The sequence below is a fragment of the Devosia sp. P3_B2 genome, assembly GCF_056402875.1.
The window spans coordinates 1-56,695 of record NZ_JBFUGO010000021.1 but is presented as its reverse complement, the minus strand read 5'-3'; the positions used below and the strand labels follow the sequence as shown (position 1 = coordinate 56,695).

General features: G+C 65.4%; 54 protein-coding genes, 1 tRNA gene and 1 rRNA gene. 19 read left to right on the top strand and 37 right to left on the bottom strand.

From position 1 onward, the window contains the following. Window positions 1-8: 8 nt before the first annotated feature. On the bottom strand, window positions 9-1,067 hold the full coding sequence (locus AC1DV8_RS22490; RefSeq protein WP_477158999.1) for a malate/lactate/ureidoglycolate dehydrogenase: 1,059 nt from the start codon (window positions 1,065-1,067) through the stop codon (window positions 9-11). Next, window positions 1,064-1,849 carry an IclR family transcriptional regulator gene (locus tag AC1DV8_RS22485; RefSeq protein ID WP_477158998.1) on the bottom strand — a complete coding sequence of 262 codons (786 nt, stop codon included), beginning with the start codon at window positions 1,847-1,849 and terminating at the stop codon, window positions 1,064-1,066. Before AC1DV8_RS22485 ends, AC1DV8_RS22490 begins: the two co-directional genes overlap by 4 nt. A 210-nt stretch (window positions 1,850-2,059) precedes the next feature. On the opposite strand from AC1DV8_RS22485, the gene AC1DV8_RS22480 reads away from it, so the two are divergent. Next, window positions 2,060-3,397 carry an aspartate aminotransferase family protein gene (locus tag AC1DV8_RS22480; RefSeq protein WP_477158997.1) on the top strand — a complete coding sequence of 446 codons (1,338 nt, stop codon included), beginning with the start codon at window positions 2,060-2,062 and terminating at the stop codon, window positions 3,395-3,397. Window positions 3,398-3,485: 88 nt separating this feature from the next. Next, window positions 3,486-4,430, top strand: a complete 945-nt coding sequence (pip, locus tag AC1DV8_RS22475; protein WP_477158996.1) for a prolyl aminopeptidase — start codon at window positions 3,486-3,488, stop codon at window positions 4,428-4,430. Here the strand turns inward: pip and AC1DV8_RS22470 are convergent. The 8 genes from AC1DV8_RS22470 to AC1DV8_RS22435 all read right to left on the bottom strand — a co-directional run bounded on the left by AC1DV8_RS22470 (window position 4,427) and on the right by AC1DV8_RS22435 (window position 17,279). Continuing rightward, a complete protein-coding gene (locus AC1DV8_RS22470; protein ID WP_477158995.1) occupies window positions 4,427-5,314 on the bottom strand; it encodes a siderophore-interacting protein in 888 nt (295 codons plus the stop codon). The two genes, pip and AC1DV8_RS22470, sit on opposite strands and share 4 nt — an antisense overlap. A gap of 84 nt (window positions 5,315-5,398) precedes the next feature. Beyond that, window positions 5,399-6,172 (bottom strand): exodeoxyribonuclease III, encoded by a 774-nt coding sequence (locus AC1DV8_RS22465; RefSeq protein ID WP_477158994.1) that lies wholly within the window; start codon window positions 6,170-6,172, stop codon window positions 5,399-5,401. Between the two features lie 10 nt (window positions 6,173-6,182). Further along, window positions 6,183-6,827 (bottom strand): alpha/beta hydrolase family protein, encoded by a 645-nt coding sequence (locus AC1DV8_RS22460; RefSeq protein WP_477158993.1) that lies wholly within the window; start codon window positions 6,825-6,827, stop codon window positions 6,183-6,185. After that, complete coding sequence (locus tag AC1DV8_RS22455; protein WP_477158992.1) at window positions 6,827-7,906, bottom strand: tetratricopeptide repeat protein; 1,080 nt, start codon at window positions 7,904-7,906, stop codon at window positions 6,827-6,829. Before AC1DV8_RS22455 ends, AC1DV8_RS22460 begins: the two co-directional genes overlap by 1 nt. A gap of 106 nt (window positions 7,907-8,012) precedes the next feature. Further along, on the bottom strand, window positions 8,013-8,918 hold the full coding sequence (gene ku / locus AC1DV8_RS22450) for a non-homologous end joining protein Ku (protein WP_477150016.1): 906 nt from the start codon (window positions 8,916-8,918) through the stop codon (window positions 8,013-8,015). 9 nt (window positions 8,919-8,927) lie between these two features. Further along, window positions 8,928-11,393 (bottom strand): DNA ligase D, encoded by a 2,466-nt coding sequence (ligD, locus tag AC1DV8_RS22445; protein ID WP_477158991.1) that lies wholly within the window; start codon window positions 11,391-11,393, stop codon window positions 8,928-8,930. A gap of 88 nt (window positions 11,394-11,481) precedes the next feature. Beyond that, window positions 11,482-15,411 carry a translocation/assembly module TamB domain-containing protein gene (locus AC1DV8_RS22440; protein WP_477158990.1) on the bottom strand — a complete coding sequence of 1,310 codons (3,930 nt, stop codon included), beginning with the start codon at window positions 15,409-15,411 and terminating at the stop codon, window positions 11,482-11,484. Further along, entirely contained in the window at window positions 15,408-17,279 is a 1,872-nt protein-coding gene (locus tag AC1DV8_RS22435; RefSeq protein ID WP_477159005.1) for an autotransporter assembly complex protein TamA, read from the bottom strand. The genes AC1DV8_RS22440 and AC1DV8_RS22435 overlap by 4 nt, the downstream gene beginning before the upstream one ends. A gap of 327 nt (window positions 17,280-17,606) precedes the next feature. Between AC1DV8_RS22435 and AC1DV8_RS22430 the strand changes: the two genes are divergently transcribed. From AC1DV8_RS22430 to AC1DV8_RS22410, 5 genes are all read left to right on the top strand, one after another. Next, window positions 17,607-18,431: an amidohydrolase family protein gene (locus AC1DV8_RS22430; RefSeq protein WP_477158989.1), complete on the top strand. Its 825-nt coding sequence runs from the start codon at window positions 17,607-17,609 to the stop codon at window positions 18,429-18,431. Window positions 18,432-18,515: 84 nt separating this feature from the next. Further along, complete coding sequence (locus AC1DV8_RS22425) at window positions 18,516-19,580, top strand: Gfo/Idh/MocA family protein (protein WP_477158988.1); 1,065 nt, start codon at window positions 18,516-18,518, stop codon at window positions 19,578-19,580. Next, on the top strand, window positions 19,577-20,725 hold the full coding sequence (locus tag AC1DV8_RS22420) for a CaiB/BaiF CoA transferase family protein (protein WP_477158987.1): 1,149 nt from the start codon (window positions 19,577-19,579) through the stop codon (window positions 20,723-20,725). The genes AC1DV8_RS22425 and AC1DV8_RS22420 overlap by 4 nt, the downstream gene beginning before the upstream one ends. A 14-nt stretch (window positions 20,726-20,739) precedes the next feature. Then, window positions 20,740-21,834: an extracellular solute-binding protein gene (locus tag AC1DV8_RS22415; protein ID WP_477159004.1), complete on the top strand. Its 1,095-nt coding sequence runs from the start codon at window positions 20,740-20,742 to the stop codon at window positions 21,832-21,834. Then, window positions 21,834-22,280 (top strand): MaoC/PaaZ C-terminal domain-containing protein, encoded by a 447-nt coding sequence (locus AC1DV8_RS22410; protein WP_477158986.1) that lies wholly within the window; start codon window positions 21,834-21,836, stop codon window positions 22,278-22,280. Before AC1DV8_RS22415 ends, AC1DV8_RS22410 begins: the two co-directional genes overlap by 1 nt. Window positions 22,281-22,349: 69 nt before the next feature. On the opposite strand, the gene AC1DV8_RS22405 is transcribed toward AC1DV8_RS22410, so the two are convergent. The 9 genes from AC1DV8_RS22405 to AC1DV8_RS22365 form a co-directional block, all read right to left on the bottom strand. After that, window positions 22,350-23,426 carry an ABC transporter ATP-binding protein gene (locus tag AC1DV8_RS22405; protein ID WP_477158985.1) on the bottom strand — a complete coding sequence of 359 codons (1,077 nt, stop codon included), beginning with the start codon at window positions 23,424-23,426 and terminating at the stop codon, window positions 22,350-22,352. Window positions 23,427-23,431: 5 nt separating this feature from the next. Beyond that, a complete protein-coding gene (locus tag AC1DV8_RS22400) occupies window positions 23,432-24,277 on the bottom strand; it encodes a carbohydrate ABC transporter permease (RefSeq protein WP_477158984.1) in 846 nt (281 codons plus the stop codon). 4 nt (window positions 24,278-24,281) lie between these two features. After that, entirely contained in the window at window positions 24,282-25,136 is an 855-nt protein-coding gene (locus tag AC1DV8_RS22395; RefSeq protein ID WP_477158983.1) for a carbohydrate ABC transporter permease, read from the bottom strand. Window positions 25,137-25,145: 9 nt separating this feature from the next. Then, window positions 25,146-26,399, bottom strand: a complete 1,254-nt coding sequence (locus AC1DV8_RS22390) for an extracellular solute-binding protein (RefSeq protein WP_477158982.1) — start codon at window positions 26,397-26,399, stop codon at window positions 25,146-25,148. A gap of 43 nt (window positions 26,400-26,442) precedes the next feature. Continuing rightward, the gene (locus AC1DV8_RS22385; protein ID WP_477158981.1) at window positions 26,443-27,597 is read right to left on the bottom strand and encodes an enolase C-terminal domain-like protein; all 1,155 of its coding nucleotides are present in this window, start codon (window positions 27,595-27,597) and stop codon (window positions 26,443-26,445) included. 77 nt (window positions 27,598-27,674) lie between these two features. Beyond that, window positions 27,675-28,562: a carbohydrate ABC transporter permease gene (locus tag AC1DV8_RS22380; RefSeq protein ID WP_477158980.1), complete on the bottom strand. Its 888-nt coding sequence runs from the start codon at window positions 28,560-28,562 to the stop codon at window positions 27,675-27,677. A 7-nt stretch (window positions 28,563-28,569) separates the two neighbouring features. Beyond that, entirely contained in the window at window positions 28,570-29,505 is a 936-nt protein-coding gene (locus AC1DV8_RS22375) for a carbohydrate ABC transporter permease (protein ID WP_477158979.1), read from the bottom strand. Window positions 29,506-29,563: 58 nt separating this feature from the next. Continuing rightward, on the bottom strand, window positions 29,564-30,829 hold the full coding sequence (locus AC1DV8_RS22370; RefSeq protein ID WP_477158978.1) for an ABC transporter substrate-binding protein: 1,266 nt from the start codon (window positions 30,827-30,829) through the stop codon (window positions 29,564-29,566). A 37-nt stretch (window positions 30,830-30,866) separates the two neighbouring features. Next, window positions 30,867-31,982 carry an ABC transporter ATP-binding protein gene (locus tag AC1DV8_RS22365; RefSeq protein ID WP_477158977.1) on the bottom strand — a complete coding sequence of 372 codons (1,116 nt, stop codon included), beginning with the start codon at window positions 31,980-31,982 and terminating at the stop codon, window positions 30,867-30,869. Between the two features lie 261 nt (window positions 31,983-32,243). Between AC1DV8_RS22365 and AC1DV8_RS22360 the strand changes: the two genes are divergently transcribed. Next, window positions 32,244-32,897 (top strand): GntR family transcriptional regulator, encoded by a 654-nt coding sequence (locus AC1DV8_RS22360; RefSeq protein ID WP_477150033.1) that lies wholly within the window; start codon window positions 32,244-32,246, stop codon window positions 32,895-32,897. 43 nt (window positions 32,898-32,940) lie between these two features. On the opposite strand, the gene AC1DV8_RS22355 is transcribed toward AC1DV8_RS22360, so the two are convergent. From AC1DV8_RS22355 to AC1DV8_RS22335, 5 genes are read right to left on the bottom strand one after another with little or no spacing between them, the layout of a single operon-like run. After that, entirely contained in the window at window positions 32,941-33,606 is a 666-nt protein-coding gene (locus tag AC1DV8_RS22355; RefSeq protein ID WP_477150034.1) for an exopolysaccharide biosynthesis protein, read from the bottom strand. 2 nt (window positions 33,607-33,608) lie between these two features. After that, window positions 33,609-33,992: an SHOCT domain-containing protein gene (locus AC1DV8_RS22350; RefSeq protein WP_477150035.1), complete on the bottom strand. Its 384-nt coding sequence runs from the start codon at window positions 33,990-33,992 to the stop codon at window positions 33,609-33,611. Between the two features lie 16 nt (window positions 33,993-34,008). Further along, entirely contained in the window at window positions 34,009-34,614 is a 606-nt protein-coding gene (locus AC1DV8_RS22345; RefSeq protein ID WP_477158976.1) for an HdeD family acid-resistance protein, read from the bottom strand. 15 nt (window positions 34,615-34,629) lie between these two features. Next, window positions 34,630-35,871, bottom strand: a complete 1,242-nt coding sequence (locus tag AC1DV8_RS22340; protein WP_477158975.1) for an arginine deiminase — start codon at window positions 35,869-35,871, stop codon at window positions 34,630-34,632. A gap of 20 nt (window positions 35,872-35,891) precedes the next feature. Beyond that, window positions 35,892-37,322: a basic amino acid/polyamine antiporter gene (locus AC1DV8_RS22335; RefSeq protein WP_477150038.1), complete on the bottom strand. Its 1,431-nt coding sequence runs from the start codon at window positions 37,320-37,322 to the stop codon at window positions 35,892-35,894. Between the two features lie 498 nt (window positions 37,323-37,820). On the opposite strand from AC1DV8_RS22335, the gene AC1DV8_RS22330 reads away from it, so the two are divergent. From AC1DV8_RS22330 to AC1DV8_RS22320, 3 genes are all read left to right on the top strand, one after another. Then, complete coding sequence (locus AC1DV8_RS22330; protein ID WP_477150039.1) at window positions 37,821-38,027, top strand: cold-shock protein; 207 nt, start codon at window positions 37,821-37,823, stop codon at window positions 38,025-38,027. 392 nt (window positions 38,028-38,419) lie between these two features. Beyond that, a complete protein-coding gene (locus AC1DV8_RS22325; RefSeq protein ID WP_477150040.1) occupies window positions 38,420-38,674 on the top strand; it encodes a hypothetical protein in 255 nt (84 codons plus the stop codon). Window positions 38,675-38,943: 269 nt separating this feature from the next. Continuing rightward, complete coding sequence (locus tag AC1DV8_RS22320) at window positions 38,944-39,339, top strand: DAK2 domain-containing protein (protein ID WP_477158974.1); 396 nt, start codon at window positions 38,944-38,946, stop codon at window positions 39,337-39,339. On the opposite strand, the gene AC1DV8_RS22315 is transcribed toward AC1DV8_RS22320, so the two are convergent. Beyond that, window positions 39,310-39,386: transfer RNA gene (locus AC1DV8_RS22315), tRNA-Met, on the bottom strand. The two genes, AC1DV8_RS22320 and AC1DV8_RS22315, sit on opposite strands and share 30 nt — an antisense overlap. Window positions 39,387-39,528: 142 nt before the next feature. Next, window positions 39,529-40,350, bottom strand: coding sequence for a hypothetical protein (locus AC1DV8_RS22310; RefSeq protein WP_477158973.1), 822 nt, complete (start codon window positions 40,348-40,350; stop codon window positions 39,529-39,531). Window positions 40,351-40,486: 136 nt separating this feature from the next. Here AC1DV8_RS22310 and AC1DV8_RS22305 point away from each other — a divergent pair, with 136 nt between their 5' ends. From AC1DV8_RS22305 to AC1DV8_RS22295, 3 genes are all read left to right on the top strand, one after another. Next, on the top strand, window positions 40,487-41,524 hold the full coding sequence (locus AC1DV8_RS22305; protein WP_477158972.1) for an aldo/keto reductase: 1,038 nt from the start codon (window positions 40,487-40,489) through the stop codon (window positions 41,522-41,524). Window positions 41,525-41,887: 363 nt separating this feature from the next. Continuing rightward, the gene (locus tag AC1DV8_RS22300) at window positions 41,888-42,100 is read left to right on the top strand and encodes a hypothetical protein (protein ID WP_477150044.1); all 213 of its coding nucleotides are present in this window, start codon (window positions 41,888-41,890) and stop codon (window positions 42,098-42,100) included. A gap of 67 nt (window positions 42,101-42,167) precedes the next feature. Next, window positions 42,168-42,854 (top strand): DUF599 domain-containing protein, encoded by a 687-nt coding sequence (locus AC1DV8_RS22295; protein ID WP_477150045.1) that lies wholly within the window; start codon window positions 42,168-42,170, stop codon window positions 42,852-42,854. Between the two features lie 13 nt (window positions 42,855-42,867). Here the strand turns inward: AC1DV8_RS22295 and AC1DV8_RS22290 are convergent, their stop codons facing one another. The 3 genes from AC1DV8_RS22290 to AC1DV8_RS22280 all read right to left on the bottom strand — a co-directional run bounded on the left by AC1DV8_RS22290 (window position 42,868) and on the right by AC1DV8_RS22280 (window position 46,186). After that, window positions 42,868-43,875, bottom strand: coding sequence for an MraY family glycosyltransferase (locus AC1DV8_RS22290; protein WP_477158971.1), 1,008 nt, complete (start codon window positions 43,873-43,875; stop codon window positions 42,868-42,870). Window positions 43,876-44,039: 164 nt separating this feature from the next. Then, window positions 44,040-45,335: an SEL1-like repeat protein gene (locus tag AC1DV8_RS22285; protein ID WP_477158970.1), complete on the bottom strand. Its 1,296-nt coding sequence runs from the start codon at window positions 45,333-45,335 to the stop codon at window positions 44,040-44,042. Continuing rightward, on the bottom strand, window positions 45,332-46,186 hold the full coding sequence (locus tag AC1DV8_RS22280; RefSeq protein WP_477158969.1) for an alpha/beta hydrolase: 855 nt from the start codon (window positions 46,184-46,186) through the stop codon (window positions 45,332-45,334). The genes AC1DV8_RS22285 and AC1DV8_RS22280 overlap by 4 nt, the downstream gene beginning before the upstream one ends. 54 nt (window positions 46,187-46,240) lie before the next feature. Between AC1DV8_RS22280 and AC1DV8_RS22275 the strand changes: the two genes are divergently transcribed. From AC1DV8_RS22275 to AC1DV8_RS22265, 3 genes are all read left to right on the top strand, one after another. Beyond that, complete coding sequence (locus tag AC1DV8_RS22275) at window positions 46,241-46,645, top strand: (2Fe-2S)-binding protein (RefSeq protein ID WP_477158968.1); 405 nt, start codon at window positions 46,241-46,243, stop codon at window positions 46,643-46,645. Next, window positions 46,611-47,096: a bacterioferritin gene (gene bfr / locus AC1DV8_RS22270; RefSeq protein ID WP_055046419.1), complete on the top strand. Its 486-nt coding sequence runs from the start codon at window positions 46,611-46,613 to the stop codon at window positions 47,094-47,096. The genes AC1DV8_RS22275 and bfr overlap by 35 nt, the downstream gene beginning before the upstream one ends. Before the next feature lie 124 nt (window positions 47,097-47,220). Then, window positions 47,221-47,631, top strand: coding sequence for a VOC family protein (locus AC1DV8_RS22265; protein WP_477158967.1), 411 nt, complete (start codon window positions 47,221-47,223; stop codon window positions 47,629-47,631). A 95-nt stretch (window positions 47,632-47,726) separates the two neighbouring features. Here AC1DV8_RS22265 and AC1DV8_RS22260 read toward each other — a convergent pair whose 3' ends face one another. Together AC1DV8_RS22260 and AC1DV8_RS22255 are read right to left on the bottom strand one after the other, a co-directional pair. Then, window positions 47,727-49,460, bottom strand: coding sequence for a tetratricopeptide repeat protein (locus AC1DV8_RS22260; RefSeq protein ID WP_477158966.1), 1,734 nt, complete (start codon window positions 49,458-49,460; stop codon window positions 47,727-47,729). Window positions 49,461-49,540: 80 nt separating this feature from the next. Then, window positions 49,541-50,521, bottom strand: a complete 981-nt coding sequence (locus AC1DV8_RS22255; protein ID WP_477158965.1) for an aldo/keto reductase — start codon at window positions 50,519-50,521, stop codon at window positions 49,541-49,543. 138 nt (window positions 50,522-50,659) lie between these two features. Between AC1DV8_RS22255 and AC1DV8_RS22250 the strand changes: the two genes are divergently transcribed. Continuing rightward, window positions 50,660-51,505 (top strand): hypothetical protein, encoded by an 846-nt coding sequence (locus tag AC1DV8_RS22250; protein ID WP_477158964.1) that lies wholly within the window; start codon window positions 50,660-50,662, stop codon window positions 51,503-51,505. 14 nt (window positions 51,506-51,519) lie between these two features. On the opposite strand, the gene AC1DV8_RS22245 is transcribed toward AC1DV8_RS22250, so the two are convergent. From AC1DV8_RS22245 to AC1DV8_RS22225, 5 genes are all read right to left on the bottom strand, one after another. Beyond that, window positions 51,520-52,524 carry an alpha/beta hydrolase gene (locus tag AC1DV8_RS22245; RefSeq protein WP_477150054.1) on the bottom strand — a complete coding sequence of 335 codons (1,005 nt, stop codon included), beginning with the start codon at window positions 52,522-52,524 and terminating at the stop codon, window positions 51,520-51,522. 78 nt (window positions 52,525-52,602) lie between these two features. Continuing rightward, entirely contained in the window at window positions 52,603-53,082 is a 480-nt protein-coding gene (locus AC1DV8_RS22240) for a DsrE family protein (RefSeq protein WP_477150055.1), read from the bottom strand. Continuing rightward, the gene (locus tag AC1DV8_RS22235; RefSeq protein ID WP_477150056.1) at window positions 53,051-53,617 is read right to left on the bottom strand and encodes a hypothetical protein; all 567 of its coding nucleotides are present in this window, start codon (window positions 53,615-53,617) and stop codon (window positions 53,051-53,053) included. The genes AC1DV8_RS22240 and AC1DV8_RS22235 overlap by 32 nt, the downstream gene beginning before the upstream one ends. Before the next feature lie 58 nt (window positions 53,618-53,675). Further along, window positions 53,676-54,437, bottom strand: a complete 762-nt coding sequence (locus AC1DV8_RS22230; RefSeq protein WP_477158963.1) for an ABC transporter permease — start codon at window positions 54,435-54,437, stop codon at window positions 53,676-53,678. After that, window positions 54,434-55,363: an ABC transporter ATP-binding protein gene (locus AC1DV8_RS22225; protein WP_477158962.1), complete on the bottom strand. Its 930-nt coding sequence runs from the start codon at window positions 55,361-55,363 to the stop codon at window positions 54,434-54,436. Before AC1DV8_RS22225 ends, AC1DV8_RS22230 begins: the two co-directional genes overlap by 4 nt. A 169-nt stretch (window positions 55,364-55,532) precedes the next feature. On the opposite strand from AC1DV8_RS22225, the gene AC1DV8_RS22220 reads away from it, so the two are divergent. Next, window positions 55,533-56,537: an ATP-dependent DNA ligase gene (locus AC1DV8_RS22220; protein WP_477158961.1), complete on the top strand. Its 1,005-nt coding sequence runs from the start codon at window positions 55,533-55,535 to the stop codon at window positions 56,535-56,537. A gap of 80 nt (window positions 56,538-56,617) precedes the next feature. Here the strand turns inward: AC1DV8_RS22220 and rrf are convergent. Further along, a 5S ribosomal RNA gene (gene rrf / locus AC1DV8_RS22215) occupies window positions 56,618-56,695 on the bottom strand; the annotation flags it as partial.

Sequence of the window (56,695 nt, the reverse complement as noted above, 5' to 3'; positions counted from 1 at the left end):
CCTGTGCGTCAGCCGACCTCGAACCCCTTGAGCCCAACATCGCGCGCTGCCGCTTCCAGCTGATCGAGCGTAGCCGTGTCGACTGGAATGCCTTCAGCGCTCCGCTTCGCCTTCGTTTCCAGCTCCGGCATCCCCGGCAGCTTCACCGAGCCACCAGCCTCGTTCTCCGAGAGCACCCAGCCGAGCACCGACTCCATCTCCGCCGCGAACGGCCCTGCCGTCCCCAGCCGCTCCGGCGAGACGATCACCGAGAACATCGAGTTGATCACCGCGCCACTGCCGTCCTTCTCGTGCTGCGTTGGCGCACCCACCATTGCCGCGCCCAGCAGTTCACAGGTCAGCATCAGCCCCCATCCCTTGTGCTCGCCGAACGTCGTCAGCGAGCCCGGCGGCGTTTCGAACAGCGCACCGGGGTTGATCGTCGGCTTGCCCTGGTTGTCGAGCAGCGCCCCGGGCGGCAACTCCACGCCCTTGTTGTGCGCCACGCGCACCTTGCCGGCCGCCAGCTTTGACGTGGCGAAATCCACCACCACGGGCGGGGCATCGGCCCTCGGGAACCCCGCAGCAAACGGATTGGTCCCGAGCCGCGACTGCGTCCCGCCGAACGGTGCGACGATGGCCCCTGCAACCACGTTGACGAAGTGGATCGACACCATCCCCGCCGCCGCGCACTGCTCGGCCCAGTGGCCGATACGGCCGATGTGATGGCTGTTGCGCAGGCTGACGATGGCGCTGCCCTCGTCCCTGGCGCGGGCAATCCCCAGCGCCATTGCATCATGCGCCATCACCTGGCCGGCGCCCTGGCCCGCATCGCAGATCAGCATCGCGCCGGTGTCGACGGCGACCTTGAGGCTCTGGTTCAACACCATGCCGCCCGAACGCACGCCCTTGATGTACATCGGCACCACGCCGACCCCGTGAGAGTCGTGGCCGCGCAGGTTCGCCTCCACCAGATGCTCGGCGATCAGTTGCGCTTCCCTCAGCTCCGACCCCGCGGCGCAAAAGACACTTATGGTGCTCGCCTGCAGCCGTTCCCACGGCACGAGGTGTGTTTTGGTCTCGGTCAAAATGCGGTTCCTTGCGCGGCTAGATGTGTGGAGATGCGTCTGGCCGCGCCCTTTAGCGCATCTGCCGCGACGATGGTAAGTTCGGGCTTCATCCGCCGCTCGGGCGCCGACAGGCTCATCGCTGCCACCGGATAGCCAGTCCGGTCGAGGATCGGCACGCCAATGCACATCACTCCATCCTCGTTCTCGCCCACCTCGATCGCGTAGCCACGCCGCCGCACGTCATCCACCTGCCGGCGCAGCTTGTCGGAATCGGTCAGCGTGTTGATGGTCCGCTGCGGCAGGCCACGCTCGCGTAGCGCCGACGCGGCTGCATCCGGCAGGAATGCCATCATGGCCTTGCCCAGCGAAGTCGAATGCGCCGGGTGCCGGCGCCCGATCCGAGCCTCCGCCTTCAGCGGCCGAACTGTCGGCTCCAGCATGTCGATATAGACCACCTCATTCTCCGACAGCACGGCGAGGTTCACCGTCTCGTGGAACGTCTCCATCAGCGTCCGCATCTCGGGCTGGGCGATATCGCGCAGCCCCTGCAACTCCTGGTCGACCCGCGCCAGCGAGCGGAACTTGCTGCCCACGCCATAGCGGTCGCGCTTCAGGTCGTGCTCAAGGAACTGCGCCGCCGACAGCGTCTGCAGGTATCGGAACACTGTGGTCTTGGGCAGCTTCAGCTCGTGCACCGTCTCGGTCAGCGTCACGTGGTGCCCCTGCCGCGCCACGTAATCCAGCACCTGCATGGCCTTCATGACAGGGAGAACGACATAGTCGTCGCCAGACTTGCTCATCGCTTCACCACTTCGAATTGATCCCGGCTGGTCGGAAGAACGGGCCGCCGCCTGCCGCTCGTCGTCCTGCATAATGGAACGACATCGAACCTCCCGCCTAGAATGTAGTGGCAATCCAGTCCCCCTTTTTTCCGCCTCGCGAAACGGGCGGCCATTTACAACTTTCGGGGCGTCGGGCCAGTTGGACCGCAAGAACTGAGGAGACCTGCGTTGACCGTTACATCACCCGCCGCTGCGCCGCGTCCGCTCAACTTCGACAAATCCATCGAGGCGATCCGCACCAATTCGCAGTGGATCTCCGGTGGCGTGAACAGCAACTTTCGTCTCAACATCTCGCCCACTCCGCTGGTGTTCGAACGCGGCGAAGGCGCCTACCTCTACGACATCGATGGCAACAAGCTGATCGACTACTACCTCGGCATGGGCCCGATGATCCTTGGCCATAAGCCGCAGGCGCTGGTCGATGCAGTGAAGTCGCAGATCGACAACGGGATCCTGTTCGCCGGGCAAACCGCCATCGAGGCTGAGGCCGCCCGCCTTGTCTGCGAGATGGTGCCGTCGGCCGAGCGCATGCGCTTCGGATCCTCCGGCTCCGAGGTCGACCAGGCCGCGATACGCCTCGCCCGTGCCGCGACCGGCCGAACGAAGATCCTGAAGTTCGAAGGCCACTATCACGGCTGGTTCGACAACGTGCTGTGGTCGACCGCCCCGGCCATCGACGCCGCTGGCCCCGCTGATGCGCCGGTCCCGGTCGCTGGCAGTAAGGGCCAGCTCAAGGATACCGCCGACACCCTGGTCGTCCTCCCCTGGAACAACCTCGAGCTGCTGACGGCCCGGCTTTCGCAGGGCGATATCGCCGCCGTCATCATGGAAGCCGCGATGTGCAACCAGGGCTCCATCCGCCCCGCCGCCGGCTATCTCGAAGGCGCGCGGGAGGCCTGCACCAGGACCGGCACCGTCCTGATCTTCGACGAAGTCATCACCGGCTTCCGCCTCGCCGCCGGCGGCGCGCAGGAACTGTTCGGCGTCACACCCGACCTCTCGACCTTCGGCAAGGCCATCGCCAACGGCTTCCCGGTGGCGGCAGTCGCCGGCCGCGCCGACCTCATGGACATGTTCACCTCGGGTGGCGTCGTCCATGGCGGCACCTATAACGCCCAGCCCATCGCCATGGCGGCAACTGCCGCGACGCTTAAGTCGCTGACCCCGGCGCTCTACAAGAAGATCGGCGCCGCCGGCACCGCCCTGCAGGAAGGCTTCAAGGAGATCTTCGCCTCGGCCGGCGTCACCGCATCGGTCGTCGGCTTCCCGCAGGTCTTCCACGTGGCGCTCGGTCTCGACCAGCCCGCCCGCGACTACCGCGATCTCGCCAAAATGAACCGCCCCGCCTACATCGCGCTGACCACTGCCCTGATGTATCGCGGCGTGCGCGCCCTCGAACGCGGCGCCTGGTTTCTCTCCAGCGAGCACGATGCCGGCGTCGTCAACGACACCCTCGTCGCGATGAAGGACGCCGTGCGCGAGCTCAAGGCCAAGGGCACCCTGTAGCCCAGGCCGTTTCTGAAATCAGGAATGGCAACATGGAGCGGGAGTCTGCTACCGGAACGAACCGCCACATGCTCGAACCGGATCAACGATGGCGCCTGACGGCGGAACTGCCCCTTACGCACCGATCTCGACCCTGAGACTGCCCGTCGGCGACGGCCACGAACTCTATGTCGAGACCGTTGGCGCGGCCGATGGCATCCCCGCGGTCTACCTCCATGGCGGCCCCGGCAGCGGCTGCCAGCCGGCCCATCGCCAGCTGTTCGACCCCACCCGCTTCCGCGCCGTGCTGTTCGACCAGCGCGGCGCCGGTCGTTCCACCCCGACCCGCTCGCGCGACGCCAACACCACCGCCCATCTCGTCGCCGACATGGAACGCATCCGCGCGCATCTCGGCATCGAGCGCTGGCTGGTCGTCGGCGGCTCCTGGGGCGCCACCCTCGCCCTCGCCTACGCAGAAACCCACCCCGAGCGCGTCCTCGGTATCGTGCTGCGCGCCACCTTCCTCGGCACCCGCGCCGAGCTCGAATGGGCCTTCGGCACCGGCCTCTCGACCTTCTATCCGGCGCTCCACGAGGACTTCCTCAGCCTGCTCACGCCCATGGAGCGCCTGTCCCCTGTCGACAGCTACTTCAAGCGCATCCTCGATCCCGATCCGGCGATCCACGCCCCGGCCGCCCGCGCCTATGGCGATACCGAGCGCGTCCTCTCCGAGGTCCGCCCCGTCACCACCCGGCTGGACTTCTCCCCGTCAAACCGCATCCCGGCGACCGCACTGATGGAAGCGCACTACTTCAGCAACAACAGCTTCATGGCGCCCGACCAGCTGATGGCCAACGCCCACCGTCTCGCGGGCATCCGCGGCGTCATCGTGCAGGGCCGCTACGACCTGCTCTGCCCGCCCCGCACCGCACACGCGCTCGCCGCGATCTGGACCAACGCCACGGTGCAGGTCGTCGACAACGCCGGCCATTCCCTCAGCGACCCCGGCATCACCGAAGCCGTTACCGCCGCCATCCGCAGCTTCGCGGGCTAAAGGCCGAACTTCTCCATCACAGCCTCGACGTCATCGCGCACGTCCTGCGCATCGCGCCCCGACCGCCACAGGTCGTCGATCTGCTTCTTCACCGTGCCGTCGAGCGCCGCCCAGTTGCGTTCCCACTCCGCCAACTTGTCGGTCCAGTAGCCGGTAATCGAGTACCTGGTCGCGGGCCACTTCAGCTCATGGCGCAGATACCTGCGGATCGGCCGCACTGCCCTGGCCTCGGACGCCACCCACACATAGACCTCGCGATCCATCGGCAGGTTCATCGACCGCACCGCGTCCTCGAGTTTGCTCGGCGCGATGCCGTTGCCCGAACCATGCAGCCACACCAGCTTCAGCATCGCCCTGGTCTCGAACACCTGCTCATGGCTGGCGTCCGGCACCTCGACGATGGCCCGTGCCTCGACATCCGCATCGAGCCCCTCGAGCAACCGCCCCAGCGCCGGCAACCCGGTCGCATCGCAGACGAACAGCTGCCACTTGGCATCCGCTGGCGCTTCGTAAATTCCGCAGGGTTCGCGCATGGCGATGGTGTCGCCCGGCGCGCAGGCCTGTGCCCACTCGCTGGCCCGGCCGTGCTCATGCACCACGAAATCGAGGTCCACCTCACCCGGCCGCGGATAGCGGACAGTGTAGCACTCGCAATGCGACGGCTTCTTGCCCTCGGGGTATTTCCAGAACCCCTGAGCGTCGACCTGCGGCAGCACTAGCTCGCCAGTTTCCGGATCGGGGAAGAACAGCCGCACGTACTCGTCGCCGACGCCGGTGGTCTTGAGGTCCTTGAGGCCCTCGCCGCCCAGCGTCACCCGCACCATACCCGGAGTGACCATGCGGCGGCCCAGCACCGTCCCCGTCAGCAGCTTCAGCGGCTTCATATGCTCAACCCTTCACGCTCTAATCAATGCGCTCTGGGCTACTAATTTTGATAATGCCAGTCAACTTTGATTCGACCGTAGCCGTTAGAGCTTCAGCTCGATCCAGACGGGCGCATGGTCGCTCGCCCCATCCTGACCGCGCACCTCGCGATCGATCCCGGCGGCCCCAAGCTTCCGTACCAGCTGCTTGCTCAGCAGCATGTGGTCGAGCCGCAATCCGGCATCGCGCGGCCAGCGGTTCCGCATGTAGTCCCAGAAGGTGTAGAGCGTCTCGTTCGGAAATTTCTTCCGCAACGCATCGGTCCAGCCCTGCTCCAGTAGCCGCCGGAACTGCTCGCGCGGCTCCGCCTGCACCAGCGCATTGTCCCGATACGACGTCGTGACATAGATGTCGCGCGGCTCCGGCACGATGTTGTAGTCACCCGCCAGCACCACTGGCACGCCACTGTCGAACAGCTCTGCCGCGTGCGCGATCAGCCGCTCGCCCCAGGCCAGCTTGTAGTCGAATTTCGGTCCCGGCTGCGGGTTGCCGTTCGGCGCGTAGAGCGAGGCGATCACCACCCCGTTCACCGCTGCCTCGATATAGCGCGCCTGCTCATCGTCCGGATCACCCGGCAGCGACTCCTGCGTCAGCACCGGCTCGACCCCCTTGGCGAGGATGGCAACGCCGTTCCAACTCGCCTCGCCGCGCCACACCGCCCCGTAGCCGGCGTTGGCCAGCGCCGTCGCGGGGAACTGGATATCGCGCGCCTTCAGCTCCTGCAGGCAGACGACATCCGGTTCGGCCTCATCCAGCCATGCCAGCAGGTTGTCCAGCCGCCGGTTGACGTTGTTGATGTTGAACGTCGCGATCTTCAAAGCTGGTGCTCTACGGCGCGATGCGCCCGACCCAGGCCGTGACGCTGTCTGCCACCGTCTTCAGGTGATCGGCCGTCGAAAACCCCGAAATCGCCTTCCGCGGCTTCAGGTCATGGTCGCCGTCCTCGAGCCACTTCACCTCGATCTGCGGCGACAGCCCATAGGTCGAGACTTCGTCCGGCACGCCGAACTCGTCGCGCGTACCCTGGCAGATCAGAGCGGGCGTCTTGAGCCCAATCAGGTGCTTGGTCCTCAGTTGCGCCGGCCGCCCAGGCGGATGGAACGGATAGCCGAGACACAGCAACCCCGCGATCCGCCCTGCCTCGAACTCGGCATCCGCAATCATGCTCGCGACCCGCCCGCCCATCGATTTGCCGCCGATGATCAGTGGTCCGTTAGTCGGACCCAGGTCGTCGACCGCCGCCAAATACTCCGGCATCACCGTCTCGGCCTTCGGTGGCGGCTTCTTGCCCGCTTCCGTCCGACGGCCCGCCATGTAGCCAAACTCGAACCGCGCCACGCGGAACCCAGCCGCTGCCAGCGCCTTGGTCGTGGCGTTCATCGACGCCGAGTCCATCGGCGCGCCAGCGCCGTGCGCCAGCATGATCGTGACCCGCGCGTCCTCGGGCCCATCGAAGAGGAAGTTCGTCGCCATCAGCCCGCCGATTTCCGTGTGTGGAGGTCCGCATAGGCAATGCCGCGCGACGCGGTCTTCGCCCATTCGGAATCCTGGTCGAGTTCGAGGTACCGTACCCACCAGCGCCGCGCTTCGCTCAGGTTGCCAGCATCGTATTCAAGCGTCGCAAGGTTGTAGATCGCGTCGGCGTAGTCGGGGTCGATCTCGATCGCCGTCACGAGATGCTGGCGCGCGATGGCGATCTTGCCCTCCTCGCGCAGCAGCCCGGCATAGTTGAACCACGCCTCGACGAAATCCGGATCGCGCTTGATCGCCTGCATGTAGGCGTTGGCCGCCTCGGAATTGTCGTTGGCCGCCTTCAGGCAATTCGCCCGGTTATAGGCCGCCACCGAGTCATTGGGGTCGATCGATAGGCAATGCCCGTAGAGCACCGCCGCCTCGGCAAACAGCCCCGCCGCTTCGGCCGCCTCCGCGAGCGAGAAATACTCCTCGGACTCGTCCTCGATCGGCGCCAGCGCCAGCAGCCGCTGCCCATCGAGTTCGGCGCGATCATCGCCGAACAGCGCATGGATCCGCTTCGGTCCACCCGGGTGTAGCGACATCGCCGTCAGCGACGCCACCGGTCCCGACCGATGCACCGAGCGCGCAATCGCCCCCCAGGTGGCTCCGCCAGCCAGGAGTCCCGCATACTTGCGCGACAGGATCAGGTCGCGGAACGAGAACGGCTCGGCGTCATGCTCGAATGCGTCGAACAGCGCCAGCAGGTCGAACATCCGCCCGTCGAGCTTCGATTGCTCGAGCAGCGATTGCCGCGTGAGGTTGGATTGGTCCGGCGCGCTCATCAGCCCGAGCCAGCGCAAGAACCCGTTCTCGCTGATCAGCGTCGCGCCGCTCTCGCGCAGCGCCGCGACACGCTGCTCGATCTCGGCGTCGGTGAACTTGTCGAGCAGCGTGCGGCCCAGCACCATGCGCGATGTGTGGCGCGTGACGCCGCGGCGCAGTCGTCCGCCCTTGCCGGAGACCGCCTTGGCCGCCAGCCTGCGCGGGAAGGCGCTGAGCCCGCCCACGATGCCGATGGTGCTGTCAGGTTTCCGCATTGGCCGATTCTACAGGCTTCCAGGGCTGATCCGCCAGCCCTGCCCCAAGCGTCCCCTCGCCCCTTTGGGGAGAGGGTCAGGGTGAGGGGCAGCCAAGGGCACCGGATCAGGCCTTCTTCTTTGTCGCCGCAGGTTTTGCTGCCGCCGCCTTCGATGCCGCCACCGCTTCCTTCAGCGTCGGCTTCTTCGCCGCGGGCTTCTCGGCCGGTTCGGCCTTCGCCTTGCTCGGGGCCGCCGGCTTTGCCTGTCCCAGGCTCGCCTTCAGCGCATCCATCAGGTTGATGACATTGCCGCGTTCCGGCGCCGCCGCGATGATCGGCTTGTGACCCTTGAGCTTCTCGCGGATCATCGCCATCAGCGCAACCTCGTAGCGATCCTCATAATCCTTGGGGTCGAACTTCTTGACCTTCTGCTCGATCAGCTTTTCAGCCAGTTCCAGCATCTCGGCCTCGGGCTTCACCGCCGGGATGTTGCCGAAATACTCGGCCGTGCCGCGCACCTCGTTGGGGTTGCGCAGCACCGTGACGAACATGCCGTTCTCGCGCGCCCCGATCGTCACCACCCGCTCGCGATTGGTCAGCACCAGCCGCGCGATGGCGAGCTTGCCTGATTGCCGCATCGCCTCGCGGAGCACCGCGAACGTCTCCTCCGCCATCGCTCCGTCCGGCGCCAGGTAATACGGCGCATCCTGGTAGATGACGTCGACCTCGTCCTCGTCGACGAAGGCCTCGATGTTCAGGGTGTGGTTGGATTCGATCCGCACCGCGTCGAGATCGCTCTCGTCGATGATGATGTACTGCTTGTCCTCGTACTCGTAGCCTTTGACGAGGTCCGAACGCTCCACCAGACCCAGTTCAGGGTCCACCGGCTTCATGTTGATCCGGTTGTGGGTGTCCTTGTGCAATTGGTTGAAGGTGATCCGCTCCGACGCGCTCGTCGCCGGAAACATCTTCACCGGACAGCTGACCAAACTCAGCTTGATATAGCCCTTCCAGCTTGCCCTGGGTGCCACCTTCGCCTCCTAAACGCGCGTACTACGTCCAGCCTTTGATAATGCAGGCAAATCCCGGGCGAACTCATTAATCTCCGCCCACGGATCACCGGACGTGGTTAATAATCCCGGAAGCGTAGAGTAGTTCAAATCGACCGGAGCGTCGATGGATTCGAGATCACGCCAATCGAGCGGAGTAGAGGCCGGCATGTTGGTCCGGGCCCGCAGCGAATAGGGCGATACCGCCGTCGCACTGCGCGCATTTCGATGAATATCGATAAGGATCCGGCGCTTGCGGTTCTGCGCGCCGATCGTCGTTACGAAGGTGTCCGGCGCCGTCTTTGCCAGCGCGGCCGCCATCTCACCGGTCACTGCGTGCACCTGCTTCCAGGTCTGCTTGGGGTTGATCGGCAGCACCACGTGCAGCCCCTTGCCGCCGGACGTCTTGACGAATGGCACGAGCCCCAGTGCCTCCAGTTCGCCGCGGATATGCACCGCCGCCTCGACCACCTCGCGGAACTCGATCCCCTCGCCGGGGTCGAGGTCGAAGGTGACGCGATCCGGTTTGTCGAGATGTGTCAGGTGGCTACCCCAGGCGTGGAACTCCACCACTCCGAACTGCGCCAGCGCGAGATAGCCCTTGGCGTCCTCGATCGTCAGATAAGTCCGGTCTTCCTCGTCCGAGTTCTGCGTCTCGAACACGTTGATGCTCGGCGGCATCCCCTTGAAGGCGTGCCGCTGGAAGAAGCAGTCCTTCGGCAATCCGGTCGGGCAGCGGAACAGCGACACCGGCCGGTTGAACAAATGCGGCAGCATGAAATCGCCCACCGCCGCATAGTAGACCGCAATGTCGAGCTTGGTCGGCCCGCTCTTGCCGAACAGCCGCCGCGTCGGGTTGGTGATCGAGATCGAGGCGAGATCGGCATCGGTGATCAGTCGCTGCCGCGGCGCCTCCGAGGCGGTCAACTCGGTCTCGATCAACCCCTTGAACACCGAGTGCCTGAGCAGCTTGTCCGAGGTGATGTTCGCGTAGTGCACGCGGCACCGCAGCACCGGCTGCACCCAGATGATGTCCTTGGGCGCCCCCTGGAGCTTCAGCGCCGGATCCTGCAGCGGCTCCAACCGCCACAACAGCTGCGCCAGCATGGGCGCATCGAACCCGGTGCCGCACTTGCCGCGATACTCGAGCTCGCCGTCCACAAACTCGGCCAGCGCCAGCGACGCCAGCCCGCCGGCCGCCGCAGAAGTGGTATAACCTGCTATGACGAAGTCGCCGATCGGCTTTGACTTCACCTTCACCCAGGTCGACGTGCGGCCCGACTGGTACTTCGCATCAGCTCGCTTCGAGACGATCCCCTCTAGCCCCAGCTCCGACGCTCGCTCGTACAGCGCGTCGCCATTGCTCTCGACATGGTCGCTGACCTGGATCGCCGAACGCCCGGAAACGTGCCCGCCGAGCAGTTGCGCCAGCAACTGCTTGCGATCGGTCAGCGCCGCCCCGCGCAGATCGTAGCCATCGAGGTACAGCAGGTCGAACGCGTAGAAATGCAGCTTGCTGCCGGCACCTTCCGACAGCGCGTCCTGCAACGCCGAAAACCGCGAAATCCCCTTCTCGTCCAACACCACGATCTCGCCGTCGATGATCGCCTGCTTGACCGGGAGCTTGGCGAACTCCTTGGGCAGGTCACCGTAGCGCTTGGTCCAGTCGATGCCGCTACGGGTGATCAGTTGCACCTTGCCGTCGATGACATGCGCGATGGTTCGGTAGCCGTCGAACTTGATCTCGTGCACCCAGTGCGCGGCGTCTTCCTTGGGTGGATCGGTCGCAGCGGAGGCCAGCTGTGGCTCGACCTGCGAAGGGGGCGGAGCCTTCACCGCGCCCGCCACACCGGAGGGCTTAAGTACCTTTGCCGGCTTGGGCTTTGCCGCTTCGAGCAGCTGCTCGGTGGTCATGCCGGACTTCACGCTCTCGGGCCGCTCGGCGAGGATATCCGTCTCGGTGTCGACCGCCGGATCGTGCTCCTTGAACAGCAGCCAGTTTTCCTTGTCGTTGTCGCCCGGTCGACCCTTGAGCTTGGTCAGCATCCAGCCGCCCTTGAGCTTTTCGCCCCACAGCCGGAACTTGAAGCCGCCCTTGCGTAGCCCCGCGTCGACGTCCTCCATCGGCGCCCAGTCGCCGGTATCCCAGACGATCATCGGCCCGCCGCCATACTCGCCCTCGGGGATCACGCCCTCGAAATCAATGTACTCGATCGGGTGATCTTCGGTGTGCACCGCCAGCCGCTTGTCGGCCGGGTTGAGCGACGGCCCGCGCGGCACCGCCCAGCTCAGCAGCACGCCACCGTGCTCCAGCCGCAGGTCGTAGTGGTCGGCAGTGGCGGAGTGTTTGTGGACGACGAAGCGGGCGCTGCCGGACGCGGCGGCACCACCGGCGGGCTCCGTGGTTTTGGAGAAGTCGCGTTTCCCGCGGTAGCTGCGTAATTTCTGGTCGGCCATGTCGAGACGCTAGGTCGGCTCGAATGCGGCGGCAACCCCGATTTAGCCGCCGGATTGCCACGCCGATGAACGCGTCCTGTCAGACCGTTCAGTAATCGCTCTCGTAGAACACGCCGAAGCTCGAATCCCCGTTTGTACCGGTCGAGACCTTGGCCTTGATGTCGTCCGTCACGTCGAGGTTGACGGTGACCCGTGAGTTGCCATCGGCGCCCGCCTGCACCCCGAGATAGATGTTGTCCTGCAGGTAAGCGCCCGCCTGCACCGCTAGGCTACCATCCTCGTTGGTGACCACGTCGAGATCGTCGAGCCCGGCCTTGCCGCGCAAAGAGTCGACCAGTGAGCCGCCACCGCCACCCGCGAGTTCCGCCGCTGCGCCGGCGAGCTTCGCCAGCTGGATCGGCGTCAGCTCGCCCATCGAGCGCTTGAACAGCAGCCGCGACAGCACCTCGTCCTCCGGCAGTACCGGGTTCGAGCTGAAGCCGATATCGAGGTCGGAAACGCGGCCGGTGACATTGACGAACACCGTGATGCCGTCGCCCTCGGTGCGCGCCGTGAAATCGAGGAACGGGTCGAGATCGCCGACCAGCGTCACCGAACCCTCCTCGAAGGTCACCCGCTGCCCGAGAATGGCGAGGCGCCCGCGATTGAGGTTGAAGCCACCCACCGGCCGGATGTCGTTGACTGAGCCGGTGAGCCGCACCGAACCGCCGACTTCCGCATCGAGCCCGCGCCCACGGATGAAGATCTGGTTGGGCGCGCGAACAGTGACATCGAGCTGCACTACCGAGGGCCGCCGCTGCGGCATCGGCGCACCCGACGCGGTCACCGCCGCCCGTTTCAGCGTCACCAGCACCGGCTTCGGCGCATTGATATGCTTGGCGTCGATCAGCGTGCCCGCCGCGCCGAGCGAGTCCGGGATCGTGATGTCGGCTTTCTCGATCATCACGTTGCCCGACAGCAGCGGGCTGGTATCGAGCCGCCCCTTCAGCGCCAGGTCGCCCGACACCGTGGCGACGAACATGTTGCCATCGGCATAACGGGCCGAGTTGAGCCGCACCACGATATCGGCCGGATTACCCGCCCCAAGCCCAACCGAACCGCCGACCGAAATCGAGCCGCCGGTCGCAAGCCCCGCGGTCAGGCTGTCGATATTGATGCGGTTGCCGGCGAGGCTGGCCCGTCCATTGATATCGACCAGCCGGACGTTGAGTACTGGGTCGATATAGCCCGAGCCGCTGGTCGACACGGTGCCCGCGAACTGCGGCGACGTCAGGCTGCCGGTAACCCGCGCATAGAGGTTAGCCGTACCGCTGAGCTGGCCGCCACGATCGGCGACGAACCGGTTGCCAAGCGCCAGCGGCGCCGAGCCCTGAACTTCCAGTGCCAGGCCGCCGCCGCTGAGTGGCACGCGGCCATTTGCGGCGAGCTTCAGTCCATTGGTAGCGGTGGCGGACAGGCTTTCGAGCGTCACGACCTGGCCCGAAAGATTGCCACGTGCCGCGACCTGCATCGAGGACACCCCGAACCCGCTCACCGCGGCATTAAGCTGGAACACCGACCGGCCGCCTTGCTGGGTCGCGGTGCCGCTGAACGTGGCGACAGTGATGTCACCCGCCGCGAGCGATCGCCCGTTGACGTTGGCGGTGATCGACGGGGCGCCGAACAGATCGGCGGCCACCGCCCGGATATCGGCAGATCCGATCCTGACATCCGCCGCCGCGAGGTTGCGAACGGACGCCGCGATCTCGGCATTCTGCTTACCGCCAGCCGGGCTGAGCGTAATCGACGCATCGGCACTGCCGGTCGCATCGAGCAAGAACAGAGCCGCGGCAGTCGTCACATTCGGAGAGGCGAGCTTCAGTGCACCGGTCAGCAGCCCATCGGCATCCTGCACGACGTCGCCGGTGACCAGCGTCGGCCCCGCCTCGAGACGCAAGCCGCTGAGCCGCCTGGTCTTGGCGTCCACCGCAACACCGCCGCCGAGCGCCACGCGGAAGCGATCGAGGAACGCGTCGCCCTTGAGCTGCCCGGTCAGCGTGCCGTCCTCGGCCAGCGTCCCAGTGAACCCGAACGCGGCGTCTGACAGCGACTTGCCGGCCAGCACCCCGCTCGGCACTTTGGCCGCAACGTCGAGCGCAATCGCGCCCTTGCCCTTGGCCGTCCCGGTGAGCGTCAGCGCCCCCTTGGCCTGGTCCGAAACCAGCGCCAGGTCGGCAAGCGCCGCGCTGAAACTGAAATCCGCCGCACCCGTCGCGAAGGTACCGTGGGCATCGATCTGCACATTGTCGTTGGCGATGCGGAACGCCTCCGCCTCCAGGCCCTGCTCGGTGCGCGCCACACGGCCGCTGAGCTTCACCGTGCCTGCGAGCACTGCATCGAGCGCCGGCTCGGAGAGCGCCAGGTTCTCCGCCGTGCCATCGAGCCGCAGGTTGAAGCCGCCGATCAGCGGGCTCACCGTGCCGGTCGCCGTCAGCGCCATCGCGCCATCGAGATCGCGCCCGGCAACGCCCGAGAATGGCGAAATCGAACTGGTCTTGATCTCCATCGTGCCGTCAAACACGCTGTCGTCGATCTTGCCCGCAGCAGCCAGCGTCAGCGCCTTGCCGACCAGTTTGAACTGCGCCAGCTGCAGCGGCTCGCCGGCATTCCACAGCCCGGCAAGGCCGAGCCCGGCGCTATCGCCCAGCGCCGCCTGCACGTCGGCATCGCTTGAGACGATCCCCGACACCATGCCGTCGGCATTGAAGGTCAGCCGGCGGCCCGCCGGATCTTCGAGATTGCTGGCGACACCGTTGCCGCGCAGCGCCACCTCGCGCGCCTGCAATCCGCCATTGGCAAAGCCCTTGGCGACAAGGTCCGCCGACCAGTCGTCGCTCCCGGCCCCGCCGAAATCCACCTTCACCGTCGCGCTCTCGATCGTCGTCGCGGCTCCCGGCGCCGGCAGGATCACACGCGCACCGCCGGGATCGGCGATCACCGCCGACAGGTCCAGCCGGCTGAGAAAGCCATCCGCAGTCGTCGCCGCCGAGGCTTCAAGCCCCAGCTGCCCGCCGCTCAGCTTCAGCCCCGAAATCTCCACCCCACCCGCCGAGCGCACCAGCGCCGAGGCCTTTAGCGAGGTCTGCCCCCCGAAGAACGCCTGATAGGCCGGCGCCACCAGCACACCGATCGGCCCGCCTAGATCAGCTTCGACCGCAAAACCGTCGGGCTTATGCACGATCGTCGCCAGCCCCTCGAGCGCGCGCTTGCCGCCGGCATCGAGGGTCATCGTCGTGCGCAGGTCTGCGACCGGACCGGAGCCGTTCACCGCCAGCGCCATCTCCGGCCTGCCCTCGATGTTGAGCAGGTTGGCGAGAATGCCGTTGGGCGGCTCGGTCAGCGTCACGCCGACATCGATGCTGTTCTCGGCCTTCTTGTAGGCCACGGCCACATCGAGTTTCCCACCCGGCCCATCGAGCCGGACGATGTTCAGCGCGGTATCGAGCGAGCCGCCTTCGAGCCGGAACCGGCCATCGACCGAAATCTCGGACCCAAGCCCGAACACGTTCTCGCCGAACGTCACCTTGGGCACGCTCAGCTTGTCGAGCTGGATGGCCACCGGGAATTCCGGAATCGCCAGCGGCGCGGCTTCCGGCGCCGGCAGGTTGGGATCGGCCGTTCCGCTCGGCACGGCGTTGCGCAGGTACTCGATGCTCTCGGCCGTCAGCGCGCGCACCAGCAGCCGGCCGGTGAACAGCGCGCCCTGGTCCCAGTCGATGGCCGCATTGTTGACCCGCAGCCACACCCCCTCCTTGTCGGAGATGGTGACTTCGCGGATCGAGGCGGTCGACGACAGCACTCCATCGATATTGGAGATGTGGATCTGCCGCTCGGGCGTCGAGAGTTGCCCCTCGACGAAGCCGACGAACCAGTCCTTCTGCTGCTCGGCCGTCATCTGCGCCTGGTCCTGCGCCACGAGCGGCATCGCGGCCAACACGCCGAACCCGAGCATCATGCCGATGGCGAGGACCCGTCTCAAAACGCCTGTCCTATGCCGACATAAAGCGCATAATCCGGATCGCCCGGGCGCTTGTTGAGGGGCACGGCCACATCGAGCCGCAGCGGCCCGAGCCCGGTGTAGTAACGAACGCCCGCACCGACACCGAGCCGCAGCTGATCCAGCCCCGGCAGACTGTCCGCTGCGACATAGCCGCCATCGACGAAGGCGACGACGCCGATATCGTTGGTGACCTTGTAGCGCGCCTCGAGCGAGCCCTCGACCAGGTACTTGCCGCCGGTGACCGTATCGCCCGGCCCATCGACGCCGATGCTCTTGAAGCCATAGCCGCGCACCGAGCCGCCACCGCCGGCGAAGAACAGCCGGTCCGGTGGGATCTCGTCGAGCGCCGGCCCGACCAGCGCGCCGACCTTGGCTCGCCCCGCCAGCACCAGTTGCCCGTCGCCCATCACGTTGAGATAACCGCGCACCTCGGCCGTCGTCCGGAACGCCGGGTTGCCGTAGTAGAATTCGTAGAACGGCTCGGCCGTCACGTTGACGTAAAAGCCCTCGGTCGCGTCAGACGAGTTGTCCCGCGCATCCCAGATCAGCCCGCCGGTCAGCCCCACGAGCGAGAAATTGCGCGTGCCGAAATCATCCTCGAACAGCGAGCGCTCGTAATAGGCCGCACCGTCCAGCGTCAGCTGGTCGGTGAGATACTGCGTCATCCCCACCCGCGCCGACGCCGAGGTCTCGGTATAGGCCGGCAGCACGCTGCGCTCGGCCGAAATCGCCGCGACGAGGTCGTTGTCCGGGTTGAGGAAGCCCGGCTTGGTGAAGGTGCCGCCGAACGCATAGTCGAACTCTTCGGTGGCGATCGGCCAGTTGATGCCCGCAACCTTCGCGTCGAGCCGCAGCCGCTCGGCCCGCCCGAACAGGTTGCGCCACAGGTGGAAGCCCTCGAGCCCGAGCCCGTCGATGGTCGAGTAGGTGGCACCAACGCCGAACCGCCGCTCTGCCTGCTCCTCGACAATCACGTTGAACGGCAGCACCCCATCATTGCCGATGGCGCCCGCCGCCTCGATCCGCATGGCACGGAACACATCGAGCCGCGCCAGCCGCTTTTCGGCCCGGGCGATATCGTCGGGGTCGTAGTCGTCGCCCGGCTTGAGCCCGGTCTGCTGCGCCACGAACGCCGGGTCCATGCGGTTGGTACCGCTCACTCCGATGTCCCCGACCGTCGCATGACGACCCGGCGCAACGGTGATCGTCACGTCCACCGTGTCGGTCGCGTGATCGGCCACGACCTTGCGGTCGACCACTTCAGCCTCGGCGTAACCCTGCTGCCGCCATGCCTCCACGGCCAACTGCTCCGCCCGCGCCACGACAGTCGCCCTAGCCACCAGTCCAGCGCCAAAACCGGCGATCTCCGGCGCCTCGACCCTGTCGCCATCGTCGGAGGCGACTGGCGCGCGATGCACGATATTGACGTTGCCGAAGCGGAACAGCGGCCCGGCATCGACCTTCAGCACCACCGCCACCGGATCGGGCAGATCGGTGTCAGGTGGCAGTTTCGCCGCCTCCTCGCCGCCGACCAGGATGCTGATGGTGCCGCCGTAATAACCCTGATTGTAGAGCGCCGCGAGCATCCGCCGGTAGTCGCTGCGCGCCTTGGCCAAAAGCCCCGCCGCGCCCGAAGCCGGCGCTCCCTGGTCGGCGATCAGCGCCGACGCGTTGCGTATGGCGCTCGCCACATCGCCTGTCGCCGTCGTTTCCAGCGTCGCCGTAAAAGTCTGCGGATCGCCGATCACCGCGTCGGCGTCGATCTCGCTCTGGTCCTCGAACAGCTTGATGCCAAAGAACTCGAACGCCGAGGCTCCCGGCACCATGAGCGGCGCCAGGGCCAGCATGGCCAAACCGATTCTTACCCGCCGCTGTAACAGTCCCGACTACCCCTGCCCTCGGCGGACGCTGTGAGTGCACCTCCGCTCGTGGCCCCGAGCGGTTGCTGTGGTGAACTCCGGCCGATCCGCCGTGCCCGATGGGAGCCCTCCCACCACGGCGGGACACCTCCCGCCTAATTCGCAATGCCAAGCAACCGTCAAACGGCGGCTTCTATGAGGCGATTTTGCGGCATCCACGATCACGACATGGCCGTAACCGGCTGTCGACGAACGCGTAATAGCCGCTCCTGCGGCGCGCGACTATGGTCCGGAAAACGTAAATGGGAGGCAAACATGCGCATCGTCGATACCCACCTGCATCTGGTGCACATGGACCGCTTCACCTACCCGTGGCTCGCCGGAGCTGGCTCGCTCAACCGCGCCTGGCCGGCCGAAACCTACGCTGCCGAGGCGGAAAAGCTGGGCATTGAAGCCGCGCTGCACATGGAGGTGGACGTCGCCGAGGCCGATATGGAAGCCGAGACGCGCCACGCCCTCGACGTGCATCCGGTCGTCGTCGGCGCCATCGCCGCCTGCCGACCGGAGAGCCCCGATTTCCCTGCCTATCTCGATCGGCTGTCCGCACTGGGCGGCGTGAAAGGCTTCCGCCGCATCCTTCACACCTCCCCCAATGAACTGAGTCAGGGCGAGCTGTTCCGCGCCAACCTCCGCCGCCTCGCCGACAAGCACCTGCCGTTCGATCTCTGCGTGCTGTCCAAGCAACTGCCAGTGGGTCGTGAACTTGTCGAGAGCTGCCCCGGCGTGCAATTCGTGCTCGATCATTGTGGCATGCCCGACGTCGCGGCCAGAGCGCTCGATCCGTGGCGGCGCGAGATCAAGGCGCTCGCCGCGCTCCCCAATGTCGCGGCCAAGATCTCGGGCATCGTCGCGTACGCTGCCCCAGACTGGACCACCGCCGATCTGCGCCCATTCGCAGAGCACATCATCGAGTGTTTCGGCTGGGACCGGGTGGTCTGGGGCTCCGACTATCCGGTGCTGACCCTCACCGCCGACCTCGGCCGCTGGGTCGCCGCGACCAAGGAGATCGTCGCCACCGCCAGCCCCGACGAACAGTCAAAACTCTTCCACCGCAACGCCGAGCGCCTCTACCGGCCCTGATATATCAGCGTTGCCCCGCTGGCTCATATGTGAAATGCTCATTCACAGAAGAATAGGCTGCGAATAGCGGCTGAGGGAGTTGCGTTGAGCATCGCAGTCGAAGAGCTCCGGCAGAGCTGGCCTCGGCCGAGCACGCCCAGGCCGATCGTCATCATTGGCGCCGGCGGCATCGTCACCGATGCCCACCTGCCGGCCTACAAGCTCGCCAACTTTCCGGTGGCCGGCGTGTTCGACCTTGATGCCGATCGCGCCAAGCAGGTGGCAGCGAAGTGGGAGACCCAAGCCTTCGCGACGCTCGACGAAGCCATCGCCACGCCCAATGCGGTCTACGATCTCGCCCTGCCGCCCGGCGCACATCTCGACGTGCTGCCAAAACTCCCCGATGGCGCCACGGTGCTGCTGCAGAAGCCAATGGGCCGCGATCTCGCCGAAGCCACCGCCATCCTCGAGCTCTGCAGGCAAAAATCCCTCGTCGCCGCCGTCAACTTCCAGGGGCGGTTCTCGCCGCAGATGCTGGCTGTCGCCGATGCGCTCGAGCGCGGCTGGCTCGGCAGGCTCATCGACGTCGAGGTGCACCTCAACCTCCTTACCCCCTGGCATTTGTTCCCATTCCTGAAGGGCATGCCGCGTGTCGAGATCGCGGTGCACTCGATCCACTATCTCGACACGCTCCGTGCCCTCATGGGCAACCCGGTGGGCGTCCACGCCCGCAGCGTCGGGCACCCCTCGACCGACCTGGCCCAGACGCGCACCTCGGCCCTGTTCGACTTCGCGCCAGACCAGCGTGTGCTATTCTCGATCAATCACAACCACGATTTCGGGCGCCGCTTCCAGGACGCCAGCTTCCGCTTCGAAGGCACCGAAGGCGCCGCCGTGGTGAAGCTGGGCGTGCTGCTGAAATATCCCGAGGGCGAGCCCGACGAACTCTGGATCACCCGCCGTGGAGAAGACTGGACCCAGGTGCCGCTGCAAGGCCACTGGTTCCCTCATGCGTTCATCGGCACCATGAGCAACCTGCAGCGCTACGCCGCCGGCGAGGACGCAGTGCTGGTCACCTCGGTCGAGGACGCCTGGCACACCATGGCGCTCGCCGAAGCCGCCTTCGAGTCCGCCGCCAAACCGGCCACCCCAGTGAAAGCCGCCCCATGACCCTCCCCCTCGACGGCGTGCTCGTCGTCGATCTCTGCCAGTTCCTCTCCGGCCCCTACGCCTCGCTGCGCCTGCAGGACCTCGGCGCGCGGGTCATCAAGATCGAGCGGCCGGACGGTGGCGATCTCAGCCGGCGGCTCTATCTCTCGGACACCGAGATCGGCGGCGATAGCACCATTTTCCACGCCATCAATCGCTCGAAGGAAAGCCTGGCGCTCGACCTGAAGAACCCCGACGACCTCGCTGCTCTCCGCAAGCTCATCGGCTGTGCCGACGTCATGCTGCAGAACTTCCGCCCCGGAGTCATCGAACGCCTCGGCCTCGATTACGAGGCGGTGAAGCTCATCAACCCCGGCATCGTCTACGCCTCCATAACAGGTTATGGCGAGGAAGGTCCGTGGGCGCAGCGCCCCGGCCAGGACCTCCTGGCCCAGGCCCGCTCCGGCGTCATGTGGCTCAATGGCGACCACGACCAGGGGCCCGTCCCCTTCGGCCTGGCCATTGCCGACATGCTGGCCGGCGCCGCGGTGGCGCAAGGCATCCTCGCGGCACTGGTCCGCAAGGGCCGCACCGGCCAAGGCGCGCATGTCGAGACCAGCCTCCTCGAAGCGCTGGTCGATTTCCAGTTCGAGGTGCTGACCACCCATCTCAACGACGGCCGCCGCAAGCCCAAGCGCTCGGAGTTCCGCTCCGCTCACGCCTATCTCTCGGCCCCCTACGGCGTTTACCCCACCGCCGACGGCTGGCTCGCCCTCGCCATGACCCCGCTCGGCAAGCTCCGCGACCTGCTGCAACTCGCGGCGCTCGATCCCTATGCCGGCAATTCCAAGAGCTGGTTTAGCGAGCGCGACGCCATCAAGACCATCATCTCGCGCGAACTGGAGACCCAGCCCACCGCCCACTGGCTCGACCTGCTCGAGCCCGCCGACATCTGGTGCGCCAAGGTGCTCGAATGGCCCGAGCTCATGGAGAGCGAAGGCTTCAAGGCCCTCGACATGCTGCAGACCGTCACCCGCGACGATGGCGTCTCCATCCTCACCACCCGCTCGCCGCTCCGCATCGACGGCAAGCGCACCCAGACCCACCGCGCCGCGCCCTTGATCGGCGAACAGAGCGCCGCGATCCGCAAGGAGTTCGGACTGTGACGACCCTCAAGGGCATGACCTGGAACCACCCGCGCGGCTACGACCCGATGGTCGCGACGGCGAAGGCCTGGGCCGAAAAGACCGGTGTCGCCATCGAATGGGACAAGCGGAGCCTCCAGGATTTCGAGTCCTTTCCGGTGGAGGAACTGGCGCGGCGATACGACATGATCGTCATCGACCACCCGCATGTCGGCCAGGTCGTCGCCGAAAACTGCCTCGCCCCGCTCGACGTGCCCGGCCGCGAGGCAGAGCGCGAGGCGTTGGCCAAGGGCTCGGTCGGCCGTTCCTACCCGAGCTACGAGTATGCCGGCCATCAGTGGGCCTTCCCGATCGACGCCGCCACCCAGGTCATGGCCTATCGTGCCGACCTGATCGACGCGCCCAAGAGCTGGGACGACGTCGTCGCACTGGCTAAGGCCGGCCACGTGGTCTTCCCACTGCTGCCGCCGCATTCGATGATGAGCTTCTTCACCCTCACCGCCAATCTCGGCCACCCCTGCTCGGTCGAGCAGGGCAAGCTGGTCGACCAGACGGCAGGCATCCGGACCATCGAGATGCTGGCCGAAGTAGCCCTTCACCTCGAGCCCTCGAACTTCGCCATGGACCCTATCGCCGCGTCCGAGGCCATGGCCCGCCCCGATGCGAAAGTCGCCCTGATGCCGCTCGGCTACGGCTATGTCAGCTACGCCGTCCCCGGCTTCCGCCAACGCACGCTGACCTTCGCCGATATCCCGCTGCCCAACGCCGCGGGCTCCGCCCTCGGCGGCACCGGTATCGCCGTCTCCGCCTTCTCGCAGAGCCGTGACGCCGCCATCGACTACGCCTATTGGGTCGCCTCAGGCCCAGTACAGGCCAGCCTCTATGCCAGCTCCGGCGGCCAACCCGGCCACGCCACCGCCTGGGAGGATGACGCCGTCAACGCCGCCACAGGCAACTTCTACCGCAAAACCCGCAAAACCCTCGAAGCCGCCTATGTCCGCCCGCGCCACACCGGCTACATGGCCTTCCAGGATGCCGCCAGCAAACGCCTCAACGCCGGCCTCATCGGCCGCGAGGCGCCGGCGGCGATCGTCGCCGACCTGAACCGCATGTTCCGGGAGAGTTTCTGATGGAGCGCCCGCGCCACTTCGAGGACTACGCCATCGGCGAGGTCCGCAAAACCTCCGGCCGCACCATCACCGAGACCGATTTCGTCGTCCACGCCGGCCACACCGGCGATTTCTTCCCGCACCACATGGACGCCGAGTTCATGAAGGGCTCGGAGTTCGGCCAGCGCATCGCCCACGGCACCATGACCTTCGCCATCGGCATCGGCCTCACCGCCACCGAGATCAACCCCCTCGCCTTCACCTACGGCTTCGAGCGGTTGCGGTTTCCGAAGCCGGTGTTTATCGGCGATACCATCCACACCGAACTCACCATCACCGCGCTCGACCCCGATCCCAAGCGTCCGCAACACGGCCGCATCACCGAGCAGGTCCGCGTGCTGAACCAGCGCGGCGAAACCGTGCTGGCGTGCGACCACATTTACCTGGCACAGCGCCGGGCCAGCTGATCCTCCCCGCGTGGCGGGGGAGGGGGACCGGCGAAGCCGGTGGAGGGGGCGGCAACAGCGCAGTGGCCTCTAGATTCGGTTGCCCGATACAGGATCGAAGAGGTTGATCGCCGCCGTATCGACGCTGAGCGTCAGCGTCTCACCCGGTTTCGGCCGGTCCTTGGGTCCGAGCCGCGCCGTGAGCAGCTGCCCGCCGACGCTGGCGATCACCATCGTGTCCGGCCCGGTGGGCTCAACCACATCGACGATACCCTCGAGCGTCGCGGCGCCCTGCCCAGCGCTCAGCGTCTCCGGCCGGATGCCGGCCGTCACCTCGCGCCCGACGAACGCCGCCACGTCCTGCTGCAGCCCGGCCAGCGCCAGCGTGCCAGCGGCGTGGCCCAGCACCAACCCACCCTCGCCCTGCTCCAGCGTGCCCGTCAGAAAGTTCATCGTCGGCGAGCCAATAAACCCGGCGACGAACATGTTGGCCGGCCGGTCGTAGATTGTCTCGGGGTCCGCGAGCTGCTGGATCACCCCACCCTTCATCACCGCCACCTTGGTGCCAAGCGTCAGCGCCTCGACCTGGTCGTGCGTGACGTAAACCGTAGTGGTCCCCAGCCGGTCATGCAGCCGCTTGATCTCGGTCCGCATCTCGACCCGCAGCTTTGCATCGAGATTGCTCAGCGGCTCGTCAAACAGGAACAGCTCCGGGTTGCGGACGATGGCGCGGCCCATGGCGACGCGCTGCCGCTGCCCGCCGGACAGCTGGCCGGGCTTCCGGTCGAGCAGGTGTTCGATCTGCAGCAACTCGGCGGCACGCTGCACCGCCGCATCCCGCTCGGCGGTCGGCACCTTCCGCATCTCGAGGCCAAAGCCGATGTTCCGGCGCACCGGCATCGTCGGGTAGAGCGCGTAGGACTGGAACACCATGGCGATGTTGCGATCCTTGGGGTGCACGTCGTTGACGTTGCGCTCGCCGATAATGATGTCGCCACCCGAACTCGGCTCCAGCCCGGCGATGATCGACAGCAGCGTGGACTTGCCACAACCCGATGGTCCGAGCAGCACGAGAAAGCCACCATCCTCGAGGTCGATGTCGATATTTTCGAGCACGTCGACTGCGCCAAAGCTCTTGCGGACGCCCTTGATCGATAACGTGGCCATTGCCGCTAACCCTTGACTGCGCCGGCGGTGATGCCGGCGACCATGACGCGTTGCACCAGCGCGAAGAGAACGATCACCGGCAAGATGGAAATGATGCCGCCGGCAGCGAGCATGCCCCAGGGCAGCTGGAACTCGCCGACCATCAATTGCAACCCGACCGGCCAAGTGCGCGAGCCGGTGCTCGAAGTCAGCATCAGCGCGAACAGGTACTCGTTCCACGCCGCGATGGCGACGAACACGCAGGTGGCGACCAGTCCGTTGCGGGCGATCGGGATGACGATGCGGAACATCGCCCCGATGCGGGTCGAGCCGTCGATGCGCGCCGCGCTCTCGAGCTCCTTGGGCGCCGCGTCGAAGAAGCCCTTCAGCATCCAGACGAACAGCGGCAGCAGGAAGCTCGTATAGGCGACGGCGAGGCCGAGGCTGGTGTCGAACAACCCGAGATTTCGCATCACGATGAACAGCGGGATGATCATCAGCACCGCGGGGAACATGCGGACGATGAGGTAGCCCAGCATCAGCGGCGTGCGGCCCGGGAAGTTGAAGCGCGAGAAGGCGTATGAGGCGATGGTCCCGGTGAACAGGCAGATCGCTACCGTCAGCGTGGTGGTGACGAGGCTGTTGATCACGAGGACCGGATAGCCCGACTGGTTCCAGAGCTTCACGTAGTTATCGACCGTGAAGCGGGTGGGGAAATACACCATCGTGCGGGTGACGATGTCGTCGTCGACCTTGAACGAGGTCAGCAGCATCCACAGCAGTGGGCCGATGCTGAGCAGCGCGAGGACAGTCAGCACGGCGTAGCTGAGGATGTTCCAGGTAAGGTTGGAGCTGGTGCGGGTCTGGGCCATGGCGCTAGTCCTGGTTGACCTTGCTGAGCCGGATATAGGCCCAGGCGAACAGCATCAGTAAGACGAACATCACCACCGACAGCGCGCCCGCGTAGCCGAAGTTGAAATCCGAATAGGCGTTCTGGAACGCATAGAGCGAAAGTACCTGCGTCGACCGTCCGGGCCCGCCCTGCGTCAGGATCAGCAGCAAGTCCGGTGAGTTGACGAGGCCGATGACGCGCAGGATCACCGCCGCAGCAATGATGGTGCGCAGCATCGGCAGCGTGATCAGCCGCAGTTGGGCGAACGCCCCTGCCCCGTCGATATCGGCCGCCTTGTAGAGATCGGTCGGGATGCCCTTGAGCCCCGCCATGATCAGCAGCGTGAAGAACGGGAAACTGTGCCAAGCCTCGACGAAGATCGCCGTTGCCATCGCGGTGTTGGGATCGGCGAACCACGCTTTGTATTCGTGCAGCAGGCCGATAGTGACGAGGATGTCGTTGATGACGCCGACACGGCTGTCGAGCATCAGCGCCCACATGTTGCCCGCCACCACGTTGGGCAGGAAGTAGGGCACGAGGATCAGCACCGCCAGCACCTTGCCGCCCGGCAGGTTGCGGTTGAGCGCCAGCGCCGCGACGAGGCCCACCACGAATTCGATGACGATCGAGAAGGTCACCCACACCGCCGTATTGCGCAGCGAAAGCCAGAAGATCGGGTCGGCCAGCATCCGCTGGTAATGCTTGAGCCCGACGAACGCGCCATTGCCGGCGGGCCGGTTGAGCCGCATCTCGGTAAAGCTGAGCTGGAAGCCGTAAACGGTGGGGAACAGGACGATCGCCGTGATCAGCAGCGCGCTCGGCAGCAGCAGCAGATACATCCCGAAGCATCAGGCGATGGCCGCTGCCAGGCCTTCGACGATCTGGTCTGCAGCCTGCTCGGGCGTCGCCTGGCCGATCAGGATCTGCTGCAGTGCCGGCAGCACGGTGTTCTGTGCCCAGCCGGCCGCACCCGGGAAGCTTGGCTGCGGAATGCCGAAGCCGAGCGTATCCGCCGCGGCCTTGTACATCGGGTTGCCGACGATGCGCTGGTCCTGCGCCGCCACCGTCGAGGCCGGCATGTAGCCGGTCTTTTCGAGGAAGGCGACGGCGGCATCCGGCTCGCCCCAGAACTTGATCCACTCCCACGCCGCATCCGCACCCTCCTCCTTGGTGATGCAGTTGTAGGCGTAGGCGAGGCGTGCCACGCGGGTGGCCGGGCCGGCCGGCATCGCGAAGGTGCCGAACTCGACGCCGGGCTTCAGCTTGGACGCGATGTCCTGGTAGGAGCCAGTGTGGTGCCAGATCATCGCGGTCTGCCCGGTCTGGAAGCCGGAGATGATCTGCTGGAAGCCATCGTTCGCTGCGCTCGGCGGCACGGCCTTGTCCTTGACCAGGAGCCCCGAATACCAGTCGAGCGCCTTGACGACAATGTCGCGGTCGAGCCCGATCGAGCCGTCCTCGTGCTTCACCGGCGAGCCGAACGCTTCGATGACGTTGACCACGAAATTCTGCCCGCCCGGTCCGCCGCGCAATCCAAAGCCATAGCGGCCCTTGGACGCGTCGGTCAGCTTGATCGCCGCATCGCGGAATTCGTTATAGGTGGTCGGCGGGGCGAGGCCCGCTTCATCGAACCAGTCCTTGCGATAGTAACCCCAGTCGACGAACGTGAAGCCGGGCACACCGTAGCTCTTGCCGTCCTTGGTGATCGAGGCGAAGCGCTTGTCGTCGAAGTCGCCGCGCCGCTCCCAACCGGCGATGCGGTCCGTCATGTCGATCAGCGCGCCCATCGCGAGCAGGTCCTCGAACCGCTCGGACGAAACCATCGTCACGTTCGGGCGGCTGCCGCCGACCACGGCCGCGGTGATCTTGGCCATGAACTCGGGGTTGGGGATGTTCTCGGGCGTTACCGCGATGTCGGGGTGCGCGGCCTTGAACAGGTCGAGCACCGCCTGCAGCCCGGCGGCTTCCGACTGGCTGGTAAAGGTGTGCCAGTAATTGATTGCCGTCGACTGCGCGAGGGCGTGGCTCGGCAGGAACGCGGAGGCGGCCAACAGGCCACCGCCCATCTTAAGTACTGAACGTCGGTCAAAACTCGTCGTCATCCTATTCCTCCCTCATGATAGCTCAGTTATATAATCTGATATATCAGTGCCATGGTACCTGACTGCCCGGTGGCGTCAACCGCTCGGTCACCTCGACCTTCGTAAGGGCCGTGGCATCGAGTTGCTTCCAATCAAACTGGTAGCCGATGCCCGGCTCGTCGCTGACCGTCAGGTTGCCGTCGACGATCGCCAGCGGCCCGAGCTCGTCGAGGCCCTTGATCTGCTCCTCGTTCATGACGAGTTGCTCGTAGTAATCGTTGTTCGAGATGGCAGCGCAGATCTGCGCGTTCTCGAGCCCCATGCCGTGTACCTGGGCCCGCATGCCGTGGCTTTCCGAGAGGTGCGCCACCTTCATCGAGCCGGTAAAGCCGCCCTTGTAGAAGGTCGAGACGCGCGTCATGTCGAGCGCCTTGTTCTCGATCCAGGTCGCCATGTTGCCATGCACGCCGTCCGAGGTTTCGGCGGCGAGGATCGGGATATCGAGCTTCTCGCAGAGCTTGGTGTAGCTGCCGAGGTGGAACTCGCGCATCGGCTCCTCGTACCAGAGGAAGCCGAGGTCCTGGATCGCCTTGCCGAACTCCAGCGCGTTGACATAGTCCCAGCCGGCCGAACCGTCGAACATCAGGTCCGCATCCGGGCCGACCCACTTGCGGAGGTTCTTGCACAGCTCAATGTCGCGCTTCACCGGCCCGCCCCAGGCGTGCAGCTTGAACGCCTTGAAGCCGACGTCGCGGCTCATCTTGATGTAGCGCTCGTACTCATCCATCGTCGGCCAGGTGACCGTCGAGGCATAGGCCGGCACCACCCGGTCGTCGCCGCCCAGCATCTGGTAGATCGGCATCCTGGCCTGCTGCGATTTGACGTCCCAGCACAGCATGTCGAGCATGCCCAGCGTCCGCATATGAAACTCTTCGATGCGGTCGAGCTCCCAGATCAGCCGCCACATCCGCTCGGCCAGCAGCGGGTTCTCGCCGATGAACTCGTGGTAGCGCCGCCGCACCAGGTCGATGACCGCCTCGCCGCGATTCATCTCGATGGCGCCGTAGAGCCCGCTGTCGGTCTCCATCCGGATCACCGCCTTGTGCGGTTTCGAGCCACGGGGAATGTCGCCGTGCGAGCCGGGAATACCGTCGCGCCAGATGAATTTCGGCCCTGGCTCGTGCTCGACCAGCCAAGCCGTGAACCCCGTGATCTTCATTCAATCCTCCACAAGTAAGATCTTTGGCGACCGCTCTAGGCAGGGCTTGGCTTCGCCAAGTCCGCCCGCGAGGGCGCCTAACCCTTTTCCGCGCCCGACAGCATGCCGGAGCGCACGAACCGCTGCGCGGCCATGAAAATCAGCAGCACCGGCAGCACCACGAGGATGGCGGCGAGCACCACCTCCGGCTTCTTGATCGGCACATCATTGGACGGCAGGTTGCTGAGCGCCCCGGAGCCAGAGACCAGCGCCGTCAGCCCCACCGGCAAATTGTAGAGCTTGTCGTCGCTGAGCAGCACAAAGGCGAGGAAGTAGTTCGACCAGATGGCGAGGAAGCTGAAGAACGCCACGAGCGCGATGATCGGCCGGGCCAGCGGCAGCGCGATGCGGGTGAATAGCTGGAACCGGTTGGCGCCATCGACCCGGGCAGAATCCATCACGCCCTTGGGCAGCGAGGTCGAGAAATAGACATAGGTGAGATAGACGCCGAACGGGAAGAATCCGCTTGCGAGGATCAGGCCGGCATAGGTGTTGTTGAGCCCCAGGAGGTTCATCTCGAGGAAGATCGGCAGCACCACTGCGGTCGACGGCGTGATCATCGCGATCAGCGTCAGCGTCAGGATCAGCTTGCGGCCCGGAAACTCCGACTGCGCCAGCGCATAGCCACCCGGGATCGAGGCGATCAGCGACAGCAGCACCCCGCCCACCGAGTAGATCAGCGAGTTGCCGGCCCAGGTGAGAATCTGGAAGTTGTTGTAGGTGGTGAGATTGTTCCAGGTCCGGCTGAACGCCTCCCAAGTGCCGAGCGCAAACGGCGGATCGGTCAATAGCGACGCCTCCGACCGCGTCCCCGCGATGAACAGCCAGAGCAGCGGAATGCCGTAGAAGCACACCGCAAAGGCCAGCGTCGCGAATACGACGAAGCGGCCGAGGTTGAGGCGCATCGGTGCGGTTCTGGTGCTCATCGTGCCCTCAATCGATCTTGTAGAATTTGGTGGCGAAGACGATCACCAGCGCGATGACGATCGACGAGCCGACCAGCAGCGTACTGAGCGCCGCCGAGGCGCCGAAATCGCCCATCCGGAACGCGTACTGGAACGCCATCTGGTTCAGCGACCAGTCATTCTGCGCGAATTGCGGGCCGGCGAGCCCCATCAACTGCGGCTCGACGAACAGCTGCAACCCGCCGGCCAGCGACAGGATTCCCATCAGCACCAGCGAGCGCCAGATCATCGGCAGCTTGATCCGCGTCGCCAGCTGGAACCGGTTGGCCCCATCGATGCGCGCCGCTTCCATCACCTCGGTGGGAAGGCTCGACAGCGCCCCGCCGAACACCACGATCCAACCACCGGAAGCCGAGAAATACGCCATGATGGCGAACACGCCGGCGAGCCCGATACCTGAAATCACATCGGCACGCGTCCCCCAGCCCAGCCCATGCAGCACCGGCTGGAACGGGCTGACCGAGGGGTCGAGCACGAACAGCCACAGCACCACGATGGCCGAAGAGGTCACCGCGCCGGGAAGAAAATAAATCGTCCGCAGCGTGTTGGCGGTCTTCCTGTTGATGCTGTCCAGCATCAACGACAGCACGGCGACGCCGGTCACCGTCAGCGTCACCCAGATGGCGACGAAGGTGAGGACGTTGACGACGCTCGCCGGCACGCGGAAATCGTCGAACACGAACTGGTAGTTGGTCAGCCCCCAGAACACCATTTCGATGGTGTCGAAGAAGCTCAGCCCGAACGCATAGGCGATCGGGAACAGCCCGAACATGAACAGCAGGATGATATACGGCGCCAGCAGCAGGTACGACATGCGCGTGTCGCGCCGTGCCTTCTGCTTTTCCTTGCGGGCGCGGTCAGTCGCTGCCGCCCTCACATCCGACGCCATTGCTGTCGCGCTCATTTATGCCCCGCAGTGGTCGGCCGGACGCGCCCGAAAGCGCGTCCAGCCAGGCTGTTGCTTACTCGACGGTGTAGCCGTTGAGCTTGGCGAGGTTGGTGAGCTCGGTCTGCAGCGCCGGCAGGGCGCCCTCGACCGTGCCACCGCTGCTCAGCCCCTGCACCACCACCTTGGCGATGGCGTCCGACACGGTGAAGCGCAGGCTGACATAGCCCGGGTGGCTGAACGCCGCCGCATCGGCTTCCACCTGGAAGACGTTCGGATCGGCATAGTAGGCATCGCTCGCAAGGCGGGCGCCCCAGGCCTCGGCCGACGGCCGGTGCCCCGGCAGCGTTACCGCCGCGGTCTGGTTGGCGACGTCGGTTGCCATCCAGGTCACGAGATCGACGACCTCGGCCGGATGTGCGGTGTCCTTCCAGCCGCCATAGGTACCACCGCCCCAGCTCCAGGTGAGCGGTTGCGTCTGGTCGTCCCACTTCAGCGGAGCCGCAGCGGCGAGCTTACCGGCCGGCCACTCGTAGGTCGGCTTGATCACGTATTCGCCGAACCAGGTCGGCCCGATCATCAGCGGGATCTTGCCGCCCTTGGCGAGCGCGACGAAATCGGGCTCGAATGGCCCGACCTTGGTCAGGCTGCCATTGGCCAGCATGGCGTCAACCATGCGGGCGGGCTTCAGGCACTTCTCGGTGGTGAGGTCGATCTTGACCGTATCTCCCTTGCCCTCGACCGGCATCACCAGGTCGCAGCCATCGGAGACCAGCATGGCATAGAGCGGGTAGCTCTCAACGCCGGTGCCGAGGCTGAGGCCCTGCGGCGCCAGTTCTTCGCCGAGTTTCTGGAACTCTTCCCAGGTGGTCGGCACGGCCTTGCCGAGCGCTTCCATCGCCGGCTTGTCGTACCAGACGATCATGTGCGCCAGGTCGTTGCGCATGCACAGCAGCTTGCCGTTCACATGGCACGGCGAGTTGCCGTTCGGATAGAACTCGTCCTGCAGCGCCTGCGGCACCTTGTCGGTCAGGTCCATCAGGTAGTTCGAGCGGCGGGTCGACAGCTGCGCCGTGTAGCCGATGTCCGACATGAAGATCACGTCGGGGATCTCGCTCTTCGCCTGCAGCGCGAGCTGGATCTTGGCGATCAGGTCGGCCGGCGCGACGGTGGTGACATTGAGCGTCACGTTGTCGTGGGTCTTGTCGTAGAGATCGAACATAGTGAGGCGCGGTGTGTCCGACCACACGTTCAGCGTCACCGCATCCTGGGCCATCGCCGCGCCGGCCATCAGGCCGATAGCGATGCCGCCGGCAAGCGCGGCGGTCCTTGTACGAAGCATAGTCTCTCCTCCTGTTTGTCCCGGCCTCTCGCCGAGTTTATCTTCCGGCCGCCGACGCCATGACGGCGCCTGCCGCATCGAAGACGTGCACCTGATCGGGCCGCAGCCCGACCTGGACCTCCTGCCCCGGCTCGAGGTCGGAATGGCCCATCACCTGCACGGTGATCACCTCCGGCGTTCCTCCATCGAGATAGGCGTATGTGATGTTGCCGAGCCGTTCGACGGACTCGACCCTCGCGGGCAGCGCGGTGAGTCCGGCCGGAACGGCGGCTCCCGCGGCGACGACTTCAAGCGTTTCCGGACGCACCCCGACGGTGACCGCATCGCCCGCGCCTGCGCTGCCGGTAGCGAACTCGAACCTGGCCGCGGCGCTGGCCTCGAGCCGGAGCATTGCCTTGCCGCCTGCAGTGCTCAGCACCTTGGCTGGCAACAGGTTCATCTTCGGCGAGCCGATGAAGCCGGCGACGAACAGGTTGTTCGGCCGCGCATAGAGATCGAGCGGCGGCCCGACCTGCTGAATGCGGCCATTATCGAGCGCCACGATCCGGTCGGCCAGCGTCATGGCCTCGACCTGATCGTGAGTCACGTAGATCATCGTGGTGCCGAGTTCGCGGTGCAGCCGCTCGATCTCGAGCCGCATCTGCACCCGCAGCGCCGCATCGAGGTTCGAAAGCGGCTCGTCGAACAGGAACACCTTGGGATTGCGCACGATGGCGCGCCCGATGGCCACACGCTGCCGCTGCCCGCCCGAAAGCTGCGCCGGCGAACGGCTGAGCAGCTCGTTGAGCCTGAGGATGCGCGCCGCTTCCTTCACCCGCTTGTCGATCTCGTCCTTGCCGAAGCGCGCCAGCTTCAGGTTGAAGGCGATGTTGTCGTAGACGTTCATGTGCGGATAGAGCGCGTAGGACTGGAACACCATCGCGATGCCCCGCTCCGACGGCTCGGCGAAGGTCACGTCCTTGCCGTCGATGAGGATGTCGCCATCGCTCACCGTCTCGAGCCCGGCGATCATGCGCAGCAGCGTCGACTTGCCCGAGCCCGAAGCTCCGACGAAGACGACGAACTCACCCCTGTCGATCGTCAGGTCCACGCCCTTGATGACGTCGACCGTCCCGAACGACTTCCGGACATCCTTCAGCTCGACCGCGGCCACCTAGCAGCTCCCGACCGAGCGGCCCGACACCATCACCAGCTTCATGCGACCCCTCCCGTTGAGATATTAATTGGCGGCAATGATATCTCAAGTCAAGGCACCAGAGGGCCATAGGAGCAGGATATGCCGTCCTTTGGCGCGCATCTGATCGCTCGTGAGCTCCGCAGAAACCTGTGTTCTCTGGCGTTTTGCTGAGATTTCCAAATCGCCTGTTGATATACTAAAGTGCGAAAACACTTCTCGACCAATTCACTGGTGAAAATGTCTGACGTCCGCAATGACAACGAAGGTTACCGTCGCTTCCGCAAGGCGATGCATGACGGCACGCTCGAAGCCGGCATGGTGGTGACCCAATCCGAGCTCTGCGACCTGCTCGGCCTGTCGCTGTCACCGCTGCGCGAAACACTGGTGCTGCTGGAAGAATTCGGGCTCGTCGAGATCAAGCCGCGCGCCGGTATCAAGATCGTCTACCCGGAGGTGGCGTTCATCCGCGAGAACTACCAGTTCCGCATCATGATCGAGATCTTTGCGCTGAAGAGTTTTGGCGACACCGTCTCGGACGCCTGGCTGGCCGAGATGCGAGCCAACCACGAGAAGTGCCGCACCAGCCTGACCGACGGCAGCCCGTTCGAGACGGCGCACACACCGTTCCTCGAACTCGACATGCGCATGCACCGCGAGATCGTCGCCTCACTCGGCAACCGCGCCATCCTCGACACGCATGAGCGCCTGCAGGAGAATATCCGCATGGCGCAGCGCGTCCACCGCCGCCCAGGTTTCCGCGGCTATCTCGTCGATACGGTGGATGAGCACATGCGCGTCATCGCCGCCCTGGAACAGCACGATATCCCCGGCGCCATCGCCGCGATGGAAGCCCATTTCCAGGGCTCGACACACCGTACTTTCGCGGCGTGATCTGGCCGCGCCCCGCCGCGCCGATCGCTGCCATCCCGGCGCGCTAGACCACCGTATCGATCGCCCAGAACACCACGATGATCGCCCAGATGGCGATGATGACGGCGATCACCCCCAATATGCCGACGAGGATGCCGCCGAGAATCAGCCAGCCGTCGCGGTTGAGGATGCCTGCGCTGATCATCGCCACCGCCAGCGACGGCAGCATGTTGCAGAACGGGATTGGCGGCAGCATCACCACCGCCATGAGCACGTTGAACAGCCCGAGCACCGGCAGAACGGGCCGGCTCGACAGCACCAACAGCCGCGGCGATGAGATCTTGCCCAAGCCATCTGCGATGCGCGCCAGGATGTCCATCAGTTTGAGCAGCGGCTTCAGTGGCAGCTTCCGTTCCCCGAACCAGCGCCACAGGTAGATCGGCTTGTGCAGCAGCATCAGGATGGCGAAGGCCAGGATCACAAGCGACACGACGAAGTTGTAGCCGGGCGGGGCGGGCAAGAGGTTCAGCAGCGAGAACACCAGCAGCGCCAGGGCATGCGAGTGGATGCCGATCAGCTCGATCAGCCCGTCGCAGGTGATCTGCGCATCCGGCTCCGCCGCCACCTTGCGGAGCTTGGCGATCATCTCCGCAAGCGTCGCCTGGATCGGGTCCTGCTCCGCTCCGGGCGGCCCTGACGCCGCTTCGGAGCCGGATGTCGAGTCGACCACAGTCAGTGCGCCAGCGCCGCCGCCTTGAGCTCGGCGAACTCGGCCTCGGTGATCGCGCCTTCGCGCAGCAGCGACCGGGCCCGCGCGATCTGGTCGGCCGGCGAGGTATTGGCGACCTCGCGGATATAGGCATCGGCCTGCGACTTGAGCCGCTGCTCATCGGCGATCTGCCGCTGCGCCATGCCGCGACCCCGCGCGATGATGTAGACCAGCGCCGTCAGCAGCGGCACCACCAGCAGGGCGATGATCCACAGCGCCTTGGCGAAGCCGCCCATGGTGTTGTCGCGGAACAGGTCGACGACGATGCGCACCAGCACCATCAGGTAGGACAGAAGGAAGAAACTGATCGCGATCAGCCAGAGGAATTCCCAGAAGTTCGAGGTCATCTGCATCTCCTATTGGTCACATGGAGGGCGTTGAGGGTTCGGCGCCCCCGGGCACCACCACTTTCCAGGCGAGTGCCAGGATGGCGCCCCCTTCCCCGATCAGTTCGAGCCCGACGAACAGGGCGATGACCCAGACCGGCGGCTCCGGCAGGCCGGCGATGAGCAGCAGCGACAGCGCGACCCCGAGCACCCCGCTGAGCACCACCCACAGCCAGTTCTCGAACGGCCGGATGGTGAGGCCGAAGGTCAGCCGGGCGACGCCCTGCACCATCAGGAACACGATCACCAGCAGCGTGATCACCTCCCGCGCCTGCTGCGGGTTGCGCAGCAGTAGGAAGCCGACCAGCAGCGCGATGACGATCGAAAGCAACTGCATGCTGAAATGCGGCATCTGCCGCGTGCCGAACAGCGCGATCCCCTGCAGCACGGCCGCCGAGATCAGCAGCCAGCCGAGCGGCACGGCGACGGCCGCCCCGGCGAACAGCGGATAGAGCACAGCCAATAGCCCGGCGATGATCAGCAGCATGCCCTCGGCGATGTAGACCAGCGCATATTTCCGCACCGCCTGATGCATCGCTGCCCGATAGGCCTCCGACGCTTGCTCGAGAGAAATGCTCTGCATCTCGGTCTCTTCTGCCTAGAAGTCGACCGCGTCGCGCGAGATCGGACAGGTCATGCAATGCCCGCCGCCGCGGCCGCGCCCAAGCTCGGCCCCCGAGATGGTGATCACCTCGATGCCTTCGCGCCTGAGGAGCGTGTTGGTGTAAGTGTTGCGGTCATAGGCGAACACCACGCCAGGCGAGGCGCAGACGAGGTTAGCGCCGCTATCCCATTGCGTCCGCTCGCGCATGTAGGCGTTGCCGCCGGTCTCAACGACGCGCATCTTCTTGATGCCCAATGCCTCGGACACAGTTTCGATCAGCCCCTTGTCCTTTCTGAGCTCGAGCCCGCCCTTGCCGTCCGGCCGGTAGGAGAAGCATTCGATCGGGTTGACGATATCGGGGTAGATCAGCACGCAGTCGCGGTCAGCGAAGGTGAACACCGTATCGAGGTGCATCGCAGCGCGGAGCTTGGGCATCGCCGCGATGATCACCCGCTGGGCCGCCCCCCTTTCGAACAGCTTCGCTGCGAGCTGGCTTATCGCCTGGCGCGAGGTGCGCTCGCTCATGCCGATGAGCACGTTGCCCTTGCCGATCGGCATCACGTCACCGCCTTCGAGCGTCGCGAGCCCCCAATCCTCGGTCGGATCGCCCCACCAGACATTCACCTTGCCGGCGAAATCGGAGTGGAACTTGTAGATCGAGGCGGTGAGGATCGTCTCCTCGTGCCGCGCCGGCCAGTACAGCGGATTGAGCGTCACCCCGCCATAGATCCAGCAGGTAGTGTCGCGGGTGTAGAGCGTGTTGGGCAGTGGCGGGAGCAGGTACTCGTTGACTCCCGCGGCATCGCGCACCAGTGCCATCGTCTCCCCGCCATGCGTGTCCGGGAACTCCTCGGTCGAGAGCCCGCCGATCAGCGTCTCCGCCAGCTCGCGGTGGGACAGCCCGTCGAGGTAGGAGCGCACTTCGTCCACCAGCCCCAGGCCCACCTGGTTCGGCACCACCTGATTGTCGAGGATCCACTTCTTCGCCTCGGGAATGGCCACCGTCTCGGCCAGCGCATTGTGCATCTCGACCACGTCGACGCCGCGATCCCTGAGCTTGGTGATGAAATCGAAGTGGTCGCGCTTGGCCACATCCACCCACAGCACATCGTCGAACAGCAACTGGTCGCAGTTGCTGGGGGTGAGCCGCTGGTGCGCCCGCCCCGGCGCGCAGACCATCACCTTGCGCAACTGGCCGACTTCGGAGTGGACGCCGAAGGAGGTTTCCGTGCTCATAGCCGTGGACCTTTCGAGGATCATGGTGTGATAGTGCCGGTCAGCAGGCCCCACGCCCCGACGGCGCCTGCGATGAGGGTGACGCCGAAGACGACGAGCTCGACGGGGGTGAAGAGCCTGAGCTTCTGTTCGCGCCGCGCCCAGAAGTAGAGCACGGTGCCCGGCACCAGCAGCACCGCCAGCAGCAGCACGTATTTGAGCCCGGCCGCTACGAACATGACGAGTGTGTAGATCACCGCGATCCAGGCAACGACCTGGTCCCATCCACGCTCTTTCGAATTGGCCTCGTAGCCCTCGCCACGCCGGGCGATGAGCACGCCATAGCCCGCCACCAGCAGGTAGGGCAGCAGCGCCGTCACGCTCGTCATGTCGAGCATGAAGTTGAAGGCATCCTGCGAGAAATAGGTCGAGATCACGAACAGCGAGACGACGATGTTGGTGAGCCACAGCGCGTTGGCCGGCACCTTGTCGGCGTTCTCCGCCGCGAACAGCTTGGGCATATCCTTGGACTTGGCCGCCGCGAACAGCACTTCGGCGCAGATCAGCGACCAGGCGAGATAGGCGCCCAGCACCGAGATCAGTACGCCGATGGAAATGAACACCGCCCCCCAATGGCCGACGATCTCTTCCAGCGTGCCGGCGAGCGAGGGCTGCTGCAGGCCGGCAATCGTCGATTGCGGCATGGCGGCATAGGGCAACAGCGTGATCGCGACCATCAGGCCGGTAACGCCGACAAACCCGAGGATCGTGGCGGTGCCGACGTCGGCGCGCTTCTTGGCGAAGCGGGAGTAAACGCTGGCCCCCTCGATGCCGAGGAACACGAACACCGTGATCAGCATGGTGTCGCGCACCTGGTCGACCAGGGATTTCTCCGGCATGTCCGCGCCACCGAAGAAGTTCTCGGAAAACTGCTGGTAGTTGAACACGAAGATCATGATCAGCAGCGCCACCACCAACGGCACCAGCTTGGCGATGGTGACGACGGTGTTGATGAAGGCGGCCTGCTGGACGCCGCGCAGGATCATGAAATGGAAGGCCCAGATGCCGACCAGCGAAACGATGATCGCGATGATGCTGCTGCCATCGCCGAAAATCTCGGGAAAGAACCGGCCGAGCGTCGAGCCGATCAGCACCCAGTAGAAGACGTTGCCAAGGCAACTGCCGAGCCAATAGCCGAAGGCCGACAGGAACCCCATGTAGTCGCCGAAGCCGGCCTTGGCGTAGGCGAACACGCCGGAGTCGATGTCGGGGCGTTTCTCGGCCAGCGTCTGGAAGACGCGCGCCAGCATATACATGCCGGTGCCAGCGATCGCCCAGGCGATGATCGCCCCAAATGGACCGGTGGCCGCGCCGAAGCGGCCGGGCAGGTTAAAAATCCCTGCCCCTACCATCGACCCGACAACCATGGCGATTAGGGCATTGAGTGAGAGCTTCTCGTCCTTCGTCGCCACGAAAGCCTCCGGATCGCAAGTATCGGGCGTACGGTTTCGTACAAATACTTCATCTAAAAGCTTAGATGCACGCTCATGCCGCACACATGAACACTCTGCATTGCAGTTTATTACAATGATCTAAGCCAATAGCCAACCTGCATTTAAGCAAGACTGTGTACGATTTCGCACAGAGAGCGACGCGGCGATATTGACAGCGTCGCGCCTGATAAAGCTGTCGATGCCCGTGCCGCATCGAAGTAGTAAATGGTGCGCAGCTGGCCTGGCCGAAGCACGGTGAGCGTGTCCGACCCTAATTCCGGCGCCACCTTGTTCTCGGCGCAATTCATCCCTATATAGCCGCCATACGTTACGGCCATCTTTGGCTTCTGATCTGCCGGCTTGCCGGTTGTTTGGTTCCCCTGAATTGCGAACGTCTAGACCCCCTGCGCGTGTTGCGCCGGAGGAACGAGTGCGTTCGCCCGCCGGGCGTCCCCTCACAATCGAAAGTAAACCGTCATGATCAATGGCACCGTGAAATTCTATAACTCCACCAAGGGCTTCGGCTTCATCGCTCCGGCCGATGGCAGCAAGGACGCATTCGTCCACGCCACCGCGCTGGAAGCAGCCGGCATCATGGGCCTGGCCGAAGGCCAGAAGGTCACCTACGACCTCGAGAGCGGCCGGGACGGCAAGCTGTCCGCGACCAACCTTCAGCTCGCCTGATCGATCCGCCGGGCCTACCGTCAAGGCAGGCCCGGCACACGTCTCCCGGTTTCGGTTGAGGCGTTCAACGAGAGGCCCGCATCTGACGATGACCGGCCCACAAGAGAACACATGGCACATCTGAACTACCAGGCTCGCGCCGAGCTCTATCTCGGTCGCGACTGGCAAACTGCCACGGCCCAGGGCCCTCGGGCTTTCCGGGTCGCGGCACACGCCTTGCGCTTCGCCTTCGAGGAAGTTGCACCCATCAGCCTGCGCGGCGCCCGCCTACGGGTCGGAGACCGCGTCTATGCCGGTAGCGCCTTGGCGCGCCTCTACCGGAGCGGCGATTACCCGCTGCAACGCAAACCCACCGGCCGCCTCCGCGGCTCATCGCCCCGAAAGGACACGACTTGGAAAACTTCAGCTACACCGCCTCCGCCGAGCTCTATCCCAGCCGCCGCTACGCCAAGTCGGCCCGGGAGCAGTATCGCCGCTTCAAGACGGCCGCCGAGGCCATCCAGTACATCGTGGAAGACCGCCCCGCAGCCTGGCTGATCGGCACCTTCCTCGAGGTCGACGGACGTCGCTTCGATGGCAACGCCATCCGCGCCCTTTACGAGGCGGATGGCTATCCGCTAGAGCGCCAGCAGGCCGCTGCCGCCTAACCTCTCGGCCCTTTCCTCCTGAACCCCGATCGTGCAGACATCGCCAGTGTCGTGCTGCATGAATCTGCGCCGCCCCGGCGCGGGGTTCCGGGAGGACAGGCGATGAGGAAGCTCATCAACGATATTCCTTCGATCGTCCGTCAGTCGCTCGAAGGCCTCGCGGCCCTCCATCCCGGGCTGGCCTTGCTCGGCAACCAGAACACACTGGTACGCGCCGACCTCGCTGCAGCTGCTGCGCCAGCGCGGCGTCATCGTCGAGCGCGCCTATTGTGGCACCTTCCTCACCGCCATCGCCTGGGCGGCGCGCCGACGCTGACGACCACACCATGCTGGACGCCCTCATCCCCGCCGCCACTGCGATGACCACTGGCAGCATCGCCGACCAGCTCGACGCAGCCGCACAAGCAGCGCGCGACGGAGCAGCCGGCACCGCCGCGATGCAGTCGCGCCGCGGCCGCTCGAGCTATATCGACGATCGCGCCCTCGGCCATCCCGACCCCGGCGCAGTAGCAGTCGCGATGTGGCTGGAAGCAGCCGCCAGGCCGGAGCTTGAGCGGATCCGCTGTTCCCCTGCCGACTTGTACGGCCCAGAAACGAAAAACCCCGCTTTCGCGGGGTTTTCCAATGCCAAGCTTTGGTTGCGGGGACAGGATTTGAACCTGTGACCTTCAGGTTATGAGCCTGACGAGCTACCGGGCTGCTCCACCCCGCGTCAGATATCAAAGCCTTGGCTTTTTGCGTCTTTCGAGTGCGACCATCGCCGCCGACGCAGGGGGTATATAGGGGGTGATCCGGCTTACCTCAAGGCAAAAAGCGATCAGCGTGACAGTTTTTTGACCAGCGGTGCGGATGCCCTACTGGGCGGCGGGCGGCGCGTCTTCTCCGGCGGGCGGAGCCGCACCGTCCGAGGGGGCTTCCGCCTCGGGCGGGGCCGTGGCCCGGCACCCCACCCCGAGTTCGCGATAGAGCTTGTTGCCGGCGGCGACCAGCTGGCTGCGTGCCACTTCGAGACCACGCCGGCTGGCGCGCGGACCCAGCGCTTCCGGGCGCTTGGCGACGTCCTTGCCCAGTTTTTCGAGATAGGGCACGAACAGCTGGATCGACTGCATGGCCGAGATCACCTGCGGGCACTTACGGCTGATTCCGGCCGCCACTGCGGCCGCGAGGTTGGCTTCGGCGGCGTCCCGCGCCTCGATCACCGCCTCGGTATATTCGGCCGTCTGGATCTTCACCGGCACCGCATAACGCGGTTCGCTCGCCTTGTCGGCCGGCATCTGAAAGCCGACGCAGCGGCGGCTCAGCCACTCCTCGGCGCGGACCCGGGCGGCAAAGGTGATGACCCGCGACTGCACGATATGCGACTTCAGCACCAGCACGTCCTTTGCCGGCTTGCCGATCAGCGCCGCGTCCGCCTCGTCCAGCAGGCGATAGCCCAGCGCAAACGAGTTCGCTGCCCGGATCAGCTCGGCGCAGTCATTGCTCTGCGCCGCCGGCTGCAGCTTGATCGTGTCCTGCCCGACCGAGCGGGTAACGGCACCGATGAACTCCGCCAGTTCCTTGAGGCTCATCTTGCCCAGCCGCGCGATGTCGGGGTCGGATTGCGCCTGCGCCGGGCCAGCAGATAAACCGCCTAGTATGAGGCAAAGGGCGGCGAGCAGCTGCGTCAGCTTGGGCACGGGCAATATCCTTGAAGTGTCGCGCGCAATCTCTCCGATCCTCGCCCCCGGCGCAACCTCGGCTCGAACCATCGGAGGGATTGTCTCAGCCGGTATCGCCACTTAGGGTGCGCGCCGCATTCGAGGGGCTTTTCCGATGAAGATGAAGACACTTGGCCGCACCGACATCTCGGTGTCCGAAATCTGCTTGGGCACCATGACCTGGGGCAAGCAGAACACCGAGGCCGAGGGCCACGCGCAGATGGATTACGCCATCGAGCACGGCATCAACTTCTTCGACACCGCCGAAATGTACGCCGTGCCCCCCGATGCCTCGACCTACGGCAAGACCGAGGAGATCATCGGCACCTGGTTCAAAAAGACCGGCAAGCGCGACAAGATCGTCCTCGCCAGCAAGGTCGCCGGTGGCGGCCGCCCCTGGGTGCGCAACGGTCGCGGCATCGATGGCCCGAGCGTGCGCGAAGCGGTGGAAGGCAGCCTCAGGCGCCTGCAGACGGACCGCATCGACCTCTACCAGATCCACTGGCCGCGCCGCGGGCACTACCACTTCGAGGGCTCGTGGGATTACAACCCCTACCTCCAGGACCGGGAGGCCGTACTCCCCAACATGCTCGAGGTCCTGCAGGTGATGGGCGAGCTGGTGCGCGAGGGCAAGATCCTGCATTTCGGCCTCTCCAACGAGAGCGCCTGGGGCACCATGCAATACCTGAAGCTCTCGATGGAGCTGGGCCTGCCGCGGGTGCAAACCATTCAGAACGAATACAATTTCCTGCGCCGCTACTACGACATGGACCTGGCGGAACTGGCCTTCCACGAGGATGTCGGGCTCCTCGCGTATTCGCCGCTGGCGGCGGGCGCCATCTCCGGCAAGTACCTCGGCGGCGTGCTGCCGGCGGGGACGCGCGGCGCTATTGCCGGCTCCGCCTACCGCAACAACCAGTACACCGAGCCGGCGATCCGGGCTTACATCGCGCTCGCCGAAAAGCACGGGCTCGACGTCAACCAGATGGCCATCGCCTTCTGCTTGACCAAGCCGTTCATGACCTCGGTGATCATCGGCGCTACCACCATGGACCAGCTAAAGGTCAACATAGCTGCCGCAGATATCGAGCTGTCCGAGGCTGTGATGAACGAAATCCAACAGATATTCATGCGCTACGCGCGCACCTTGTAGAGCGCGTGTCGACAGGCCGGTGCGAGCCGACCCCCACCCCCGGTCCCCTCCCCCTAAGAATGGGGAGGGAGACGAAACGCCGGCATCAGTGTGAGGGTCTCCCTCCCCCTTGCGGGGAGGGGACAGGGGTGGGGGTCCACTACCACCGGCCGCGCCGCCCTATTTTACCTGCCCCAACCCCCACGCAAATCGCTTCCCCCTCACGCCCGCGATTTGGCATCTCAATTCTCGACCAATCCGATAGTCTTTGTTATTCTACTTCGCATACGCCGGGGGTCTCCTCCTCCCTTCTCCTGGCGGGCAATGCGGCCCTGCCGCCTCCCCCTGTGGGCGGCGGGGCCGACCAAAACGAGGAGTGATGACGTGCTGCACTTTGTCGGAATCCTGACCCCGCGCGACGACCTGCCGCCGGGCGACGATCGCCAGAAGCCGTTCTTCGGTCCTGAATGGCGCCTGACCCGCACCGAGCGCGATGCCGCGGTGCTGGATGGCAAGTGGCCGCTGCCCAGCGACGCGCCGGCGGACCGCAACGAAGGCATGCGCTTCGTTTCGATGCTGTCTCCGCCGTTCATCTGAGCCAGTCGCCAACGGCGTCGGTGGCGCTATAAAGGAGCACCCGAATCTCCGAGGGCTCCGGCGCGCCATGACGCTGTTTGCGACACTTTTTCCGCTCTTCTGCTGGTTCGCCTATAACTATGGCGTCCCGCTGCTGGAGCGGCACCGCCCCTCGCTATCGGTGATCATGTCGATGCAACGGCGGCGCTGGGTGGCGAACGCGGTAAAGCGCGACACCCCGCTCGATGCCATCCTCGCCGGCAACCTGATGGGCTCGGTGAGCTTTCTCGCCTCCACTTCGGTGCTGCTGGTGCTGGCGGTGTTCACCGCCTTCGGCAACCTGACGGCGCTCACCGACACGCTGTCGACTGTCGGCCTCAAGGCCAGCTACAGCACCCAGGACGTGCAGATCCACCTGTTCGCGACGCTCGCCATCTTCGTGCTGAGCTTTTTCGCCTTCACCCTGGCGCTGCGCCAATTCAACCACTTCTGCATCCTGCTCGGCGCCATCGAGCATTCCGAGCACGTCGCCCGCGACGAGATCGACGGCATCGCCCAGCTCAACACGCTCGCGGCCAAGAACTTCAACAACGGCATTCGTGCCTACTACTTCGCCGTGCCGATGGTCGCCTGGTTCGCCAACGAGTGGCTTGCCGTTGCCGCCAGCGTCGTGACGGTCGGCTTCCTCATCCACCGCGAGTTCTTCTCCACCGCCCACCGCGTCGCGGCGTCCATCGCCGTGCTGGCGAGCCGGCGCGAGAAGGAACACAGCTGACGAGCCGACCGCGCTAGCGCACCTTGAGCAACACAGCGTAGAGGATCGCCGAGACGATCAGGTGGGCGATGACGAAGCGCACCAGCACCTGCGACCCGGTCCAGCCGACCTCCTTGCGAAAATGATCGTGCAGCGGAAACCGCACGCGCCCAAACACCAGCACCTTGAAGAACCGCTTCAGAGCGACCTTGGCGATACCGGTCGAACCGTTGGCAAGGATGACGAACCCGACGACCACGATGAGCAGCACATTGTGGCTCGCACAGACCAAAACGCCGATCAGCAGGCCCAGGGGGCGTGACCCCGCATCCCCCATCAGCACGCTGCTCGGCGGGGCGTTGTGCCAGAGGTAACCGGCAACGCACCCCACCATGATGAAGGCGAGGCTCGCCCACAGGCCGGCGCGCGGATCGAACGGGATCAGCAGGTATTCAGCGGTCGCCTTGTCCCCGACCACGCCGTAGAGGAGGAACGCCAGGAACACGAGGGAGACCACGCTCAGGCTGCCTGACAGGCCGTCGACGCCGTCGCTGCAGTTCGTCGCGTTGATCGATATCCAGATCGTCCCCGTGAAAATCAGGAAGACTGCAAACGGCGGCAGCACGAAGGATCCGCTGATGAGGGGCAGCCAGAGCGCCAGGGACCCCTCTGCGTTCAGCAGCAGCCACGCCGATAGCCCGGCAACCAGCAGATCGAGAAAGGCCAGCCGGTATTCCGACAGGCCGCCTGTGGCGTCGTCCACCAGCCCGATGACCGAGGCGAGCAGCATGACGCCGACGAACAGCAGCGCATCGAGCCGCCACGGAACGAACAGGAACACCGCGAGCGCGAACACTGCGACGAAGAACAGGCCGGCCCCCATGGGCTTGCCGACGCTCTTGTCGGCATCGACCGCAAACGCGCGGCCGCGATCCTTTGGCAAGAGGTGCGCAACGCGCGGGATGCCCAGCACCGTAATGAAGAATGCCAGGCACGCCCCGGAGGCGATCAGCAGCATGTCCGACCGGAGCAACCGAAACACACCGATCGCCGGCGACAAGACGTCTGATATCCAGGGGAACAACAACCGACTCCAGCGTGATGCAGCACGAACACTGCATGAGCGCTCCCTTTGCCGCAACGGCTCGGGGCACCCCAGTTGGACCCACTCTCAACGAGCGGGGACGAACGGCTAGGCAGCCCTAGCTAGTTGTCGATCTTGCTCTTGGGATAGGTCTTCACCGTCGGCGTCTCGGTCGGCGCCTGCAGCGTCGCTTCCAGGCGCCGGTGATTGTCCGCCCCCGGCTGATACCCGAGTTCGGCCGCCTGCTGGTAGAGCTCCAGCGCCCTCGTGGTATCCAGCGTCACCCCGAGCCCATTCTCGTAGAGATGGCCGAGATTGTTGAGCCCCACCGGGTTGTACTGGTCGGCCGCCTGTTGCGTGAAGCTCAGCGCCTTGCCGTAGTCGAGCACGCCGCCATGGCCATCGAGATACATCAGCCCCAGGTTGGCCGCCGCATCCGCATTGCCGTTCTGCGCGGCCTGGCGGTAGTACTGCCTGGCCAGGGCGGAATCCTGCGCTACGCCCACGCCGTCTTCATAGAGCAGCGCCAGGTTGAACTGCGCCTGCGCGATCCCCTGGTCGGCCGCCCGCTGGTACAGCGCCACTGCGCCCTCGAGGTCGGGCTTGGTGCCGTAGCCATTCTGCTTGAGATAGCCCAGCGCGTTGATGGCCAGCGCGTAGTTCTGGTCGGCCGAAGCCTGGTAGAGCGCTACCGCCCGCTCGTAATCCGCCTCGCCCAGCGCCCCGGTCTCCTGAAGCTTGCCCAGATTGAACTGCGCGCGGGCATCGCCGCGATCGGCAGCCCGCTGATACCAGGCGGAAGCGGCGACCAGGTCGCGATCGAGCCCCAGCCCGTCGGCATACATCGAACCGAGATTGGCCATGGCGCGCGGCAAGCCCTGCTCGGCGGCGCGACGATACCAGCGCGCCGCCTCGGCATAGTCCTGCGCAACGCCCTCGCCGTAATCATAGGAGAGCCCCAAGCTGTCCTCGGCCGGGGCGAAACCGGCATCAGCGGCAAGCTTCAACAGCTCGGCGCCGCGGGTCATGTCCTGCTCGATCCCCTGCCCGACGATCAGGATGTCACCGAACAAGGTCTGGGCCAGCGGATTGCCGGCAGTCGCCGCCGGCTCGAGATAGGTCACGGCCTGTGCGGAGTCGCCGGATGCGTCATAGGCCCGGCCGAGCCAGGCCTTCAGCGGCGCCGATTCCGGAGCTTCGGCCAGCGCGGCGGTACAGGCTTCGATCGCTGCCGCCGTATCGATGGCGCTGCTGTCCATCCCCGTTTCGGCATAGCCCGTCTCGTACTGGCTCGCCGCCTTGGCAGCACAGGCATCGAACAACTCGGTGGCGAACGCCGGGGCCATGCCGGGCCCGAGCGCCAGCACGGCGCCGCCCACCAGAGCTCGTTGCAGCAAACTCAACCGCAGCCCACTCATCGCGTCACTCCCTGCTCACCCGCTCCGATCATAGCGTTGCCGTCCCGTCGCGCCAGCCGCAATGTGCGCTCGAGGAAACCTGCGACCTCTCCGGCGAGGCTGGACCGGCGGGTGAGGAGGCTCCCCAGTTCCAGCAAGGTCGAAGGGTGGGTGAAACGCGGATAGTGCCGCTCCACCACCATCACGCCGTGCTCGCGCAGCCGCCGCGCCAGCGCCACCGTATTGTGCGGACCCACGACGGTGTCGCCGTCGGCGCTACCCAGGAACATCGGCGGCGCCGCCCCGGTGACGAGGTTCACCGGCTGCGTCTTCAGCTGGTCGGCAGCCCCGCTGAAGGTGCGAATGGCGATCGGCACGTCGAACGGGTGGAAGTCATAGGGACCGGACAGTCCGACTACTGAGCGGATCGCGCCGGCCACCCCATAGGCGGGCTCCAGCGCCAGCATCACGGCGTTATACGCACCGGCCGAGTGCCCCAGCAGCGCCAGCCGCTTCTCATCCCCGCCGAATTCGGCAGCGTGTTCGAGCGTCCAGCGCGCTGCTACCGCGCAGTCCTCGAGAAACACCGGATACTCCACCTCCGGCAGCACCCGATAGTCCGGCACCACCACCAGATAGCCGAGCGCTGCAAGCCATCGCGCGGCGAAGGCGAAATCGCGCCGGTCACCCTCGTTCCAGGCGCCCCCGTATATGAACACCACCACCGGCACCGGTCCTGCGGCAGCTACCGGCCCATAGATATCGAGCCGCTGCTTGGGCCTGTCACCATAGGCAAGACCGGCGGCGAGACGGCGCGACCGGCGATCCTTCGGGCTGGCGAAGTTGAGGAGGCCGACGAGAGAGAACGACATGCAAGAGACCCTACGAGTGCCCGAACAGATACGCACGGGGACGGCGATGGTTTCGTGATTCATGCTGCGGCATTATCTGACATTGACAATCAGGTTTCGGCGGCGCTCTATGCCGCCCGACCCTCACAGCCGACGCCCTTTCTGCCCATGCTTGTCTGCCAGTGCAACGTGATCACCGACAGGGAGATCAAGCAGATCATCATCGGGCTGTTGCGTGAGGATCCCTGGCAGATCATCGTTCCGGCAATGGTTTATCGGGAGCTCCAGAAGCGCTGCAAATGCGCCGGCTGCGTTCCGAATGTGGTGGACATTATCATCACGGTAACGGAAGAGTACCACCTCCAATTGGCCGAAAAATCCGCCGAGGCACCTCCTGTGCACGGGCGGCTTTCGGCCATGCGTCGCAAGCGCCAAGGAGGTCGGAATGAAAGGCGAAGCACAGGTCATCGAGCGGCTTAACGAGGCTCTGTTCCTCGAACTCGGGGCCGTGAACCAGTATTGGGTGCACTTTCGCATCTTGTCCGACTGGGGCTACACCAAGCTCGCTGCCAAGGAACGTGCCGAGTCCATCGAAGAGATGCACCACGCCGACAAGCTGATCGAGCGCATCATCTTCCTCGAAGGCCACCCCAACCTGCAGCGCGTCGCGCCGCTCCGCATCGGCCAGACCATCAAGGAAGTGCTCGAGTGCGATCTCGCCGGCGAGTATGACGCCCGCAAGGCCTACAAGGCCTCGCGCGAGCTCTGCGAGTCGTTGGGCGACTACGTGTCGAAGAACCTGTTTGAAGAGCTGCTCGCCGACGAGGAAGGCCACATCGACTTCCTCGAGAGCCAACTGCAGCTGCTCAACTCGATCGGCGTCGAGAAGTACGGCCAGCTCAATTCCGACAGCGCCGACAAGGCCGAGTAAGGTTTCTGTCGCTGACATTTTCGAGCCGGCCGTCCCACCAGGCGGCCGGCTTTTCATTGGCCCGTGATTGACACGTCGTTCTCGTTATGTTCACTTTCGCGCCTCAGTGAGTAAGGAGGCCTGAATGCAGTTCCACGCCGGACGCTTGATCGATCACGTGCACATCAACGTCGCCGACCTCGACAAGGCCGCGACCTTCTACTCCGCCGTGCTCGAAGCCCTCGAACTGCCGCCCGGCAACCGCTCGTCCTACGCCTTCCAGGCCGACGAGCTCTATATCAGCCAGCCCGGACCTGGGCAGCACATCTCCAAAGTCCACCTCGCCTTCCAGGCGCGCGACGAAGCGATGGTAAAGCGGTTCTACGAAGCCGCGCTGAAAGCCGGCGGCGCCGACAATGGCGGCCCGGGCGAGCGGAAATACCACCCCGGCTACTACGCCGCCTTCGTCTTCGACCCCGACGGCAACAACATCGAAGCCGTCATCCACGGCAAGGAAAAGCGCTCAGCCCCCTCGGTCATCCGCGAGCCGGTGTAGCACCGCCCGCGCGGTGATCCTCCCCCGCGTGGCGGGGGAGGGGAGAAAGACCCTCATCCGCCCCGCGGCGACTGCCCTTGGCCTCTAGGAGGACGCTAGCTCTTCGGCCCAGCGCGACCAGTGCCGTATTGCGGCTCTGTCTGGCCCCGCTGGAGATCGGCCAACCGGTCGGTTGCCGCCTGCATGTCATGCTTGGCAGCCGCCCGGTACCACTTCGCCGCCAGCGTCGCATCGACCGGAACACCGCGCCCGTTCTGGTAGGCGACGCCCAGCCCGAACTCGGCCGGCGGAAAGTCGCGCGCTGCCCCAGTCCGATAGAGCGCCACGGCCCGGGCCGGATCCTCGTCCACCCCGTGCCCCCACAGCAGCAGATCGGCGAGCAGCACCATGCCCGGCGTCCAGTCGCTCAGGGTCGCCGCCTCGAGCAGTGGCGCTGCTTCCGACTGCCGGCCGGCTGCTATCAGCGCCCGTGCGTACCAGGCCTTGTTCTCGAGCGAGTTGCCATCGAGACCTATCGCCTTGTCGCAGGTGGTGACCGCGGTCTCGGCATCGATCTGCTCGATCGGCTTGCCGGTACTCTCGAACCCGGCTTCGTAGGGCGACGCCGCGATCAGCCCGCAGGCCTGCTCGGCCCGCACTTCTGCGGCCCGGCTCTCGCCATAGCTGTTGCCCTGCGCCGCCGCCTGGTCGAACAGCTCGATGGCGCGCGCGAAATCGCGCGGCACGCCGAGCCCGTCGGCATAGATGCTGCCAAGCGTCGTCTGTCCGTAGCTTGCTCCGGCCTCGGCCGCCTGCGCGGCGTAGATCAGCGCCTGCGCGTAATCGAGCGGAACGCCCTCGCCGTAGAGATAAGCCTGCGCGAGACCCACCGTGCCGCCGATTTCGCCCTGGTCGTGAGCGAACGAATAGAGCCCGAAGGCGCGGTCGAAATCCCGCTCGACGCCGCGACCGGTGCTGTACAGCTGCGCCAGGTTAGCGCTGGCCAGCGGATAGCCCTGGTCGGCTGCCATCTGGTAGTAGCGCGCCGCCTCGGCCGCGTCCTCGGTAACCCCGAGCCCGGAATCGTAGAGGTAGCCCAAGTCGTTCTGCGCGTAGGAATCGCCCAGGTCGGAGCCGAGCCGGAACTGCTCGGCCGCCTTGACGTAGTCGATCTCCACCCCCTGCCCGAACTCATAGAGCTGCCCGAGGCCATAGATGCCGATGACGTCGTTCTTCGCCGCGGCGAGCTCGTACCAGTGCTTCGCCTGCTCATAGTCGAGCGGAACGCCCGAGCCGCCGTGATAGAGGTAGCCGAGATTGCCCGCGGCCCGCGGCTCGCCCTGATCGGCGGCACGCTTGTACCAGTCGGCGGCCAGCACATCGTCCTCGTCGATCCCGCGCCCGAGGTCATAGGCATAGCCGAGGCTGAGCTGCGCCGGCGCGAACCCTGCCTCCGCCGCCGGCCGTGTCACTTCGACGGCGCGCGCATAATCGTCCCTGCTGCCATCGCCCAGATCGCCGAACAGCACATCGCCCAACAGCTGCCGCGCCAGCGGACTGTCGGCGGCAACCGCCTCCTCGAGCAGCGGCAGCGCCGCGTCTGTCTCGCCATTGGCCAACAGCGCTCGCGCCAGCCATGCCTTGTTGGCGATCGCATCCGGCGTCGCCTTCACTGCTTCCTCGCAGGCCGGAATAGCGATGGCGGTATCGATCTGGCTGAGCTCGCGTCCGAACCCCGCGTAGCCGGCTTCAAACTGCGATGCCGCCGCCATGCCACAGATCGATGCGGTCGCCCCATCCTTCGCCAACACGCTCGCCGGCAGCAGGATCGCAGCCAGACCGACGATCACCGGCAGAAGTCCATGGCCTACGGACAGACTTTTGCTGTGCTTTGTCACGACCAAACCCTGCTCTTCTACCCCGACGCAACCTAGCGGAAGCTCTGCGCCCCCGTCGAGTGATACGGCGCCTCGAGCCGGGCCACCTCGTCGGCACTGAGCCCCACATCGAGCGCCGCCACCGCATCTTCGAGCTGCGCGAGCTTGGTCACCCCGACGATTGGGGCGCTAACCGGTTGTTTTTGCAGCACCCAGGCGAGCGCCACTTGCGCCATCTTCACCCCGCGCGCTTTGGCGATCTCACCAACCACCGCGTTGATCGCCTGGTTCGCCGCTTCGTCCCGCAAATACAAGGTCTTACCGTAGATGTCGGTCTCCATCCGCTCCGTGCTCTCCCCCCACGGCCGCGCCAACCGCCCGCGCGCCAAGGGAGACCAGGGGATAACCCCGATCCCCTGGTCGATGCAAAGCGGCAGCATCTCCCGCTCCTCCTCCCGCTCGATCAGGTTGAGCTGGTCCTGCATTGAAACGAACCGGGCCCAGCCATGCTGGTCCGACATCATCAGCATCTTCAAAAACTGCCACGCCGCCATCGACGAAGCCCCGATATAGCGGGCCTTCCCTGCCCGCACCACGTCGTTAAGTGCTTCCAGCGTCTCCTCAATCGGCGTTGCCGGATCGAACCGGTGGATCTGGTAGAGATCGACGTAGTCGGTGCCGAGCCGGCGCAGTGAGTTGTCGATCTCGGCCATGATCGCCTTGCGGCTGAGGCCGTGACCGTTCGGCCCCTTGCGCATCTCGCCATGCACCTTGGTGGCGATCACCAGCTCGTCGCGCGGCGCCAGTTCGAGCAGCACCTTGCCCACGATCTCCTCGCTCGAACCGAGCGAATAGACATTGGCCGTATCGTAGAAATTGATCCCGGCCTCCCACGCCGCACGCAGGATCGGACGGCTTTGCGCCTCGTCGAGCGTCCACTCGTGCGAGCCCTGCTTGGGGTTGCCGAACGACATGCAGCCCAGGCAAATCCGGCTGACTTCGAGGCCGCTATGGCCCAGGCGCGTGTACTGCATGGCAAGCACTCCATTGTTTGTGCTGGAGTTTAGCAGCGGCGGGGCGCGCCGGGGCAAGTTCTGTGCGGAAATCGTGCGCCGCCTTGGCGATAATGGCACCGCTGCGCTAGGCTGGCAGCATCAAGGAGGGGCCGTGAGATGCTGATCCGATCGCTCGCGATGGTGGCCCTGTTGTTGGCGCCGATCGCTGCGCCCTTCGCCGTCGCCGCTCCCGTCCAGGCGCAAAGCCAGCAACTCGCCGTGGCCGAACTGATGCGCGCCACCGCGCTCGATGTCGTGTTCACCCAGTTCGGCGCTGCCATTGCCGCCTCGGCGCGGACCGAAGAGATCTCCAGCGACGAGATTTTCCTCAAGCACTGGGAAGCGACGGCGAATGCGGTGTTCGACGCCGGCGACCTGCATCGCCGCCTGGCCAAGGCGCTCGAGGGCAAATTCTCCGCCGACGAGCAGTCGGTGCTGGGAGAGTTCTTCCACTCGGAGTTCGGCCAGCGCATGACGACGCTGGAGCGCTCGGCGGCGCTGCTGGAGCCGGCGGCGCAGGTCGCGGCGATTGCCAAAGGGCAGCAGCTGGTGGCCGCCGCCTCGGTGATCCGGCAGACCCAGATCGACGCGCTGATGGAGCTGGTCTCGGCCGAAATCTCGGCTGCGATGGTCGGCCAGTCGGTGCGGGCGCTGCTGCTCGGGCTTTCGGTGTCGCACCAGCAGGGCGATATCGCGGTGCCGTGGCAGGAGATCGACACGCAGGTCGAGGCGATGATGCCGGGCCTGCTTGCCGATGTCGGTCGCACCCAGCGGGCCATGATGGCCTACGCCTATCGCGACCTCAGCGACGCCGACCTCGACACCTACATCGCTTTCCTCCGCACCCCGGCGGCGCAGAAGTTCTACGCCGTCGCGGCCTATGCGGTGGGCCGCATCATCGCTGACGGCATGTCGGCCTTCGGCGAGGCGTTTGCCGCGCGGATGCAGAGCGTCAACGTCTGACGCGCCAAGCGTGACTACTCGTTGCGTCGGCCGCCATCGATTGGCGCCAGCACGTCATCCATCTTCTTGATGACCTCGGTCATCTCGGTCTCAGGCGGATCGGGCGTGAACACCGGACGCGGCGTACCGGATGGGAAGGCGCCAAAGGTCTGGAAGAACTCGACCACGTCGTTCAGCACCGGCATGCGGAACCGCATCATGGCGCCGAGCGCGATGACCGGCTCGAGATGGCCGAAGCCCTGGTAGTATTTCTCGGTGACCCAGACACCTTGGTCGCGCAGCTTCTTGGCCAGCGCCTCGGAATTCTGCACTCGGACGATCGGGTCGCTGGTGCCGCTGGCGAGCAGCATCGGCGGTGCGTCGGCGGTGACGAGGTTCACCGGCTGGGTGCCCTCGGCGCTCGGCGCCGGGCCAAAGGTGTCGCGCACCTGGTCGTACTCGAATGGGTAGAAATTGTACGGCCCGGAAATGCCGGCAATGGCCCGGATCGGCATGGTCACGTCGTACTCACGGCGGAATGAGGAATCGAGCCCGAGCATCACCGCATTGTAGGCTCCGGCCGAGTGACCGGCGAGAAAGAAGCGCTTCGGATCGCCGTCGTAGAGAGCGATGTTGTCCTGGATCCAGCGCATCGCCTGCGCATTGTCCTCGAGGAATTCCGGGTACTTCACTTCCGGCCACAGCCGGTAGTCGGCGATGACGGTGACGAAGCCCGCCGCAGCCAGCGCCCGCCCGGCGAACTCGTACTCGAACTTGTCGCCGGCCCGCCAGCTGCCGCCATAGATGAACATCACCACCGGCGCGGTGCCTTCGATTTTGTCCGGCACGTAGATGTCGAGTTTCTTCCGCTGCCCGTCGGCATAGGGAACATCGGCGACCTTCTTCACGCCCTGATCCATCGCCTCGGCGATGTTGAAGGGCGAAAAGATCGTCACCTGCGCCAGCGTCGGCAGCACCGAGGCGACAAGCAGCGACAAAGCGAGGGCGAACCGCAGGGCGGTGCTGAAAATCCTGGTCATTCGGGGGCCTGGTCAGTTCCGGAGTCGTGCCGTCCTGATGGCGGAGGAACCTGAAGATTTTGTGACCAGTTCTAGCGATCAGGGCCTCAGATAGGCATAGCCGTCGGCCTGCAGCTGTGCGAGGCGGGTAACGCCGCCCTGATCGACACGGACAAAGCCCGGCAACAGGTCGGAAAGCTCCAGCTTCTGCGCTTCGAGTGTATTGCCGCAGGCCTCGAGCCCCACGCCCTGCCCGGCGGCTTTCGAGAGCTTGCGGGTGAGATCGGGATTTGCCGTGGACTGCCGGAACGCGTTGAGCGCCGGTCCGTGCACCACGAGCACGATGCTCACCTTGTCCGGCCCGCCCATCCCCTCGATGTGGTTGGCGATATTGCCGAGGACGAACGCCACCTTGTCCATGTCGCTGAGGTGATAGGCGACACGCGGCACGGTCGGAGCGGCGGCCCGCGCTTCGCCGTTGAATACCGCGGCGCCCGCAGCAGCCGCGGCGACGAGGCGCGCAACGAGGCCGCGCCGGCTGACCGGCTCATTGGGCAGCGAGGAGGGCTTTGCCGGCATCATCGTACTCCAGCGGCAGGCAATTCTTGAGATCGGTCCGATAGAGCCAGAACACCTTGTCGTCGGTGCCGAAGGCCGCCTCGGCCGGCGGCTCGTCTTCCGATTCCGGATCCCAGGTGCGGGCGCCATAGGGAATCTCGACGGCAATCGAGTCCTTGTCGCGCAGCTTCACGTCGATCTGGCCACCATCGCAGTCGATGCCGCAGCCGAGCAGCTTGTTGCCCTCTTCGTCGAGCCCGCACGAGCCGGACACCTGGAACTGCTCGTCGACGCCGCGGAAGTTGACCCCTATCGACAGCACGTACTGCCGCCCGTAATCGGCATCCTCGGTGCTGTCGACCAGCAGCGTCATCGCGGTGACGTTCTGCGCGTCGTGCTGGCTCAGGTGCTTGGCGTCGTACTGGCGGGAGAAGCAGGCGAACACCCGATCCTTCCCCGGATCGCGGCCGAACAGCATCTCATCGTTCTGCGCCCCGGCGGCGAAAGCCGGACCGGATACGAGAACCAGGCTCAGGGCGAGACAGATGGTGCGCATGATCGACCTCCGCTCGCGAGGCTAATCCTCCGGCGATGAACCGGCAATGAAAGCCGCGCTACGACTTCAGCCGATACCCGGTGCGGAACATCCAGCTGACGATGGCAAGGCAGATGGCGAGGAAGCCGAGCGTCGCCGCGACGCTGACGGAAATGTCGACGTCGGCGATGCCGTAGAAGGCCCAGCGGAAGCCACTGATCAGGTAGACCACCGGATTGAACAGCGACACCGCCTGCCAGAACGGCGGCAGGACGCTCAGCGAATAGAAGGTGCCGCCGAGGAAGGTCAGCGGTGTGATGATCAGCAGCGGCACCGTCTGCAGCTGCTCCATCCCCTTGGCCCAGATGCCGATGATGAAGCCGACAAGGCTGAAGGTGACGGCGGTGAGCACCAGGAAGGCGGTCATCCAGAACGGGTGATCGATGCGGATCGGCACGAAGAACCAGGCCGTCGCCAGCACCAGCACGCCGAGGATGATCGACTTGGTGGCCGCCGCGCCGACATAGCCGACCACCGTTTCGAACGACGACACCGGCGCCGAGAGCAGCTCGTAGATGGTGCCGAGGAATTTTGGGAAGTAGATGCCGAAGGAGCCGTTGGCCACCGACTGGGTCAGGATCATCAGCATGATCAGGCCCGGCAGGATAAACGCGCCGTAGCTCACCCCCTCGATCTCGGTGATGCGCGAGCCGATGGCGGCGCCGAACACCACGAAATAGAGCGAGGTCGAGATCACAGGCGAGATCAGCGACTGCAGCGGCGTGCGGAAGGTGCGCGCCATCTCGAACTTGTAGATGGCCTTGATCGCCTCGAAATTCATGACGCGTCCCTCACCAGGCTGACGAAGATGTCTTCGAGCGAACTCTCCCGCGTCTGCAGGTCTCGGAACCGCACCCCGGAGCTGCCGAGATCGGCAAGCAGCCCGCTGATGCCGCTCCGCTCGCCCCGCGCGTCATAGGTGTAGACGAGGCTCTCGCCGTCGGCGGCGAGCTCGAGCGCATAGGGCTTCAGCGCCTCCGGCAGAGCGTCGAGCTTCTCCTGCAGCGTCAGGGTCAGCTGCTTCTTGCCGAGCTTGCGCATCAGCTCGGCCTTCTCCTCGACCAGCACCAGCTCGCCATGCTGGATGATGCCGATGCGGTCGGCCATCTCCTCGGCCTCGGCGATGTAATGCGTGGTGAGGATAATGGTGGTGCCGGCGGCCCGCAGCCGGCGGATCATCGCCCACATGTCCTTGCGCAACTCGACGTCGACGCCGGCGGTCGGCTCGTCGAGGAACAGCACCTCAGGCTCGTGGCTCAGCGCCTTGGCGATCATCACCCGGCGCTTCATGCCGCCGGACAACTGCATGATCTTGCTGTCCTTCTTGTCCCACAGGCTGAGGTCGCGCAGCACCTTTTCGACGTGCGCCGGGTTCGGCTTCTTGCCGAACAGCCCGCGCGAGTGGCTGACCGTGGCCCAAACCGTCTCGAAGGCGTCCGTGGTGAGCTCCTGCGGCACGAGACCGATCATCTTTCGGCTCTCGCGATAGTCGCGGACGATATCGTGGCCGCCGACCGTCACCGTGCCGGCGGACGGCGTGACGATGCCGCAGACAATGGAAATGAGCGTGGTCTTGCCCGCTCCGTTCGGCCCGAGCAGCGCCAGGATCTCGCCGCGCTCGATTTCGAGGCTGACCGACTTTAGCGCCTCGAAGCCCGTCGCATAAGTCTTCGACAGGTCGGCAATGGAAATGACTGCGTCCGGCATGCTCGCTCCCCCGAAGCTGCGAGCTACAGATATGGGACAGACCGCCCCCGCGTTCAACGAACTGTGAGGTAACTTCGTACTGCCCGGATGGGCAGGGGCGAACTCCCCCGGGAGGACCCGAGACAGCTGGCGGATCGTCGGTTAGCTTTGGGAGGCGAAGGAGAGCGAGATGTCCGCTACCGGCAACGCACCTGCTGAGATCCCGCTTGCGCCGATGGAGGCGCGCGCGGTGGATGAACTGCCCAGCGATGCGGGCTGGCAATTCGAGCCCAAATGGGACGGTTTTCGATGCATCGCAGTCAAACAGGGTGGCGCCGTCGCCTTGTTCGCCAAGTCTGGCAAGCCGCTGGGCCGGTACTTTCCCGACATGGTGGCGCTGCTCGAAAGGCTACCGGCGGGCGACTTCGTGCTTGATGGCGAACTGACCATCCCCGTGGACGGCCAGCTGAGTTTCGATGCCCTGCAGATGCGGCTTCATCCCGCGGCCAGCCGCGTCCAGAAGCTCGCTACCGAACATCCCGCCGTCTACGTCCTCTTCGATCTGCTGCTGGCGCCGGGCGCAAAGCCGCTTGCCTCGCTGCCGCTGACGGACCGCCGTCAGGCTCTCGAGAGCTTCTTCGCCGGCGTTGAGCAGCAGGGCATCAAGCTTTCGCCCAGGACCACGGATCGAGAGGAAGCTGAACGCTGGCTTTCCGTCTCCGGCGGCGACGTCGACGGGGTGATCGCCAAGCGCCTCGATGCCCCCTATGCCGCGGGCGAGCGGGATATGCTGAAGATCAAGCGCATTCGCACTGCCGACTGCGTGGTCGGTGGCTTCCGCTACGGCACCGGCAGCAAGCTGGTCGGTTCGCTCCTGCTCGGGCTCTACGATGACGCCGGCAAGCTGAACCATGTCGGTTTCACCTCGGCCCTGGCTGCGGAGGATAAGCTGCAACTGACGGATCGGCTCGAGGCGCTGCGCGGCGGCAGTGGTTTCACGGGCCGTTCGCCTGGCGGACCGAGCCGCTGGTCGACGGAGCGGACGGAGCACTATGAAGCGTTGCGGCCTGAGCTTGTTGTTGAGGTTTCGTACGACCACGTGAGCGGGGAGCGGTTTCGTCACGGGACGCGGCTGTTGCGGTGGCGTCCGGACAAGCGTGCGGAGCAGTGCCGGCTGGATCAGCTTGGTGGCTAGCTGACAAAGCAAAACCCCGCCGGCTTTCGCGGGCGGGGTTTTGTTGTTCTAGTCGTTGAGAGAACGCATGTTTTTGGCAGACCTGGCAGCGACCTACTCTCCCAAGTCTTGAGACTTAGTACCATCGGCGCAAAGGGGTTTAACGGTCGAGTTCGGGA

Bases quoted from the DNA above. Each gene is read 5' to 3' on its own strand.
- AC1DV8_RS22485 (WP_477158998.1), bottom strand. From the start codon at position 1,849: ATGAGCAAGTCTGGCGACGACTATGTCGTTCTCCCTGTCATGAAGGCC.
- pip (WP_477158996.1), top strand. From the start codon at position 3,486: ATGGCGCCTGACGGCGGAACTGCCCCTTACGCACCGATCTCGACCCTG.
- AC1DV8_RS22470 (WP_477158995.1), bottom strand. From the start codon at position 5,314: ATGAAGCCGCTGAAGCTGCTGACGGGGACGGTGCTGGGCCGCCGCATG.
- AC1DV8_RS22460 (WP_477158993.1), bottom strand. From the start codon at position 6,827: ATGGCGACGAACTTCCTCTTCGATGGGCCCGAGGACGCGCGGGTCACG.
- AC1DV8_RS22455 (WP_477158992.1), bottom strand. From the start codon at position 7,906: ATGCGGAAACCTGACAGCACCATCGGCATCGTGGGCGGGCTCAGCGCC.
- ligD (WP_477158991.1), bottom strand. From the start codon at position 11,393: ATGGCCGACCAGAAATTACGCAGCTACCGCGGGAAACGCGACTTCTCC.
- AC1DV8_RS22435 (WP_477159005.1), bottom strand. From the start codon at position 17,279: ATGCTGGCCCTGGCGCCGCTCATGGTGCCGGGAGCCTCGGCGTTCGAG.
- AC1DV8_RS22430 (WP_477158989.1), top strand. From the start codon at position 17,607: ATGCGCATCGTCGATACCCACCTGCATCTGGTGCACATGGACCGCTTC.
- AC1DV8_RS22420 (WP_477158987.1), top strand. From the start codon at position 19,577: ATGACCCTCCCCCTCGACGGCGTGCTCGTCGTCGATCTCTGCCAGTTC.
- AC1DV8_RS22415 (WP_477159004.1), top strand. From the start codon at position 20,740: ATGACCTGGAACCACCCGCGCGGCTACGACCCGATGGTCGCGACGGCG.
- AC1DV8_RS22410 (WP_477158986.1), top strand. From the start codon at position 21,834: ATGGAGCGCCCGCGCCACTTCGAGGACTACGCCATCGGCGAGGTCCGC.
- AC1DV8_RS22405 (WP_477158985.1), bottom strand. From the start codon at position 23,426: ATGGCCACGTTATCGATCAAGGGCGTCCGCAAGAGCTTTGGCGCAGTC.
- AC1DV8_RS22400 (WP_477158984.1), bottom strand. From the start codon at position 24,277: ATGGCCCAGACCCGCACCAGCTCCAACCTTACCTGGAACATCCTCAGC.
- AC1DV8_RS22395 (WP_477158983.1), bottom strand. From the start codon at position 25,136: ATGTATCTGCTGCTGCTGCCGAGCGCGCTGCTGATCACGGCGATCGTC.
- AC1DV8_RS22390 (WP_477158982.1), bottom strand. From the start codon at position 26,399: ATGACGACGAGTTTTGACCGACGTTCAGTACTTAAGATGGGCGGTGGC.
- AC1DV8_RS22385 (WP_477158981.1), bottom strand. From the start codon at position 27,597: ATGAAGATCACGGGGTTCACGGCTTGGCTGGTCGAGCACGAGCCAGGG.
- AC1DV8_RS22380 (WP_477158980.1), bottom strand. From the start codon at position 28,562: ATGAGCACCAGAACCGCACCGATGCGCCTCAACCTCGGCCGCTTCGTC.
- AC1DV8_RS22375 (WP_477158979.1), bottom strand. From the start codon at position 29,505: ATGAGCGCGACAGCAATGGCGTCGGATGTGAGGGCGGCAGCGACTGAC.
- AC1DV8_RS22370 (WP_477158978.1), bottom strand. From the start codon at position 30,829: ATGCTTCGTACAAGGACCGCCGCGCTTGCCGGCGGCATCGCTATCGGC.
- AC1DV8_RS22360 (WP_477150033.1), top strand. From the start codon at position 32,244: ATGTCTGACGTCCGCAATGACAACGAAGGTTACCGTCGCTTCCGCAAG.
- AC1DV8_RS22350 (WP_477150035.1), bottom strand. From the start codon at position 33,992: ATGACCTCGAACTTCTGGGAATTCCTCTGGCTGATCGCGATCAGTTTC.
- AC1DV8_RS22345 (WP_477158976.1), bottom strand. From the start codon at position 34,614: ATGCAGAGCATTTCTCTCGAGCAAGCGTCGGAGGCCTATCGGGCAGCG.
- AC1DV8_RS22340 (WP_477158975.1), bottom strand. From the start codon at position 35,871: ATGAGCACGGAAACCTCCTTCGGCGTCCACTCCGAAGTCGGCCAGTTG.
- AC1DV8_RS22330 (WP_477150039.1), top strand. From the start codon at position 37,821: ATGATCAATGGCACCGTGAAATTCTATAACTCCACCAAGGGCTTCGGC.
- AC1DV8_RS22305 (WP_477158972.1), top strand. From the start codon at position 40,487: ATGAAGATGAAGACACTTGGCCGCACCGACATCTCGGTGTCCGAAATC.
- AC1DV8_RS22295 (WP_477150045.1), top strand. From the start codon at position 42,168: ATGACGCTGTTTGCGACACTTTTTCCGCTCTTCTGCTGGTTCGCCTAT.
- AC1DV8_RS22285 (WP_477158970.1), bottom strand. From the start codon at position 45,335: ATGAGTGGGCTGCGGTTGAGTTTGCTGCAACGAGCTCTGGTGGGCGGC.
- AC1DV8_RS22280 (WP_477158969.1), bottom strand. From the start codon at position 46,186: ATGTCGTTCTCTCTCGTCGGCCTCCTCAACTTCGCCAGCCCGAAGGAT.
- bfr (WP_055046419.1), top strand. From the start codon at position 46,611: ATGAAAGGCGAAGCACAGGTCATCGAGCGGCTTAACGAGGCTCTGTTC.
- AC1DV8_RS22265 (WP_477158967.1), top strand. From the start codon at position 47,221: ATGCAGTTCCACGCCGGACGCTTGATCGATCACGTGCACATCAACGTC.
- AC1DV8_RS22255 (WP_477158965.1), bottom strand. From the start codon at position 50,521: ATGCAGTACACGCGCCTGGGCCATAGCGGCCTCGAAGTCAGCCGGATT.
- AC1DV8_RS22250 (WP_477158964.1), top strand. From the start codon at position 50,660: ATGCTGATCCGATCGCTCGCGATGGTGGCCCTGTTGTTGGCGCCGATC.
- AC1DV8_RS22245 (WP_477150054.1), bottom strand. From the start codon at position 52,524: ATGACCAGGATTTTCAGCACCGCCCTGCGGTTCGCCCTCGCTTTGTCG.
- AC1DV8_RS22240 (WP_477150055.1), bottom strand. From the start codon at position 53,082: ATGCCGGCAAAGCCCTCCTCGCTGCCCAATGAGCCGGTCAGCCGGCGC.
- AC1DV8_RS22235 (WP_477150056.1), bottom strand. From the start codon at position 53,617: ATGCGCACCATCTGTCTCGCCCTGAGCCTGGTTCTCGTATCCGGTCCG.
- AC1DV8_RS22230 (WP_477158963.1), bottom strand. From the start codon at position 54,437: ATGAATTTCGAGGCGATCAAGGCCATCTACAAGTTCGAGATGGCGCGC.
- AC1DV8_RS22225 (WP_477158962.1), bottom strand. From the start codon at position 55,363: ATGCCGGACGCAGTCATTTCCATTGCCGACCTGTCGAAGACTTATGCG.
- AC1DV8_RS22220 (WP_477158961.1), top strand. From the start codon at position 55,533: ATGTCCGCTACCGGCAACGCACCTGCTGAGATCCCGCTTGCGCCGATG.